This window comes from Paenibacillus sp. FSL H7-0714 (genome assembly GCF_038003765.1).
Classification (GTDB): Bacteria; Bacillota; Bacilli; order Paenibacillales; family Paenibacillaceae; genus Paenibacillus_AQ.
The window spans coordinates 173,015-230,685 of sequence record NZ_JBBOPT010000001.1 but is presented as its reverse complement, the minus strand read 5'-3'; the positions used below and the strand labels follow the sequence as shown (position 1 = coordinate 230,685).

The following is a 57,671-nucleotide window of genomic DNA, read 5'->3' as shown; positions in this document are numbered from 1 at the left end:
CTCCTGTTGAGGTATGTGGAACCGGTTCCACATTCTTAAAAAAAATATGATTCCTCTTTAAGATGCGACAAGTATATGTGATTTTATGATTGTCCAAATCTAGGTAACCGGTTACATATATCATATGAAATCGCATTCATTCTGTCAAAGGTAAAAATTATCATAAAAAGTAAAAGACACCCTAAGATGTCTTTTACTTCACTACACCCGTTACACCATGTTTTTATTTCAGTGGCTTCCACACCCAGTTCTCTATTTCTGGTAAATCATTTCCCTCTTCACGAATGTATTGATGATGTTTCTTAAGGATCGCATCCATTTCATCCAAGATGGTCTTATGTTCATCCGCATCAGGCAAGCTGAGAATAGTCTCCTTCGTCAGGTCAAAGCGATCCATCTGATTCAATACACGCATATCGAATGGAGTTGTAATGTCCCCATTCTCACGGTATCCATGTACATGCAGGTTATGGTTATGACGCTCAAAGAAAAAGTCTCTAATCAGACCTTCATAACCGTGGAAAGCGAAGATAACAGGTTTGTCTTTTGTAAAAAACTGATCAAACTCTTCGTCAGATAAGCCACGAGGATCCTGTTTTCGACTTCTTAGTTTTAATAAGTCCACCACGTTGATATATCGAATCTTAAGTTCAGGCAGTTTCTCATGCAGTATGGAGATTGCTGCCAAGCTTTCAATTGTTGGTTCTGTACCTGCAGAAGCAATGACAACATCCGGCTCTCCACCTTGATCGGTGCTTGCCCAATCAATAATCTTCAGGCCTTTTCCAACCAATTCTTGTGCTTCGTCAGCACTAAACCACTGTAGTCGCGGTTGTTTGGACGTAACGATTAGGTTTATTTTTTGACGGTCGTTTAAGACAGTATCAAAGACAGCCAGCAAGGAGTTCGCATCCGCAGGTAAATACTCACGGATAAATTCAGACTTCTTGTCAGCTAAGTGACCTAATATCCCTGGATCTTGGTGAGTGTAACCATTGTGGTCTTGTTGGAATACGGTTGAAGTTGCCACCACATTTAAGGATGGGATATCTGCACGCCAGCTTTGATCCTTTGCCTTACGCAGCCATTTGAAATGTTGAGTAATCATAGAATCGACTACACGCAAGAAAGCTTCATAACTTGCAAAGAAACCATGACGGCCAGTCAACACATACCCTTCAAGAAAACCCTCTGCCTGATGCTCGGACAATTGAGAATCGATAACACGTCCATAAGATGAGAGAAATTCATCATTTGGTTCCTTAATTTGATCCAACCATTGCCGTTTGGTTACTTCAAAGATAGGTCCCAGACGATTAGACATCGTTTCATCCGGTCCGAAAATTCTGAAATTGCGATTTCCTTCGTTAAGAGAAATAACTTCCTTCAGGTATTTACCCAGAACGGACATATCTTGTGCAATAACTTGACCTGGTACGGAATTGTCAAGCGTAAAGTTGCGGTAATCTGGCAAATGCAGGTCTTTAATCAGGTTGCCGGCGTTAGTTACAGGATTCATAGCCATACGGCTGTCTCCTGAAGGCAGGATCTCGGCAATTTCAGCTTTCAAACGGCCATTGTCGTCGAATAACTCTTCCGGTCTATAGCTGTTCAGCCACTCCAGCAACGCTGGCGCGTATTTCATATTTTTTTGGTCAACCGGAATTGGCACCTGATGGGCACGGAACGAATTTTTAATGGGCACACCTTCCCATTGCTCTGGACCTGTCCAACCCTTAGGAGAGCGGAAGACCAGCATTGGCCAGACCGGACGAGTAAGATCATTGTTCTCACGCGCATTTTTTTGAATCTCTTCAATTCTTTCGACGATAGTATCGAGCACCTTGGCCATTTCTGGATGCATTAGATCAGGATCTTCACCTTCAATAAAGAATGGTTGCCACCCCATACCTTTAAAGTAGGCGGTAATTTCTTCTTTCGATTGACGAGATAAGATCGTTGGGTTACTGATTTTGAATCCATTCAAGTGCAAGATCGGCAGGACCGCACCATCGGTAACTGGGTTGATGAATCTGTTGGAGAACCATGAAGTAGCTAGTGGTCCAGTTTCAGCCTCGCCATCGCCAATCACAACAGCCGATATCAAATCGGGATTATCCAGTATGGCACCGACACCATGAGAAAGAGAATAACCTAATTCACCGCCCTCATGAATAGAGCCAGGTGTTTCAGGAGCGGCATGTGAAGCAATCCCACCTGGGAATGAGAATTGTTTGAACAATTTCTTCATACCTGTGATATCTTGCGTAATTTCAGGATAAATTTCCGTGTAACTACCATCCAGATAGGAATTTGAAACCATAACCTGACCACCGTGACCAGGACCTTCAATATAGAACATGTTCAAATCATATTTAGTAATTACACGATTCAAATGGGCATAAATAAAGTTTTGGCCAGGAATAGTGCCCCAGTGTCCGATGGGCTTAATCTTTAAATCTGCACCCTTCATTGGCTCCTTTAACAACGGGTTATCTTTTAAATACAGTTGACCTACGGAAACATAGTTCGTAGCACGCCAATAGGCATTGAGTTTTTCTAAATAAACTTTTGATGAGTAATCACATTCCATGGATAATACCATTTTTCCACTCCCAAAATTTTATTTTTTTGCTTTTACTTTGCCGTATTTTAAATATCATAAAAAATATAGAGACACTTTTTTCGATAAGGTTATGCTTGATCGCTTAACTCTATTTTGTACAAAACAAAAAAAATAAGACCGAGAAAAATTCCCCAGTCTTACTCTTAGTCACCGATATCTATAATGGAATTAGGGCATAATTTCAACCGGATAAATCGGATTCTAGAAATCTGTTCGTTATTTTCGACGGCGAATGTTCATGCGATTATACATCACTAAACCGGCGATGACCATCCCCAGCGTACCTATACTACTCGCTACTTCAGTCTGCATACCAAACAAAATACATACGTTAGTCACCAGGCTTCTCGTAAGCAACGCGACAATAATTAGCATGATCGGACGCCAAAAGTTATATCTTCTCATTTCAGTAACACTCCTAACCCATTTTTCTTAAGCGCTTAACCTAATTTGTCTATATGTATTATAGCATAAGTAAGTAACCGCATACATTTTACGTAATCCTAACAATTATGATCTAATCAGGGCATAATTCAGCCCCCACCCTCCTTCTTCGTTCGACTTTAGGTATAGACTTATCATTTTTTACGGATTATAATAACAAAAGAACACCAAAAGACGAACATTAAGGCGGAAATCATGACTGAATATATGCAAATATTCCTAGGCACTTCATTTTCAAGCAATTCACCAAAGGAAATTCAAATTTTAAAAGACCATCTCTACTGCATTAATACAGATGGAATGATAGAAAAGATCGTTTCACCAGAAGAACCCGACTATCAAACTTTACTAGCTACTTATCAAGGCCAAGACAACTTCCATCGATTAGCTGAAGGTCAGTATTTTTTGCCTGGCTTTATCGACTTGCATGTTCACGCCCCGCAGTGGGCTCAATCTGGAACTGCATTAGATATTCCACTCTATGATTGGTTAAATACGTACACCTTCCCACTGGAGTCTAAGTTTTCGGACCTGAATTTTGCTAAAAAGGTCTACTCTGATGTGGTTGATACTTTACTTGCGAACGGAACTACTACAGCCCTTTATTTTGCAACGGTGCATAAAGAAGCCAGTTTACTATTAGCCCAAATATGTGCGGATAAAGGGCAACGCGGACTCGTTGGAAAAGTGGTAATGGACGACCCTCAAGGAAATCCAGAATACTATCGCGACACTGACACCGACACCGCACTTAAAGATACAGAAGAATTTATACTAGCGGTAAAAGAACTAGCCAAATCTACTAAGCAAGGCGTTTATCCAGTAGTGACACCTAGGTTCATTCCTAGCTGTACAAATGAGGCTTTGCAAGGTTTAGGAGACTTAGCCGCCAAATATGATACTCATATTCAATCGCACTGTAGTGAAAGTGATTGGGCACATGGTTATGTACAAGAACGATTCCAGAAGAACGATGCTTTTGCCTTGCATGATTTCGGTCTGCTCCGTGATAAATCTGTAATGGCGCATTGTAATTTTTTAGAAGAAGACGATGTAGAGTTATTTGCAGAGACAGGAACGGCTATTGCGCATTGTCCGATATCAAACGCTTATTTTGCCAATAGTGTCATCCCTATCGCTCATTTCCACTCCAAAGGTGTAGAGATTGGTTTAGGGTCTGATATTTCTGGAGGTTTTTCACCTAGTCTCTTCGATAACATAAGACAAGCTGTAATGTCTTCAAGAATGCTAGAGGATGGCGTTAATCCTTCCCTTCCTGCACAAGAGCGTGGATTATTAGGATCACGGATTAAGATTGATGAAGCTTTCTATCTTGCTACTGCTGGCGGTGGTAAAAGTTTAAGCTTACCTATCGGTCGGATACTAGAAGGCTATACATGGGATGTTCAAATTATTGATACGAAATTACCATCGGCTAGATTGCCTATTTTTGATGGGAATGAAGATTTAGAGGACGTGTTTCAAAAGATGATGTATTTAGCTCGACCTGAGAATATCCGTGAAGTCTGGGTACAGGGTGAAAAGGTTCATTCACGTTAAGGATCGATAAAACTAGAAAATATAAGGTGGGCATCTGAGTGGAAACACAAGCAAACGTACAAGATCAAGCGCCATTGAAGTCACAACTATTAACCGTTCTACCTGATGAAAAAGTTTCCTTCGGTAAATCCATCATCCTAGGCTTTCAACATGTATTGGCAATGGACGTTTATGTAGTTCCTTTCCTGATTGCAATGTTAATCGGCTTACAACCGAATCAGTCAAGCGCGTTGATTCAATCTACCTTTATTGCTGCTGGACTTGCAACGATTGTGCAGACTTATTTCTGTATGAAGCTTCCTATCGCGCAAGGTCCATCTTATGTTCCGCTTGGTGCGATCGTCAGTATTTATGCCGCTAGTGGCGGCGGGGAGCTGGGTTGGAGTTCCGTATTAGGTGCCAGCTTAATCGGTGCGGTTCTAGTTATTATTTTGGGCTATGTCGGGATCTTTAATAAAATCGTTAAGAACTTTATCCCACCCATTGTAGGTGGTACGATCATATTCATAGTTGGTCTTTCTTTATTACCTGTTGCTATAAGAGACAATATCTATGGAGCTTCAGGCGCTTCAATCAATCAGAACGTTTTGTTAGCCCTTATTTCAGCAGGTACACTCCTTTTATTCGTGATTCTCGGTTCTATGTTCCGTAATAAAGGATCGATCTTCCGAATTATTTCCGTCATGATGGCGTTAGTAGTTGGATGTATCTCTGCTAACATGATGGGTGTGTTAGATTTCTCAGCGATTAGCAAAGCGAACTGGTTTAGCATGCCTCGTATCGCTTTTGTAGATTTCGGATTCTCGTTCAACTTTTCGGCTATTATCACCATGGTTATTATTTATCTCGTACTGCTAGCTGAAACAACAGGTACCTGGTTTGCTGTCAGCAACGTAATCAATAAACCTTTAACAGACGAACATATTAATAAAGGGGTTATCGGTGAGGGGATTGGCTGTCTTATTGCTTCTGCACTCGGTTCAACACCTGTAACAGGCTATTCTACCAATGCGGGCATTATCTCCATCACAGGTGTTGCCTCCCGCCGGGTTTTCCTCGCAGTAGGAGGATGGTTTGTCCTCTTCGGTTGTTCTGGTAAATTAGCTGCTCTGATCTCTTCCATTCCATCCGCTGTAATCGGCGGCGTCTTCGCTATCGTCTGCGGGATCATTGCAATTAATGGTGTACAGGTGATGAAGAACGTAACGATTGGCGAGAAAGAAATGTATATTATCGCAATACCGATGATTATCACGTTAGCTTTGGTACTCATTCCTGGCGACTACTTGCATTCCTTACCTTCATTCGTGCAATATTTATTGGGCTCACCTATCCTAGCGGCTTCATTGGCAGCGATCTTATTGAATAAACTACTGCCAAGTGGAAAATAGAACGTAAAATGCTAGATCTTAAAACGGGCATCAAATGATGTCCGTTTTTTACTTATTTCCTCAGCTTATTGGGTAATGGAATATGCCTAATTGACTCAATGGGATGATACAGTAACATCCATGGACCTGAAAAACGCATAACCCCTTTTATTCTTTGACGATACTCCGGTTTATAACAATGAATAGGGCATTTAGCACAAGCCGTTTTCACTTCCCCGAACTTACAATAAGCTAACCTCTTCAGAGCATAATCGTTTAGATCCTGACATTCGTTGCAAAGCCCCTTATGGTGATGTTTTTTCTTACAATATATACGAATCATTTTCGTGACAATATCTTGTTCTTTTTGAATTTTAGGACCTCCATTTAACTTTCGGTTCACCTTTATTGTCATTTATGAGCCCCCTTGTAACTTGTACAATAAGATCTCATCTAATTATAGAGGAAAAGCAGTCCTTCTTTTTTTACATTTCTAAGGATTTTTATCATACTACACACCCGAGGCGTTATTTCGTTATACTCATAATTATTTTAGAAAGGCTGTAACGTTTATAGCTTTTTACGGATATATAAAGTGAGGAGGTGAACGGATGCAGGACAACGAGGAATTATACAGGGAATATTCAACCCAAGTATATAAATTCGTATTTAGTTTTTGTCATAATCACTTACTGGCAGAAGAAATCACCCAAGAAACCTTTTATAGAGCTATAAAGTCCATACACAAATACGATGGAACCTGCAAAGTATATGTATGGCTTTGTCAGATTGCTAAGCATGTGTGGTATCAGGAACTGGACAAGCAGAACAAAAGGAAGACTTGTGAATTAGAAGACCTTCCTTTTTCTAACACAAATTCAACAGAAACTGAATTCATTTTAGCTCAAGACAAAATGGAGTTATTTAAACAGCTTCATTTACTTGATCCAAATACCAAGGAAGTATTGTATCTGCGTTTGACCGGAGAGTTCAGCTTTCGGGAAATTGGCGAAATTCTCGGAAGGGATGAAACCTGGGCAAGAGTTACCTTTTACCGTGGAAAACAAAAATTAATGAAAGGAAGATCTTCATGAAATGCGAGATCATTCAGGATTTATTGCCCTCCTATATCGAAAAGCTAACCTCGTTACATAGCAACGAAGAGATTGAAAAACATCTGCAAACCTGCGAAAGCTGCCTTCAGTCATATAACGAAATGACTGCAACAGCAAATCTAAACGTGCCTATTGTTGATAAAGAAGAGGTTAACAAACTTAATTATTTTAAAAAGGTGAAATCAAAAAACATAAAGGTAATCGTCCTTTCCATCTTATCGGTAATCATACTGGCTGCAGCTCTTATTGGACTTTTTGTGATTGGCTTCCCTGTGTCCTCAAAAGATGTGACCATCGATTATCAGAAGACAAAGACTCATTTGGAGGTTCATCTGACTTTGGAAAACGGCAAGGACTTGGTGTTCTCAGGAAAAACCAAATTTATCCGCGATGAAAATAATAATGTGATCGGTTCCGAAACTAGGTATACCCCTAGAGGCTTGATTCACAATCCCTTTGATGATGTAGGAAAAAAAGTTATGTTGGGGACGGAGATTCAAACCGATCTGGATTTTCCAAACAAATTTATCCTTGAATTCAAAGATAAAACTATGACGTTCATTAATGGCGTTTTGGTGGAGTAGACATTGCCGTTAAAATGAAAAAAGACACCTTTTAAGGTGTCTTTACTGATACTCCATGTGGAACTTAGTATCTGTTCATACCTCTATGATGAGCGAAGAACTTGTCTTCTCATCCACATCGTTGCAACCCACTTTTCGCCTTTGATCACTGGCGTACCTGCATGCAAGGTGGACTCGTTTAATTCATGATTATCGTAAAAATATTCGAAGTAGACCGCCATACCTTTGTTAGGACTCACTGTTAAATTAAGCATAGGGAAAGCTGTTTCTCCACCTTCCTCCACATCATTCAAATACATCACGAGCGTACTAATTCGATTATTGCTACTTGCTCGACTCGTTTGAGTGAAGAAATCATGATGGGGTAAATACTCTTGGCCAGGGATATACAGCAGAACTTGCAAGCCATCACCATGCTCGATAGGAATATTCATAATTTGAGAGAATCGTTTCTCGATTCTTGTAACCGTCTCATTCTCCTCACAGAACACACCACTGCTCGTTCTAATCGGATTGACCGCATGGTCTTCACCAATTCTTGAACGTTGCAATCGTTGCCTAGAATATTCAATTAACTCATTACACTCCTCATCGCTAAGCACATTTCCTAACAAGACAACCAGCGGTTCCTCATACTTGGCAAGAATTCGAATCTCTCGATCCTCTGTCTTAATCGTATTTCCAGCATGATCAAATATCGTCCGTTCTTTGTCTGTCGCATTCCCTGTCGTATTCCCTATCATCCTTATGCAGCTCCCAAGTTATAACATCCATCGCAAAAAACATACCATAAAATGGTTTTATTTGCTTGATTAACTTCAGAACATCTAAAGACTCAGAAAATCAGCCTATTGTACGCTTATATAAATCTACAGACAAATCAAATCCCTTTCGATACACAAAAAAACCTTCAACCACATGGCTTGCGGTTGAAGGTTTTCGCTGTCGCTAGCTTAGTTTAGCTGCTTCGAGGAAGCGCTGTAGAATCACGGTCATTTCGGCACGTGTAATGACGTTGTCCGGGGTAAGCTGACCTTGATTGCCTTTAATGATTCCGTATTTAATGTTAAGCGCAGCAGCTGCTCTTGCGGACAAGTTAAGCAAGTGGTGATCTTTGAATGCGCTAAGCTGTTGGGTGGCTTCACGATCGGTAATCGTTGTTTCTAAACCGGCAAGCTTCATGGCTTTCGCCAGCAGCACCATCGCTTCTTCCCGACTTAGCTTCTCGTTGGGAATGTACTGACTGCTATTACTTGTCGTTACTAACCCATAGCCCTCCGCAATGGAGACCGTTTCATAATACCACTGACCACTTTTAATATCAGAAAAGCTTGCAGACTGATCGAATTCATGCAATCCGAGAGCCCGAACCAGCATCGCCGTGAACTCTGCTCGGGTAATTTGCTTGTTCGGCTGGAAGCTCGATTCGGAGATGCCTTGGACAATCAGCTTCGACGCCGCTTGCTCGATCTCTTTCTTCGCCCAATGCTTCTGAATATCGGCAAAGGTTTTAGAATTCTCTATTACGGCATAGGCGCTATTCGTCAGGCTGTAAATAACGGCAAATGTCTTGCCGTTCTCCTTCACTATTCGGGTTGGCACCGGCACAATGTTTCCGTCCTTCGTAATCGTAATGCCCGTCATGATTCTACTGTAGGGATCTGCCGAATTTGGGATAGTGATCGTCCGCTCGACATAGCTGAGAAACTTGTTGAGTTCAATCGTGGTACCACCATGCTTTGCCGATATGTTGAAATTGATCACCGGCGACAAGAGTCGGGCTTCCCCTAACTTATTGGAAACCTGCTCGATATCATTATCTGGCGCATTATTAATCTCGACTTGAATCTCCATGTTGCGCAGCGCATCTTCCGATCCGAAGCTCTTCGCGACGAGGCTCCAATCAATCTGATTAGCGGCTAGGAGATAGGAAGCAAGCTCCGTTTGAATTTGAATATCCGCGTTTCGGTCATTTAGTGTTTTGATAATTTGACTGTTTAAGAGTAGAAGAACACGATCCGAATCATTGTGAACCGGTATGAAAATGAATGGTTTATTGGATAAGGAATCAAGGTAACGCGATAATTTTGCTTCGTCGAAGGTTACCGTTGTCACTTTCTTTCCGTTAATAACGGCAGTTGTTACTTTTCCTAAATCCTTGTGCTTCACACCATTGATTTCAATCTCCAGCTCTGAACCTGAACTTAAGCTTGAAACTAAACTTGAAACTGAATCCGAACCGGATTGAGCGGTCGGGACATTCAGCGTAAACGTAACACTCGTCTGATTGCCTGCTGCATCGGTGACGACGAGCGTATAGTTGGCGGAAGAAGTAATTGTCGCTCCATTTGTGAACGGCTGGCCGTTTATAGTAGCCGTACCCTCATTGAATCCAATCGTTAACGGACTCGTATAGTTGCTTATTCCTGCAGTTAGGCCGGTTATCTTCGGGTTTGTTTTATCAATCGTGAAGGATACGGTAGTAATGTTGCCCGCCGCATCCGTGACGACGAGCGTATAGTCGCCTTCGTCTCTGACTTCAGATCCGCTTACAAATAAATCTCCGTTTAAGGTTGCAGTACCCATGTTAAAGGTGATCGTTCTGTCGGTATTATAGCTCGCTCCGTAAACAACACCGATTACGGATGGGCCAGTTTTATTCATCGTAAAGTTGACTGTCGTAACGTTGCCTGCCGCATCCGTCACAATGAGCTTATAGCTGCCTTCTCCGGAAACAGTCGCGCCGCTCGTAAACGAGTCTCCATTCATGGTCGCTGTGCCTTCGTTAAACGCGATCATTCTATCCACATTGTAGCTTTCTCCTTCAGCAACGCCGGTAACCGTTGGGGCAGTTTTATCGATAGTAAAGTTAACCGTCGTAACGTTGCCCGCCGCATTCGTGACGACGAGCGTATAGTCACCTTCTGCGGAAACGGTCGCGCCGCTCACGAATGGATCACCGTTCATACTCGCTGTACCTTCGTTAAATGCAGCTGATTGGTTCGTATTATAGCTAGATCCTTCAGTCACACCACTAACCGCAGGAGCAGTTTTGTCGATGGTGAATTGAATGGTTGTAACATTGCCCGTCCCGTCCGTTACGATAAGCGTGTAGTCGCCTTCGTCTCTGACTTCAGATCCGCTTACAAATGAATCTCCGTTTAAGGTTGCAGTACCCATGTTAAAGGTGATCGTTCTATCCACATTGTAACTCTCTCCGTCAGCAACGCCGGTAACCGTTGGGTTGGTTTTATCGATAGTAAAGTTAACCGTCGTAATGTTGCCTGCCGCATCCGTTACAATGAGCTTATAACTGCCTTCTGTGGAAACCGTCGCGCCGCTCGTGAATGGATGGCCATTCATAGTCGCTGTGCCTTCGTTAAATGTGATCGTTCTGTCCACATTGTAACTCTCTCCGTCAGCAGCGCCGGTAACCGTTGGGATGGTTTTATCGATAGTAAAGTTAACCGTCGTAATGTTGCCTGCCGCATTGCTGACGACGAGCGTATAGTCACCTTCTGCGGAAACGGTCGCGCCGCTCGTGAATGGGCTTCCGTTCAATGTAGCTGTGCCTTCATTAAAAGTGACCGTTCTGTCCACATTGTAGCTCGTCCCGTCAGCAACACCGGTAACCGTTGGGGCAGTTTTGTTGATGCTAAAGTTGACTGTCGTAACGTTGCCTGCCGCATCCGTCACAATGAGCTTATAACTGCCTTCTGCAGAAACCGTCGCGCCGCTCGTGAATGGGCTTCCGTTCAATGTAGCTGTGCCTTCATTAAAAGTGACCGTTCTGTCCACATTGTAACTCTCTCCGTCAGTAGCGCCGGTAACCTTTGGGATGGTTTTATCGATAGTAAAGTTAACCGTCGTAATGTTGCCTGCCGCATTGCTGACGACGAGCGTATAGTCGCCTTCTGCGGAAACGGTCGCGCCACTCGTGAATTGGTGGCCATTCATAGTCGCTGTGCCTTCGTTAAACGTGATCGTTCTGTCCACATTGTAGCTCGTCCCGTCAGCAACACCGGTAACCGTTGGGGCGGTTTTGTTGATGCTAAAGTTGACTGTCGTAACGTTGCCTGCCGTATCCGTCACAATGAGCTTATAACTGCCTTCTGCGGAAACCGTCGCGCCGCTCGTGAATGAACTTCCGTTCAATGTAGCTGCGCCTTCATTAAAAGTGACCGTCATATCTGCTTTATAAATTCCATTATTAATAATGCCATACACGGTAGGCGCGGTTTTGTCGATCTGAAATTCTATTGTCGTTGAGTTGCCAGCAGCATCCACCGCGATGAACGTATATGTTCCTTCCACACTCACGACGGTTCCGCTGGTGAATGGACTGCCGTTCAACATTGCGTAGCCTTCATTAAAGGAAATCGTCCGATTTGAATTATAAAGCCCGTTATTCGTGATGCCGCTCACTACGGGTTTAACGGTATCAAGCGTAATCGTATCACTTAAAGTTATGATATCTTTACCGTCTGTTATTTGATAATAAACGGTTTGGATTCCTTCTGCATTAAACAACGTCCAATTTTTGCTCGACAAAACGTCTTCCCATTTGCTCCATGTTAGCTGATCGTTCGAAAACCTCACTTGCAACACATCTTCAACATCTGGATCGGAAGCCGTTAAATTCAGCTTCACGCTGCTCGAATTCGTGTACAGTGCGCCGTTGTTAATCGCTATCGATCCAGTTGGAGGATCGCTTTGCGCATAGGTGACGATGAGTTTAGGATGATAGGCTGCGGTGAGATACTCTTTTGAGCTGACGAATGCGCGTGCGTTCGTTAAACTTTCATTGCCTTGGAGGATGAATGTAGCCTGCCGATCAACCGCACTCGTGATTTCGGCCACAATAGGCGTAACATCAAAGGTTACGAATCCGTCATTGGGTATCTGGTTATTGGATTTCCGAGTATAGTTAATCGAGGATTTTTGGGGAAAGACGGCTCTGTCCGTATTATCCATATCGTTATTGTCCGAACCGTACGCGTCTAAATAAAAATTGGCAAGATCGCTTCCTTCTTTGAAGTTCACATAAAGCTGAAGCTCATATTTGATCGGCCTACCCGGATGCGGGAGGTTAGAATCCAGATTGAAGCGTAAGGCTCCTCGGGCCGTATAAGCCCCTCCTTCAATACCTTTGCCAATATATATCCTGCCTTGCATGTCATTATTAAACACTCCAAAATCGCTGTCCCATAACAAATCACTTTCTGCCGATAACGATTGGGTCGTTATCGGCTGATCCGCCGCCAAAACCGGACCCGCCGCCGGTGCCAGCAATCCGACGAATAAAACGGCGATAATAAAAAAGATTGGTTTTCTTCCTTTCAACATGGTCTTCCCCCTTTGTAATGGACAAAAAATCTGAAGTTTTCGTTAGCTTCAGGTCGAGAAACGTAAAGGCCCCGTATTTCGTTATTATCGATACGGATATTCTGCGTCAACGTAGATAATGAAGTACATTGGAAAATAAAGTTACATATTATTGTGGGGTTGGCTACCTCCGGCTACCTGAAGCACCGCTAGATTCACTTGTAAGTTTCCTGCAGATCAGGGTCATGCCACCTTCAGTGACTATCTCCAATCTATATAATAAATCTTTTAAAATGTGATAAGTAGTGACGTCAGTCATCAAATTGTCATATGACATTTTTACATTTTATGGTGTAATAATCCATAACCTCATTCAGTTGTGGATCTATATGGTGGAGGTGAGCCGCAGCGATCCCCTGTCCGAAAATAACACATATCTGTATCCCCTTTATACCTGAACACTAATAAAAAAAGCCCCAAACATATTGTTTGGGGCTTCGAGCTCTATATTAGAGTTTTACGACATTCTCAGCTTGTGCTCCGCGATTGCCTTGTACGATATTCCACCGGGTTTAATATCGCACTTTTCCTTTGATACGTAGATAGCATAACTCCTGCTAGAATGAACAAAGACCCTAATATTTCTACACCTGTGATCGGTTTATGCAGTAATATCAACCCCATGATCATAGCTACAAAAGGCTCTAAATTAGATAATACAGACGCTTTTGAAGCATCAACATGGCGAATATTGTTATTCCAAACCAGTGTAGCTACACCATGTACAACAACAGCTGTTCCGATCAGAAGAGCCCAATCCGTAATATTCGAGCTCATTCGTAAAGGTGTATCTAGCGAGAAGGCAAACGGGACCGATACAATAAAGCCCACCAGATTCGAATATAAAGTAATCGTGAGTGGATCTATTCTTTGTGAGAGTACCCTAGTCATAATAATCATAATGGCGAAGGTTATCATCGTTACAACAATCCACAGTAGTCCTTTATCAAAATGCAAAGAGGATGATCCCCCTTTTACAACGACAAAATAAATACCAATGATCGCTAGAATAGACCCCATCAACATACGGATCGTTAATCTTTCCTTTAAAAAAATTGCCGCTAATAAACCCGTTAAAATAGGAGTCATAGCTAAAATGATTGCAGATGTTGTTGGATCAGCTGTTTGCAGCCCTTTAAAAAAGGACCATTGATTAATAAACACACCAATAACACCTAGCGATAAAATTAGGAATACATCCCATTTACTCACCAGCTTAAAATTCTTTTTGTAAGCCGTTATTCCTACTAGACATAACACTATAAATAAAAGTCTCAGTGAAGTTAATAGACCGGGGGAGAAGTCCTCAACTAAGATCTTTCCAAACACAAAATTACTGCCCCATACGACTACACAAAAAGTGAGCCAACCATAAGCTTTTAACATTTAAATCACCTTTCAATAATACCGACTCCACAATTTTCCCATTACAGCCTTACGCCAAAAAAATAGACCCCACCCATCGTAAGATACGGGGTCTATTGTACTGTTGGTTATAAGCATCGGTTCTTCTTTGTATCTATTATAACCTCCATGGGTTTTTCATGCGCTTAATTTATAGAGGAAAAAATATCCACAATGCGTTGAATGTAACATATTAAGCCTCCACTTTTTTCTTATTCTTCATGGACCCGGGAGCACCCGTGCCAAACTGATAACGGTAAAGTACAACTACAGCAATAATCACTAGGGACATGACGAGAAAAATATTACTGTACACATGGGCAGTTGCATTAGCATTCAAAGGATTGAACTGCACAGCGGCAGTACCCTTGTCGAGCATTTTACCGACCACACTCATGGCCATCGCGCCAGAGATAAAATTGATCATGGAGAGTAATCCCATACCCACTCCTGTTTCCTCTTTTGGCAGCGATCGCGAAATCGTATTGGACATCGAGATTTGCATGAAAGTCTGGCCCACGTTCCCTAATATTAAAATAATGGCAATGAAATATGCCGATAATCCAATAAAAGTAGAGAGTAGGGAGAAAGCAAGAAATAACAATACCGAAGCGACGAACACAAGCACGAAATTACCACGATCATCAGCCAACCTGCCTCCCTTGCGTCCCATGATAGCCGAAGCAATAGCAGCTGGTACTAACACGAAACCAATGGTCGAAGGGGACAAACCATTCACTGTCGCTAGAAATTGTGGTGTCATGAATGTCATGCTAAAGCTCATAGCTGTCGTCGTAAAAGCAAGCAACAACCCAATCGAATAGGTTTTGTTACGGAACAAAACGGGTTTAATAAAGGGTTCCTCAGCTTTCCGAATCCGAATGATAAATAAGGCTAGCAAGACAAGGCCCCCGAGGAACAACCACAGTTGCATCTGTGTGATGGCAAGCAAGAAGATTGCGACTGCTGCAGCTAGTAACCCGCCACCAAGGACATCAATACTTCCTGCCTTCCCTCTCGCATTATCTAAATACTTTCGGAAGAAAGGAAGCGTCAGTAGCGGAAGCAAGGAAAGGACAAACATGAGTCTCCAGCTCCCAAAGCTGGTGATGAGGCCTGCAGCGACCGGCCCCAAAGCATTACCAAGCGCTAACCCAACCGCAGAAGTTCCAAGCGCTCTCCCCCTCTTCTCGGGAGCAAAATAACGGATTGGAATGATCATTGCTGTTGCAGGAAGGACGGAAGCACCGGCAGCTTGAATTACACGGCCCAGAATAATAATCCAAAACTCACTAGCAAGCAGACCTATTAATGAACCGAGAGCGAATATAAGCAGTCCATACGTTAACAGATCCTTCAACCGATATTTATCCGCCAATTTCCCCATGACGATGGAACCTACCGCGTAAACCACCATATAACTGGTCATAATCCAACTAACCTGCGAAGGAACGAGATTAAACTCTTTGCCGATCTCAGGAAGAGCTACATTGAACATCGTACCGTTCATAACCGAGAATATTAGGGTAACTACAAGTATTTTCAGCAGCTTATCTGCATTTTGTGATGATGTATCCGCCATAATCTAAACCTCTTTTCTGATTAAATTCATAATGAACTATAAGTAAAAAGATAAATAATGAGTATCCTCAGTATTATATATTACTGAGGATACTCATTATTTTCTCACCTGTCAAGTTATATCCTTTACATGGAACTATAGCTGGATACGCCTTATAAGAGTATAATATAAAGAGTGTACTCATTAAGAGTGCACACATATTCACCGTTGCCATGAAATTGTGAATGAAAAATTGACAATAAAGTCAAGGAGGCACTACATCCATGAACACAGATCATCCCAAGGCGATAGACGTCATTCACATATTAATGAGATCAACCAACTACATTAAAACAGAATTTCAATCCCAGTTATTAGCGCTTAATACGCCTTATCATCTCTCCGGTCCCAGGTTACGCCTGCTTTCAGTCGTTGCTGAAACAGGCAATATCCGTATGAATGAGTTAGCTGTTAAGTTAGGGATCAAAGCACGCACCGTTACCGATTTTGTTGATGCACTCGAGCAGGATAAGCTCCTCGTTCGAATTCCTGACCCAACCGACCGACGAGCTACACTGATCCAGCTTACGGAGCTTGCACAATCCACGATTGAGGAAGTTCTTACTTTCCAGGATACAGTCGCTGACAACATGCTGGAGAATCTTTCAATGGAGCAAAGAAAGCAATTCTATGACCTTCTATTGCAACTAACCAAAAACAAAGCAATCTCCGATTTATGTGAAGAAGCTAAGTGAGTCGCAGCCATATCGAGGACAGGAACTCACGGCACCCAGCTCACCTCCCCCGGAACTCATCCCTCAGCAATCTGCGGTTTCACCCTTGGCTGTCGATCCGGGAGCAATTGCTGGTTGTTTGTTTCGGAATACGTACGTTTAGCTCGTGAATAGAAATCAATTCTGGTTTTTCCCGGTTTTCGTAGGACGCACCTCGGTTGCGGGGTTTCAGTGGAACGGAAGATTTTGGGTCTACACTGGAATCCTTCACATGCTTCTAAATAAACACGTAAAAAACTCCGTTCTGCTAGGAACGGAGCTTTTGGATCTACGTCAGAGTTAATTATCATTTAACCCTTAATGCTTGGCCACAGCGTGCACAGTAGCGGGTACCCTGAGGAGACAATGACCCGCAGCCTTCACAGTAAAGCTCCTGCGTCATAGGCTTCACTTGATCGTCATGCCTTATCGCCTCATGCGTGGTTGGATTCAACATATTCAATGCATGGAACTCCTCTTTTCTTCCCCTACGAATAAGTGAAAATAATAAATAGATTCCTATAAACCCGACTACAGCCATAGCTCCCGCCTTCATCAGACCCGATTCAAAGTGATAATTCCATAGTGCATGCATCACGACTGCTGCCAAAAACATCTCCATTGCACGTAGCCCTCTCGTCCACGGCTTACCGTCCCCCAAATTCGAGTGCTTATGCATGCTGTTTGCATACCAGATACCCACAGTTGCAATCGCAGTCCATGTTCCATGACCGAATGGCGATAATAATGCTCTCATCCATAGGACTGCGAGCATCCCAAGTGAAGAGGCTTCGTCTATATGCACCCATCCATAAATAATACTTTCCACTGCAGCAAATCCCATTCCTGCTGCGGCACCAAACACCACTGCATCCATCAGAAAATGGATTTTTCGCGTTCGAACGAGCATCACACAGACTAATAATTTTGCAGTTTCTTCTATTAGAGCTACAGACAAAGGTACGTAAAACCGCGAAAAGTCAAAGGAACTTGCTTTTGCTTCAAAAAGCCAAATCCGCTCTAAATACCAAGCCAGAGGGATAGCAACAATTGCGGTAGACACAAAAACTAAACCAAGCCTCCTCTGACGAAAGCCTATTAACTGCTGATTTCTCACAAAAGCTACGAATGCTAGAGGACCCACCACACCTCCAACAATTAAGGCGGCAATCTTCCACCATTGGCTATGAAGGAACAGTGCCAAGAAGGATAAGACAAGGAATCCACCGACCAGCCATAGCAACTGGTTAATCCAATTGTCTTTGGCTTTAGGTAGCGATTCATTATCCTCGATAATAGATTCCTCGCCGAAAGCAATTGTAACTCTCTCCATCAGATGGGGGGTTCGCATATTTAGAAACTCAATGAGTTGTTGACGAACCGGAGCGTAATAATCGAGTATAGTTAAGAATTCTAACTTGCCCATGATTAGCAATTCACTATCTTCTATCGCGATCAACGTGTGTGAGGAAGCCGTGTCTGTTAGTAACTCTGTCTCTCCATAAAAATCCCCTTCACGAAGAACAGTCTTGCGCCGCTTTTGACCGTGAAGTTCGATACTCCCGCTACTAATCATGAGAAATTGATCCATTACCGCACCTTCTACGATAATCTCTTCGCCCTTCGTTACTTTCTTGATCATTGTAATCTCTGCAAGACCCCGAAGTTCAGCATCAGGGATGACCGACCAAATTGTCGCTTTGCGAAGCATACTATGGATCATTCGGATCCGTGTATTCACAAGTACACTCTCATAAAATAGCGGACTCAGCTTCGCCAAATATTCGAACGAGGAACGGTCTAGACGCAAAGCTTGTACTGGCCCGATTGCCGTAACACTAGCTGATCTTTGTACGTTCCGAATAAGACCGATCTCTCCTACTAACTCTCCCGGTCCAAGTTCAGCTAAGAGCAGCGCCTTTCCAACTAAGTTCACCGAGGTGACTTGCACTTTCCCTTGCCATATAATGAAACAGTCCTTAGAGGTGGACTCTTCCATAAGAAGTCGTTGTCCATCCTCTAAAGACATAAGTTTTATAGCGTTAATTACATTTCGTAGCTCATCATCAGGAATACCTCGTAATAACGGATGATCACGTAGAAAATCGACTGCAGCACTTGGTATCATAGGTTTAACTCATCACCGCATATTTCCAATAACACTACTTCTGGAATCTTGCATTTTTTTAATAAAATTTGTCATTGTATCAAAAGCTTCGTTACGTTTATTCGTTAGACTTTGCAGGCGCAGCATATCCATTTGCTGACTATTACTTGCACTATCAATCTGTGATTTGATTTGTCCCAACAGATTCTCAAGTTGCCCTTTTGTTTGCGGTATAGCCATACTCATAGCAGTAAACATGGCCCCCTTGTCATCTGCCAGCTTTACAGCAGCGTTGGCCTCGGCACCTGAAGGAAGCTTCGCTAGCTCTTCATTGATCACTCCTAGCAATTGATTCAGTTTTGAGATTGTTTCATTCTTGGCTTGTACGGATGCGATTTGATCTTTCAACTGATCCTCTAACATACTTGCACGACTCGACTGTACAGCCATCATTGCTGCTTCAAGATCCATGCCCTGAATGTTAACCTGTGTCATACCACTCATATCAACGCTACCTACCGAATTTTGCGTGGCATTTCCATTCAGTGCATCCTTAACAGAGTTATACACCGAATTGTTATACAACAAAGCCCCTCCTACAATGATCCCCAGTACAAAAGTACCTGACATAGATAAAACTAATTTTTTCACGCTCATTTCATTTCCTCTTTTCATTTATGGATGATCATTGCGTCATTGCGATTAACAAATCCAAATATGCGCTTTCTTTGTTAATATTGTTATATCATTTTGGGTGATTAATGGTCTGTAACCCCAATTACAATTTCCAAATAGTCGGACTCAAATTACATCAAGTATATTTCTAAGTCTATCTATGTTGCACACGAGTATTTTCCTCTGATCAATACGTATTAACTGCTCATCCTGTAATCCAAGCAATGATTTTGTCACGGTCTCACGCGCCGTTCCTGTCATATCCGCCAGGTGTTGATGCGTCAGCTTCAAATCGATTAGAACACCCTCATCAGAGGGCACTCCATGCTGTTCTGTTAGACGCAACAACACGCGAGCAATGCGCGTACGCACGTCAATAACGGTCAAGTCTGTTATTAATTTATTGGCATCACGTAGACGATCTAACGCTGTTTCCAAAATGCCGATTAGTATTTCCGGATTACTTTTTAATAAGGGTATGAAATCGCGTTTTTTCAGAATACATAAGGTGGATTTCTCAATGGTTCTTGCAGACGCAGAACGTGCTCTTTCATTTTGCAATAAAGCCATCTCTCCAAAGAAATCACCTTCTCTAAAAATAGAAAGGATTACATCCCTAGAGTGGTTATCTTGATAGATTTGAACAACTCCAGATATAACCAGATAGAGTTCCTCTCCCTCTTCACCTTCAAAAAAGATGGACTCTCCCTTTATATAAGTACGCTCGCTACATAACTTGGCAATTTCAGCTAAATATTCATCATCGAGATGTTCGAAGAACGGGAAATCTCGTAACAGTTGTGGATTCATCTTTAAGAGCAGCCTCCAGTGTATCAATTTATAATTTCTATTAGGCTTCAACTCTAGCAAAAGTTTAGATCTTTAGGACCATTCTTTATTGTAATACTTTTAAATTAAGATAAATAGTGACTGTAGTCATCAAATTATCATGTGACATTTTTACATTTTCTGGAGATTTAAATAAAAAAGAATCAAACGCATGGATCATCGAAAGGATGCTCATGGCTTGATTCTTATTTTCTACTTAAAAGCTCTTCGTAAGGCCTCAATTCTTCTTGTTACACTCTCCTGCACAATTTCACTTTTTTCCGCTATATCATACCCATGAATGGTCCCCTTGGTATAATACACTTCAACCTCAATCCAGGTTCAATTATCGTTAGCTCGACTGTTCCGTCTTTATAGCCTGCAATAACTTGTTTCGTTACATTCACACCTTCAGGTGAGTTGAATTTATTCACACTTCTCGCAATGAGTTTATTCAAAATTGGTAATAACAAAGGATTTAATGGGAGTGTCGTCTTCGCGTAGGGTTCAAAGTCGCTATGGATATTATATTTATCCATTGGATTCCTCCTCTAATAAGTTATTTACTTAAGTACATATTAGCAAATCGTACTAAACTGTCTAGCAATCGTAAGATCAGCGTTAGCGCATCCGACCACGGCTGCGTCGGCATGATTCAAGTAATAAGATCACAAGAAAAGCGACCCTTAAAGGGTCGCTTTTCTAATGCTCCTTTTGAAGCTGAGGCACGTCGAACCGCTGCTTGAAAAGTTTACGAAGCACGGTTTAGAAAAAAACTATCTATTCCAACTTCATATAATACAGATTCGCCGTACTATCCTTCGTAATGGTATGTGCGCCCGCCGTAAGGGAGACAGTGGCAATGCCATTCGTTATAGGATAATTTGTTCCATCCACTTTTATTTTGGTTCCTTCTGTATTGAACACTAGGGTTAGGGTTGAAGCTTTAGCAGCTGTGAACTGAATACTGGTTGCACTCTCGATTTTTAGACATTGGGTTAGGGTTAAACCCTGATATGTCACATTTCCCTTACTTGTTGAGAGATTTCCTTGGATATTGAAGAAGCTGCTCGTTGTTCCATCAGTGGTAAAGTTATGAATGGTTGCTCCCGCTGTCGGCACTGGCGTTGCCGTCGGTGTCGGTGTAGGTACAGGTGTTGCTGTTGCTGTTGCTGTTGCTGTTGGAGTCGGTGTCGGACTTGTTGGGTTTGAATTGCCCCCTACAGAGACAAGCCCCGTTGTGTAGCTTCTGATTGCAGACATCAGTGCAGTATTCAGCGCATACGATGCGTCATCCACGGAATCATTAAATGCCCATGTGAAGTCTCCGCCATTCAGACGTCCGGCTTTTGCCGTAACAACCTGTTCCACATTGCTTACGTTGTCAATATTCGATACGTTCACTCCAGTTTGGACGCTCGTGTCGAAGTTATTATAAGCTGTTCCGCCTTTTAATGCTTTGTATGAGCTTGGGACGGTTTCATTTCTCGACGAGACTAAATAGGCATCAAATGAGGTTGCATTTGCCGGAGCTGTCCCTGTATTAGAGTTAGCGTAAATAAGACTTGAAGCATCAACAACTAGATTGTTATAAGCTTTAATCACCCCTCCATTTTCACCCGAGAACGTACCCTCACCTAAAGCATCTGTACCCTGTAAAGAACTAAGCATTGGGTCTTTAGTATTTCTAAAAACATTGGATTCCACAAAAGCCGAAGCTCCGGTTGTAACGCCGACACCATATTTCGAGACTCCATCATAGAAGTTATTATAGACGTGGACAGAGGCCACTCTGATCCGCGGATGACGGGAGTCCGAATGATCGAACCAGTTATGGTGGAAGGTAACAAAGAATTCTGCAGACTCACTAAGTCCGACTAGAGCAGCTTTTCCGGAATCAAAGTAATGGTTGTACGAGATGGTAATGTACGTTGATCCTTTTTTGAGGTCCGTAGATCCGTCGCCTTTGGCTTGGTCCGCATCGCTCCCTGCAGATCCATAGAAAATATCATTATTATGCACCCATACATTCGCATTGCCTGTATCCATTGAAATACCATCGTCAGGAAATAACATTACACCCAGATTTCTTACTTCCAAATTACCAACATATCTAAGCAGTAATCCCCAGCCGTATGCATAAGCATCTTTTCCGATACCTTCGATTGTAATATTCATTTCCGAATAATTGTTTTTACCTTTGACTTCAAGATATCCACTGCTGTTAAGCTGTCCACTCAGGTCAGCGGCTGTAACTTTACCGATAATTCGGATGGCAAGTGGGGTTGTATCATAACCTTTTTGTCTCAGAGCCAAGATGCTACCAAGACCAACGCCTGTTTGTACAGCGCCCGAGCTGTTGATTTTCACATCAAGTGTTACGGTATTCGCATTCTGAGACGTTATATACAGCACTTGAGCACCATTCTTGAGAGTTCCATTCTCATTATAAGCGCCAGAACCCGTACCAAATGGCGAGCTTGCCGAAAAAGCAAACCCTGATCGATCATATGACGTTACGGATAACGTATTTGATACCGCACTTGCCGTTCCTCCCCCTGACAGGGTAGCTTCAACCTTCATTACATAACTTCCAGCTGCAAGCCCTACAGCATCCGCTCTCCAATAGGAAGAATATTTGCGGATCAATTCATTATCAATCTGTTGGTACCCCGAATCTGATGCGCTTGCCTGTTTAACATATACGTTATATCCTGACGCATTACTTACAGGTGACCATTCCACATATGCCGCTTCATTCCAGCCTCCACTGCCTGTCATCGAAAGACCAGCAGCATGCACTACTGTATTTGTCCATCCACCTGCTATCAAAGAAAGTGCAAGAGAAAACAACACACCAATACTGATTACCTTGGCAATACTTTTTTTCATTTTATTCCCTCCTGATTCTAATTTGTTGCAGATAGAATTGTAACCGCTTGCAAGAAGATATAAAGCTTCCTTTTCACCTCCTGACAATATTACATTTTATGGGACTAAAACATCCTCAACATATCAGAACAGAAATCAGTTCCGATACAATCATTTCCTCATATTTTTCACATCTAACAGTATTCTGAGTTAATGATTATAGGACAGAGCATTGATTCACCCGTACTTTCAGCAATGTATCCTGGGCTCTTGTGAAAATACAACATGAATAGCCACACAGTAGCCAGCACATAATAAAATTTGCAACCATTAGATAATCAAGGGAGGAGCTTTCAATTGAGTGCAAATCAACCAGATAAGAATCTAATCAACACAGTAAAAGAACTGGAAGCCACGCCCGTAAACAGCCTGGAAGCCCAACAGCAGCAGCAAGCCCGTAATGATCGTCGCAAACAAGCTCTGCATGACAGCGACGGCAAGTTCTCAGAAAATGAATCTGGGAACTTCCATTAGAGTCTTCAGCTATGTCCGAACCCCAATAAATCGCACGTTTTATGATCCTTTCCAAAATGAAAAAAACGTAAAAAAGCGACCACGATGGTCGCTTTTTTACTGATATTAAGAAATGCCTTCTCCTGCAAATCATTCTTATCTTCAGTATCCTGATGAATACTCTTTGCTTTCTTTTAAGCGAGCGATATCATGGCCCGTCGGGTTTTGGAAGACACGAAGCCCAAATATCGGTACAACTGCAAAAATGTGATCAAAGATATCAGCTTGAACCGATTCATACACCACCCAGTTAGTATCATTGCTAAACGCGTAGATTTCTAAGGGCAGTCCATTATCCTCTGGCGCTAGCTGTCTGACGATCAGCGTCATATCCTTATGAATTTTAGGATGATTCCTCAGATATTCATGGATATATTCTCTGAATACACCAACATTCGTGAGATGTCTTCCATTTACCTTACTCTCCGTATTGATTTGATGTTCGATATTATAAATGCTAATTTCATTTAATCTTGCCCTTATAAAATCGGACAGGTAGTGAATCTTCTGGAATTCCTCCATCATTTCTTTTGTACAAAAACATATGCTGCTTGTATCGATATGAACGCTTCGTTTAATCCTTCTGCCTCCAGAAACTTGCATGCCCCTCCAGTTTTTGAACGAATCTGAAATAAGGGCGTAGCTAGGAATCATGGTGATTGTTTTATCGAAATTCATAACCTTTACCGTATTCAATGTAATGTCAATTACATCACCATCCGCATTATATTTAGGCATTTCGATCCAGTCACCTACACGAACCATATCATTAGATGATAATTGAACACCTGCCACCAAACCCAATATAGAATCTTTGAAAATCAGCATAAAAACAGCTGATAATGCACCTAACCCACTAAGTATAATCAGTGGATTCTGACCAATGAGGTTAGAGATCACCACAATAACACCAATGATAAATAGAATAATCTTTGCAACCTGAATGTACCCCTTGATCGGCCTAATCTTGGAGACCTCGAATGAGCGATAAATAGCATCAATGGCATTAAGTAGTGCATTAAACACCGTGATAGTTACGATAATCATATAAGTTAAGGCGGATTTTTCAATAAAGGCCTGATATAGCGGAAAGATAGACGCAGAATAATAGATGATGAAGGCTGGCGCGAGATGCGACAGCTTGTGAAACACTTTTTTCTCCAAAACGATATTATCCCATGCATACCGATCCTTACTAATGAAATGAATAATTATCTTCAGCACGATTTTTTTGGCTATTAAATTGGCCAGTACAGAGAGTAGTGCTATAAATAAGACCATGATTATATTCGAAAGATAACCTGTCATTTGTTCGTTTACACCGTATCCTGCTAGTTGATCTTTTATAAAATTCATCATTTCCTCCTGCTGCGTGTTACTTAAATTGTTTGATGAAATGGTCTAGCACTAACATTCGACGTATCGATCGTTGCGGGTGAACTATTATTGCCTAGTTTCAACTAATTGTATTAACCTGGTTAACGCGCTTGAGTAAATTGTGTCATGTCTATGCACAAACCATACCTGCAAATCTCGATACTCTTCAGGCAAACGGTGGGAAGTGATTATGCCCTGTTCTTCCGCCTTGGCAATCGGTGACTGTGGCAGCATAGACACACCAAGTCCAGAGGAAACGCCATCTAGAATAACTGCTAATGTGCCAAATTCCATAATCTGATAAGTGGTCAGGCCAGTGCCTCTCAGAAAACTCTCTGCTTTTGCCCGATGCGTACATCCAACGTCAAAGAACAACATCGGTTTCATAAGTAGCTCATACATTCCGTTTTGTCCCGGCTCAGAGATCAACACCAACTCCTCTTCAAAGGCCGCGATATGTTCTATATCTGGATCATCAACAGGACCATAGACGAACGCTCCATCAAGCTCGTAATCCAACACCTTTTGTAAGAGCGCATGTGTCACACCCGTAGTGAGCGATAAATTAACATCCGGATATCGTGATTGATACTCGGCCAATAAAGGAGTCAGATGAATGACTGCTGTCGCTTCAATGGACCCTATCCGAAGAGGCCCTGCAGGATGGTCCGAATATTGTGTAGTTTTCACAGCCTCGTCCATCAGAGTCAGTATTTTATCCGCATATCCCAGTAAATTCTCGCCAGCCAAAGTTAGCGTCATTCCTCGATTGGATCTCCGAAAAAGGGGTGTTTTCAACTGAGCCTCAAGATACTGAATTCGAGTCGTCACATTAGACTGTACATAGTTCAACATTTGCGCAGCCTTGGTTATGCTCCCCTCTCGAGCCACAGCCTGAAATATTCTTAAATCTCCGCTTTCCATTTCTATGTCACCTGCTTGGTATGATCATTTATGATACTCACAATCGGTTTTGTTCATTTTACTGTATGATTCCCACTCTGTACAATTCAATATAGATTCATTGAAATACGAATTACTGGAGGATTAGGATGAAAGCAATCGTACATGCTGGGATGAACGGCTTGAAGAGCCTGACATATGAAGACGTTGTTGATAAACAGCCAGGCTTCGGTGAAGTAAAAGTAAGGCTGAAAACCGCAGGGTTAAATCATCGAGACTTATTTCTCATAGCGGATCGAAAAAATGAGGATGCTCCCCTGATTATGGGCTCTGATGGGGCGGGTATAATTGAAGCGGTAGGTGAAGGCATAACATCACTTACAGTAGGTACCGATGTAATCATTAATCCGTGTATCGGATGGGAAATCACCCACGATGTCCCGAACGTTCCGGCCATAGTGGGCGGCCCTTCAGATGGTACATTTGCCGAGTCTATCGTCATCCCTGCGCAAAATGCCATCAGCAAGCCAGCTTATTTGTCTTGGGAAGAAGCGGGCGTGTTGCCCTTATCTGCCTTGACAGCCTATCGGGCTTTGTTTACGAGAGGCCGCTTACAGCAAGGTGAACATATCCTTATTCCGGGTATTGGTGGCGGTGTGGCTACTTATGCCATGCTTATGGCTTCAGCAGCGGGTGCAAGAGTCAGTGTCACATCACGAAGTGAAACAAAAAGGCAAGTTGCTCTTGCACATGGGGCAGATCATGCCTTTGACAGTCATAGTGATTGGAAGGAAAGTATGAAAGGAGAAACAGTGGATCTCATCCTGGATAGTATCGGGCCAGCGACGTTCCAACAGTACTTTGATATCATTAAGCCAAATGGCCGGATCGTTACGTTTGGAGCAAGCTCAGGAGATCGAATGGAAATAGCAGCACGATCCATATTTTACCCCCAAATCAGTATCATCGGCACCTCAATGGGAAGCAGTGAGGAGTTTGTTGCGATGCTTCAATTTATGGAACTCCACTCGATACGCCCTATCATTGATAGTGTGTATCCTTTACAAGACACCCTTCAAGCCTTTCAGCGAATGCAACAGGGGGAGCAGTCTGGGAATATTGGAATAAGAATTGATTGAAAAAAGACACCTCACAAGGTGTCTTTTATTTACTCTATATGGAACCGAGGTGTGGCACGGTAAATCCATTAGCCGCCCTGTGTTCATTGCATGCAAGTATTCCACCGCAACGTACCAAGAGTTAGCAACTATCTATCCTTTTACGTGGCGCTAACACGTCGTTTAGCAAGTGCCATCGCTGCGGCATAGCCGGAGCTCCAGGCCCATTGCAGGTTATAGCCGCCGCAATCTCCATCGACATCCATCACTTCACCTGCCAAATACAGCCCAGGGACTAACTTAGATTCTAACGTTCCTTCGATTAGCTCCGTCGTATCGATGCCACCGGCTGTTGTTTGTGCATTCGTGAAGCTATTGGTATCCGTCACTTTAAATTCCCAACGTTTCAAGATTCGATAAAATATTTTCTTGGTTTTCCATGATAGATCCATACAAAGCAAGTGCGGCTGTTGATCAATTCCAGCCTCCTTCAGCAGAACTGGAATCAGTTTCTTGCTGACGATGCCCACAAAAGAATCGGCAACCGTCCGGTGTCCGAAGATCCCCCAGTGGATCTCCAGAAAATCAATTAACTCTTCCTCCGTGCGCTCCGGCATTAAATCAACCGACAATGTCACCGATTCTCCTATTCCGAGATTATACGCAGCCTTTCTGCTGAGCTGAAGTATGGGCGGGCCCGAGATACCATAGTCCGTAAAAAGAATCTCACCAGACTCAGTGCGGATGACTTCATTGTTTACGATAACATGGGCCTCTCCCTCAAATTTGATGCCCGATAGTTCCTTCAAATACGGATAATCCAGCTTCAATTGTACAATGCCTGGCACCGGGTTGATCAGGGTGTGCCCCAGACGTTGGACAAGCGTATAACCGGAGCCGTCCGTTCCCGTTTTGGGAGCGGTAAGGCCGCCTGCACATAGAAAAAGATAGTCGCTAGTATACACAACCTGTTCCTCTGTCTCCGTCTGGCAGGTTATCGCGAACCGCGGATGTCCCGCCGAAACGGTAACATCCAACACTTTATGTTTATAATATACGGGAACATTCCGATCCTCCAGCGCCAGCTTAAATACACCCGGCACCGAAGCCGCCTGCAGCGACATCGGATACATCCGGCCATTCTCCAAGCTTACAAAAGGAAGCCCGAGCGAGGAGAAAAATTCGATCGTTTGGCGGACACCGAATTGCCGCAATACATGTATTGGGAATCCTTCCTGATTACTGTGATACTTGCGTGATAAAGCGGCTGCTTCATCCGTACCGGTGGCGGTGGATTGGTTCGTAATGTTGCAACGCCCGTTACCCGTCGTTATTATTTTCTTCCCAAGCCGGTCATTGCTTTCAATAATTGCTGTATCAATACCTTGATCCCTCGCTGTAACTGCAGCCATTAGACCTGCAGCACCCCCACCGATAATGAACAGCTCGTGGTGCTTAGAAGTCTGATCCTTATACATGTTAATTGATGCATCCCTTTTCCTAATAAATTTATTGAATTGACTTAGCTAGCGCCATCGCGGCCACATATCCGGAACTCCAGGCCCATTGCAGGTTATAGCCGCCGAAATCTCCGTCGACATCCATCACTTCGCCAGCCAAATACAGCCCAGGCACCAGCTTGGATTCCAGCGTTCCTTCGATGAGTTCCGACGTATCAATGCCGCCGGCTGTCACTTGCGCATTCGTAAAGCCATTGGTATCCGTCACTTTAAATTCCCAACGCTTCAAGATTCGATAAAATTTCCCCTTGGTTTTCATCGATAGATCCTGGCAAAGCAGCTCTGGCTGTTGATCTAAGCCAGTCTCTTTTAGTAGGACAGAAACAAGCTTCTTATTGAAGATGCCAACAAGGCAATCCGCCACAGTCCGGTGTCCAAAGGTCTCCCAGAGCCTTTCTAAAAACTCAACTAACTCTTCCTCCGTGCGGCCCGGCATCAGATCAACCGACAATGTTACCTGTTCTCCTCTTGCAAGATGATACGCAGCCTTCCTGCTTAGCTGAAGAATTGGCGGGCCGGTAATACCATAATCCGTGAAGGCAATTTCACCCTGTTCACTGCAGATGACTTTACCGTTCACAATGATATGGGCTTGTCCCTGAGATTTGATAGTGGACAGTGCCCTCATATTCGAATATTGCAGCTTCAATTGCACAATGGCCGGCAAAGGCTCAATCAGGGTGTGCCCCAGACGTTCGGCAAGTGTATACCCAGGAGGTTCTTTTCCCGCATTTGGACCGGCAAGGCCACCCGCAGATAGAAGTAGATAGTCGCTAGTATAAACAACCTCCTCCTCTGTCTCCGTTTGGCATTTTATCTTGAAGCGCGGATGATTCTTCGAAACAGTAACATCCAACACTTTGTTATTGAGGTATACCGGAACATTCCGATCCTCCAGCGCAAGCTGGAAAATATCCAGCACCGCTGCTGCCTGCAGCGACATTGGATACATCAAGCCCTCCTTCAATCTTGTAAGTGGAAGCCCGAGAAAGGAGAAAAAATCTATAGTCTGACGGATGCCAAATTGCTGCAATACCGCAAGTGGAAATCCGGCCTGATTACTGTGATACTTGTGCGATAAAGCAATTGCTTCATCCGTACCCGTTGCAGTGGATTCATTCGTAATGTTACAGCGGCCATCACCTGTCATTAATATCTTCTTTCCAATCCGGTCGTTACCCTCCAGAATGGCAGTATCGATACCCATATCACGCGCAGTAACGGCGGCCATTAGTCCGGCAGCACCTGCGCCGATAATAAACAGCTTGTGGTGCATAGAAGTCTGATTCTCATACATGGTTGGTCAATGCATCCTTTATCCAATTTTTCTAAAAGCACAGAGTCACTTTATTAAATTATAGCATAAGTATACTGGTTTTCATTTATATCTCCCTATTAACTCTTCCTATCCTATGTTTGCCTTTTTTATCCCTATATAGAACCTTAAATTTTTCTTCACGCCTTCTTCACTGCAATCTTTCATTCCACATACGAAAGATACTGGATCTAGCAAGATACTCATTTTTTTGAACCGTCACGCATAGTCCAGATCATACTCTGAAAACATGAAAAAGACACCCTTCATGGTGTCTTCAATAATACTCCATATGGAGCCGAGGGGAGTCGAACCCCTGTCCGAAGATAACGGCACATAAGCTTTCAAATTATAGAATCGTATAAAAATTACTTATCTATGGTTAAAAAAGGAGACTGATCTTAGGAATAACTCCTTAGTATAGTGATGCAATTATATAAGTTAATACGCAAAAGTACCTTTGCCGCTACAGATGATGGCTGGATCCTTTTAATTTTTAGAAGTTGCTAATTCCCTGCAGAATCAAGATACGTTTCAGCTTCTTCTATCGATTCGTACAAGTTTGCAATATCTTTAAACATACGATGCATTTGCGTTTTGTAGAAAGAGGTAGGCGCAACATACACCCATTTGTGTTTTGTAGAGATTCCAGCTTTCACAGCATCTTCACTAGTTGGAGCAAGAATTGCCAACACTTCTTGCTTAAATACCAGGCCACCAGTAATTACAGTCATACCTGTAAACCCTCGCTTAGTTTTCTTCAGTACTTTCGGAAATTGTTCCGCGTACGCAAGGGCATCCTCAACATCCATACCGTCCGATGTTACAATAATTCTGTTTTTGTTTTTAACATAATCAATAGTAAAACTCATGATAGTAATTCCTCCGAATGTTTTTGTTTTTGGATGCTTAATACTATAATTTTATATCAGTTCGGGCTCTTATAGATATTAATAACTTCAAAGTGAATGATCTAATTTTAGATGTAGATAACATGTCTACAATAATGAACACATTTAGTTCCCTATAACTCCTTGTCTACATTCGGTCTACAATCCAACCACTAAACAGCAAAAAACCCGCTATTTTAGCGGGTTTTTCTTATGGAGCCGAGGGGAGTCGAACCCCTGTCCGAAGATAACGGCACATAAGCTTCTACGAGTGTAGTCACAGTTTTGATGTCACCCGAGTATCGCCCCGTAACCGGCTATACGTTAGGTCAGCCTGATTATCTTCTTCCGTTGACCCCAGGCGGAGACCAGACGGCGTATCCCACTACTTGTTAGCCCCTATCCCTGTCACATGGGCGATGCAGGGTAGAAGCACGCGCGCAGTTTCTTAGGCTGCGAAAGCGTAGTTGTTTTGTTGTTTGCCGTTTAATAGGCTTTAGCGTTGATGAAGCGGACGCGTCCCCACTACTCGCTACTCATGCTCGAACTACCCCCGTCGAATCCAAGAACGGCCCCTCATTAAAAAGGGCGCTTCGGATCAAGCGGATCTTCCAAGCAAGAGAGATCCTATCCACAGCTTCTTCTTCAAGAAGTCTGTAACGAAGCAATAATCTTACTTACTCAGTATATCACATTTATCAATACTTTAACACGTAGGTTAAAGGAATTGAAGGTGGAAACTGGTACTCATTTGAATCGTACATTCTTCCTAGATTATCTGGCGATCTTTTGCTTCTCACGCAATACACGCTGGATATCACGCTGAGCATCACGCTTAGCAGCAGAGTCACGTTTATCGTACTCTTTCTTACCTTTACCAAGACCAATTAACAGCTTCGCATAGCCATTTCGCACATAAACCTTGAGTGGCACAATCGTAAATCCATCTCGCTTGGACAAGCCCAGCAGTTTATGAATTTGCTCCTTATGCATCAGCAATTTACGAGTACGCGTCGGGTCAGTAGGGTTAGCACGATTACCTTGTTCAAAAGGGCTGATATGCATGTTGTGAATGTGAATCTCACCGTTACGGATCGTAGCAAAAGCATCTCCAATATTAGCGCGGCCATTACGCAGCGACTTGATCTCTGTACCTGTCAGCACCAAGCCAGCTTCATAAGTATCCTCGATAAAATAATCATGGGAAGCTTTTTTGTTCTGGGCAAGTACTTTCCCGTCTGCTTTTTTACCCATGAGAATCACTCCTTGAATCATATTCATAAGTTAAAGTAACCATGTCTCTCTAATCTTAAACGACATAGTCATCGAACGTCTGATCTATATTGTAACAAATGGAATCGATTGTGCGCAAGGAAGGATCAGGTAATCCTTTCCCAGCCATTTTGACAACTAGTTGTCAGTAAGTTTATCCAATAGTTAACTTTAATTACATTTATTTATAAAAAGTTGTTTATGTTTCTATATTCACACATCTCAGTTTAACTCATACCCTTTTCTATTCACTCTCTCCCTCCGACGCTACCCTAAAGCTACATAAATGCACTTTATACATCTATTTAATATATTTAGATGCTCGATGGTTGTTTAGTTGTACTTTCTGCAGTTAAAAACTCGAAATCATGCCGTTTTTAAGATACTGATCACATTTTAATGTACAAAGTGCAATTAACCTCAATCTCTACTGAAACGCCGGAATTTTAACTGCACATTATGCAACTAAAAATAAGCATCGTGATAACACTGGTTACTTTGCTCCAACCCAAGTGTCATAGTTACAAAAAAATGCTGTAACCTAGCTTCTTCTGATTATTACTCAACAAACTTGTGGTAACCAATAGTCTCGGTCATAAATGAGAATTTCACACTTGAGCAGCGAAAAAGAATTAAAAAAGCACCGCCCCCAATTGGTCAAGCCCCCATTTTATAGACACTGAAAAAAGACCCTAGGCAATAAGCTGTTTCCGGTACTCTACCGGAGGCAGCTTATTTAGCTTTCGTTGTGGCCGATGTTGGTTATAAAATCGAATGTAATCTTCAATTTTCCTTTGTGCCTCATCGATATTTCGGATATCATAAGGATAGAGTCCTTCCGTTTTGAGATGCGAGAAGAAGCTCTCCATAGAGGCGTTGTCATAACAATTGCCTCGGCGAGACATGCTGATTCGGGCGCCAACCTTTGGCAGCATGTCGTGGTATGCATGAGACGTGTACTGGAACCCCTGATCGCTGTGAACGATCAGTCCGGTCACGTCTTTTTGTTGACTCCACGCCTGCTGAAAGGTCCGGAGAACCAGTTCATTGTCGTTCCTAGCGCTCATTTGATAAGCAATAATTTCGTTATTGAACAAATCTTTAATAGCTGAAAGATAGAGCCACTTTTCGCCTATGCGATATTGCGTAATGTCTGTCACCCATTTTTGGTTGGGAGCATCCGCTTTGAAATCCCGTTTCAATATATTTTTCGCCACACGATCTCCTTCGGAAGTAGCATAATTAAAACGATGTTTTCGGCGGATCCTCGAACGAATGCCTAAATCCTGCATAATTCTGAGTACCTTCTTATGATTCATCCAAACCCCATGGTCTTGTAGCAAGAATAATTGAATTTGGCGATAACCGTAGACTCCGTTATACCGTTCATATACCTTTTGAATGAGCGCCTTTGCTTCCTGATCCCGATCTGTTCCTTTGCGCTTCAAGAAAGCGTAGTATCCACTTCTGGAGACCCTAAAGAGTTTACACAGGTCGCTAACGGCATACTCTTTTGCAGCGCTCTCAATGGCTCTATATTTGTGCGTTTCACCTCCTGCATCCAGATTTCCAAACACTTTTTTAGCATTTCATTTTCCCGTCTGAGCTTTTGAACATACCTATCTTGATCGATATATTCTTTACGACGCCCCCGTTGATCTAGTAACCCAAATTCCCCTAGCTCTCGGTATTTCTTCATCCATTTCTTTACCCGCCCTTGGTCTTGAATCTCAAAATGCTCCGTAATTTTCCGGTAAGTCCATCTTTCCTCCACATGTAAACGAATGGCCTCTTTTTTAATCTCATCCGAGTAAGTTTTGAACTTCTGTCCTTTAATCGCCATAAAAATACACCCCCTAGAATTTCATCGGACAAACCAGGGGTTTTATCCAATGTCTATTCTAAGGGGTGCACTTCAAATCAAAGGGGGCAGTGCTTAATTTTGCGTCATAGAGCTACGTAATGTAGCCCAATAACGTTATTTATTTCTTCTTTCTCTTACGAGGAGCTCCGTCTGGAGCGCTGCCTGTAGTGTCACTACGTTTAGAAGCGGCTTGTTCCGACGTCTGAACGTTGCCCGGTGTCACGGATTGACCGATGAACACACCGCCTTTGTTCTTCTTTTTCCGGCGACCTTTACCTGTTGGAGCGCCGCTACGGCCTTCTCCACCGCCAAAGTTACCGCCGCGGTCCTCACGGCTACGGAACTTCGTGCTGCCGTCCAGGCCGCGAACTTCGCCACCGGAAGAGTCAGACGCAGGAGCGCCGTATCCGCCTTTGCCGGAGCCAAAGCCGAAGCTGATGCCGCGTCCACCACCGGCACCGCCGTTGTCACCGCCGCGGCCTCGCCCGCCGCTGCGCTCACGTGGCGCGCCTGCGTTGCCGGCTTCGCCCCCGCGCTCTGCGCCGGTGCTTCCGCCCGGCGCCGCAACTACCCGGCTCGCATCCTCGCCGGAATCACGCCCGCGCTTCCGCTTTCCGCGTCCGCCCGGTGCTCCAACACCGGCCGCTTCGCCGGCGCGCACACCAGCGCCCGGCTTGCCCTTGCCCGCACCTACAGCAGCGCCGGGCTTGCCTTTACCGCCGCGGCCCTTACTGCCCGCGCCGCCTTTACCCCCGGCTGGCGTCTTGAAGCCGCCGCTACCTGGACGGCCGCCTTTGCCACCGCGGCTGCCTCCAAAACCACCGCCGCGATGCTCACCTGGCGCGCGTGGTTTCATGTCGACCAACTCGAAATCGATCGTGTGGTCATCCATGTTTACCTTGGCGACTCGAATTTTCACCTCGTCGCCAATACGGAACACCCGTGATGTGCGCTCGCCGATGAGCGCCATATGGGCCTCGTCAAAGTGATAATAATCGTCGCTCATAGCGCTGAGACGAATAAGGCCTTCGACGGTATTGTCCAGCTCGATGAACATTCCGAAGCTGGTCACACTGCTGACCATTGCCTCGAATTCCTCGCCTACTTTATCCTGCATGTATTCAGCTTTCTTCAGCTGCTCTGTATCGCGTTCTGCTTCTACCGCTACACGCTCACGCTCCGAGGACTGCTGAGCAATGTCAGGCATCCTGCCGGCCAAATAATCATGTCGTTTCTGGCTCAGCGCCCCTCCATTCTCAATCACTTCACGCATTACGCGGTGAATGACCAGATCGGGGTAACGGCGAATCGGCGAAGTGAAGTGGGAATAGTATTCCGCAGCCAGTCCGAAATGGCCTGTGCTCTCCGCATCATATTTTGCCTGCTTCATGGAACGCAACATCATTGTGCTAATAACGGTCTGTTCTTTAGTCCCTTGGATTTGCTCCAACAGATCCTGCAAAGCACGTGGATGAACTGAATTGCCACGTCCCTTCACGTGATATCCGAAATTAGCCGCAAAAGCCATAAAATTCTGCAGCTTCTCTGGATCTGGATCTTCGTGAATCCGGTAAAGGAACGGAACCTTCAACCAGTGAAAATGCTCCGCGACTGTTTCATTCGCCGCGAGCATAAATTCCTCGATAATCTGCTCAGCTACAGAACGCTCACGCTTCACAATATCTACAGCCTTGCCGTTCTCATCTACGATGATTTTGCTCTCTTCAAAGTCAAAATCAACCGCGCCCCGCCGCATCCGTGCATCACGCAGCTTCATCGCCAATTCTTTCATAAGACGGAAATCATCAATTAATGGACTATAGCGCTCCAGCAATTCTGGATCTTCATCCTCCAAAATTTTGCGAACATTGGAATAAGTCATTCTTTCCTTGGTACGAATCACACTTGTAAAGACATCGTGCTTCACGACCTTCATGTGTTCGTTAAATTCCATCTCGCAGGACATCGTTAAGCGGTCTACCTGTGGATTCAAACTACAAATCCCGTTAGACAAACGATGAGGCAGCATCGGAATCACCCGATCCACCAAGTACACACTACAGCCCCGATCATAGGCTTCTTTATCGAGCTCAGAGCTCTCGCGTACGTAATAACCTACATCCGCAATATGCACGCCTAGCTTGTAATGTCCGTTCTCCAGTCGCTGAACATTAACCGCATCATCCAGGTCCTTAGCATCCTCACCATCAATCGTGACAATGTTTAGTCCGCGCAAGTCGCGACGTCCCTGCTCAGCAATTTCCTCTTCTGTGATTGAATCCGGAGCGTTGTCCGCTTCGTTCATTACTTCAGCGGGAAAAGCCTCTGGCAGCTGATGCTTACGGATGATAGATAGAATATCAACTCCTGGATCGTCCTTATGTCCGAGGATCTCAATAATTTCACCCTCTGCCGCTGATCGGCCTTCTGGATAATTCACGATACGTACAACGACTTTTTGACCGTCTACCGCCCCCATGAAGGATTGCTTCGGAATAAAAATATCGCGGTTAATCCGTTTATCATCAGGCAGCACAAAGCCATAGGTCTCCAGATTTTGAAATACGCCAACCGTCTGCAGTACTCCCCGTTTTACAATGCGCTCAACTTCGCCTTCCATACGTCCGCCGGACGGACTTTTAGAGGTAATACGGATAAGGACAATATCACCATTCATAGCTCCCTTAAGATCATTCGCATGGATATATACGTCAGGATGATCACGATCATCCGGGATAAGAAAAGCGAAGCCTTTCGCATGAGCCTGTAACCGGCCTCGCAGTAAATCCATCCGTTCCGGAACGCCATAACGTGCATTACGAGTTAATACAATTCTTCCGTCCTGCTCTAATTCAATTAGTAGTTCCTCGAACTTTTTAAACCCTGTGCTATCTTCTAGAGCAAAATGGCTCACCAGCTCTTCATAAGTCATTGGTTTATATGCAGTTTCCCGCATGAAATCGAGTAATATTTCTTGTGTTATCATGTTCGTCACCCCAGCCCTCCGCGGCTCCAAGCCGCTGGCAAATATGTATGTCTTGTCCTGCTCTGTAGTAATGCCAAGTAAAATTTACCTTTACCTACTTCATACCCTAGTATACACGAAATCAATCCTGCGCATCCCTGTTACTGTCATCCAAAGGTAAACGCAGTACAAAATTTCATTCACACCGAAGGAAAAAGTTTGTTTATTAAGGCTTTACCGTATCGAATCTTATTCTTTCTGCTATGCAAAGAAAAGCACCTGCAGGTGCTTTATCCCCTTTTTATTATAACAAAAAAGCCTTCGCTCCATTCCATTCAGAACAGAGCGAGGGCTTACTGTAGGTACTTTAGTCAATGAAAACAGCAGCTAGAATCGCCATAATGAAGAATCCTGCAGCAAGTCCAACTGTTACACGTTGTAGTACGAGTTCCATACCACGAGCTTTTGTTTTACCAAAGAGATGCTCAGCACCACCGGAGATGGCACCGGAAAGACCCGCGCTTTTCCCCTTTTGCAGAAGAACGACCGCAATAAGACCGACGGAAAAAATCAGGAGCACAACTTTCAAAAAGATATCCATTCACTTCCACCTCCTACGCCTAAGCATCACTATCTATGGTAATTGAGGTTATCACGATACATAAACAGTATTCTTATTTTATCATAGCAGTGCCGGTAATACAACCGCCTAGACTGTTAAGTCGTAGCTTTTCTTGAAAGATTAGGATAAACACATATTAAAAAAAGACCCGCCATAATGGCGGGTCTTCGTACTCTGCTATAAAAGCAGATTATCTTTTAAGGTTGTAGAAAGATTTCAGGCCGTTGTATTGAGCCAATTCACCCAACTCGTCTTCGATGCGAAGCAATTGGTTGTATTTAGCAACACGGTCTGTACGGGAAGGAGCACCTGTTTTGATTTGACCAGCGTTAGTCGCAACAGCGATGTCAGCGATTGTGCTATCTTCGGATTCACCGGAACGGTGAGAGATAACTGCTGTGTAACCAGCACGTTTAGCCATTTCGATAGCATCGAAAGTTTCAGTCAATGTACCAATTTGGTTAACTTTAACCAAGATGGAGTTACCGATACCTTTTTCGATACCTGTTGCAAGACGCTCAGTGTTTGTAACGAACAAGTCGTCACCAACCAATTGAACTTTATCTCCCAATTTTTCAGTAAGCAATTTCCAACCATCCCAGTCGTCTTCGGACATACCGTCTTCGATTGTGATGATAGGATATTTCTCAACCCATGAAGCAAGAAGGTCAACATACTCAGCGGAAGTGTAAGATTTACCTTCGCCAGCAAGGGTGTATTTACCGTCTTTGTAGAACTCAGTGGAAGCAACGTCCATACCCAAGAATACGTCAACACCTGGTTTGTAACCAGCTTTTTCAATAGCTTCGATGATTGTAGTGATTGCTTCTTCATTCGAACCAAGGTTCGGTGCGAAACCACCTTCGTCACCAACAGCTGTGTTCAGGCCTTTGGATTGAAGTACGGATTTCAAGTTGTGGAAGATTTCAGCACCTGTACGAAGAGCTTCTTTGAAGCTTGGAGCTCCTACAGGAAGAACCATGAACTCTTGAACGTCGATGTTGTTGTCCGCATGCTCACCACCATTGATGATGTTCATCATTGGTACTGGAAGAGTTTTAGCGTTGAATCCGCCTAGGTATACGTACAAAGGAATATCCAATGCTGCTGCAGCTGCGCGAGCTACGGCCATCGATACAGCTAGGATTGCGTTAGCGCCCAATTTACCTTTGTTATGAGTTCCGTCCAAAGTGATCATCAATTTGTCGATGCCCACTTGGTCAAGAGCGTCCATACCAATAACTTCTGGAGCGATGATTTCATTTACGTTCTCAACAGCTTTCAGAACGCCTTTACCCATGTAACGGGATTTGTCGCCATCACGAAGCTCTACAGCTTCATGAGCGCCAGTGGAAGCGCCGGAAGGAACGATAGCGCGACCTTTAGCACCGGATTCAAGATAAACGTCAACCTCAACAGTAGGGTTACCACGGGAGTCAAGGACTTCGCGAGCATAAACATCAGAAATAATAGTCATTTTAGTTAATCTCCTTTAAACAATGTTTTGGTTTTGATTGTTGAAGCTTAATCTTAGGTATTGTTTCCTTATTTGCGACTAGCGATCATGGATTGACCAGTCATTTCCGCAGGTTGCGGAATTCCCATCAGATCCAGAATGGTTGGTGCTACATCAGCAAGGATACCGCGATCGCGCAATACAACATTTTCATCCGTAAGGATGAACGGAACCGGGTTAGTGGTATGAGCTGTGAACGGACGACCGTTCTCATCAAATACCATGTCTGCATTACCGTGATCGGCGATAATGATCGCAACGCCACCCTTGGCAACTACTGCGTCCACTACTTTACCTACACACTCATCAGTTACCTCTACAGCCTTGATTGTTGGCTCCAACATACCGGAGTGTCCAACCATATCAGGGTTTGCAAAGTTAAGGATAATAGCATCCTGTCTTTCCGCTTCGATTTCTGCTACGCAGGCTGCAGCCACTTCGTAAGCACTCATCTCAGGTTGAAGATCATAGGTTGCCACTTTAGGAGAGTTGATCAAGATACGAGTTTCTCCTGGAAGTTCCTCATCACGTCCACCACTGAAGAAGAACGTTACGTGCGGATACTTCTCAGTTTCCGCGATGCGCAGTTGCTTCTTGTTGTGTTGCACAAGTACTTCACCCAATGTGTTATCCAGGTTCTTCGGTGAATAGGCTACATAACCTTGTACCGTTTCACTGAAAGTAGTCAGGCATACGAAGTGCAAGTCTTGCGGGAACAAAGGACCCCGGTCGAAACCGCGGAAATCTTGATTCGTGAACACTTGTGACAACTGAATAGCACGGTCAGGGCGGAAGTTGAGGAACACGACAGAATCGCCGCTCTCTACTGCCGTTACCGGCTTGCCTTCACTGTCTACAATCACGCTAGGTTCAACGAATTCGTCGAACACGGAATTTGAATAAGATGCAGTGATAGCTTGCAGAGCATCTGTGTATTTCGGTCCTTCGCCATAAACCATAGCACGATAGGCTTTTTCTACACGATCCCAACGTTTGTCACGGTCCATTGCGTAATAACGCCCGGATACCGTTGCAATTGTACCTACTCCAACTTCTTCAATCTTAGCAACCAGATCTTGAACAAACTTCTTACCACTATCTGGAGGTACGTCCCGGCCATCCATGAAAGCATGGATATACACTTCGTGCATATCTTCTTTCTTAGCCAGGTCAAGCATAGCAAACAGGTGATTAATATGGCTATGTACCCCTCCGTCGGATACAAGCGCGTAAAGATGAAGCTTTTTACCTGTGTTCTTAGCATTTCTAACTGCGGCTACCAGTGTTTCATTATCGAAGAATTCGCCCTCACGGATCGATTTATCGATACGAGTCAAATCCTGGTATACAATCCGTCCTGCACCAATATTTAAGTGCCCTACTTCAGAGTTGCCCATTTGGCCTTCTGGAAGACCAACAGCTTCACCACAAGCAGTAAGGGTAGTATTAGGATATTGTTTCAAGTAACGGTCATAGTTAGGTTTGTTAGCTTGAGCAACGGCGTTACCTTCAGATGTTCCACGCAAACCGAAACCATCCATGATGATCAAAGCTACAGGTCTTGGAGCTGACATCTTACTTCGCCCCCTCAACCAATTGAACGAAGGAAGCAGGCTGCAAGCTGGCACCGCCAACAAGCGCACCATCGATGTCGCTTTGGCCCATGTACTCAGTTACATTCTCAGGCTTCACGCTGCCGCCGTATTGAATACGAACAGCTTCAGCTGTTGCAACATCATACAAATCTTTTACAAGACTGCGAATGTAAGCAATAACTTCGTTAGCATCTTGGGAAGTGGAAGATTTACCTGTGCCAATAGCCCAGATAGGTTCGTATGCAATGACAACTTTTGCTGCTTGCTCGGCACTAAGTCCTTGGAATGCAGCTTCAGTTTGTACTTTACATACTGCTTTAGTTTGATCAGCTTCACGCTCTTCGAGCTTTTCGCCAACACATACGATTGGAGTGATACCGTGACGGAATGCAGCATGCATTTTCTTATTCACGATTTCATCTGTTTCGCCAAAATAAGCACGACGCTCTGAGTGACCAATGATTACATAGTCTACGCCAAGATCGCTAAGCATTACACCACTGATTTCTCCTGTGTAAGCACCGTTATCTTCAAAGTGCAGGTTCTGTGCGCCAATCTTGATGTCTGTACCTTTTGCAGCTGCTACAAGTGCAGGCAGGTTAGTAAATGGGGCGCAGATTACAGTCTCAACGCCTTCTACTTCTGCTTTGCCTTTGATGTCAGCAATAAAGCTTTCTGCTTCAGGAACTGTTTTGAACATCTTCCAGTTCCCCGCAATAATTGGTGTTCTCATGAATTTAATTGCCTCCTTCTATACGTCTTACTTGTCGTTCAGTGCTTCTACGCCAGGAAGCGCCTTGCCTTCCATGAACTCAAGGGATGCACCGCCACCAGTGGAGATGTGATCCATTTGATCAGCCAGGTGGAATTTTTCTGCTGCTGCTGCGGAATCTCCGCCGCCAATAACAGTGTAACCTTCAGTTGTTGCACAAGCTTTTGCTACTGCAAGTGTACCTTCAGCGAATTTATCGATTTCGAATACGCCCATAGGTCCATTCCAGACAACCAGCTTGGAGTTCTTGATAATATCGGCATAAAGTTCACGAGTCTTAGGTCCGATATCAAGTCCTTCCCAACCTTCTGGGATTTCATTGTAATTAACGATCTTAGTGTTAGCATCAGCACCGAATTTATCAGCAACAACAACATCAACAGGAAGCATGAAGTTTTTGCCAAGTGCTTTAGCTTTTTCGATGAATCCAAGAGCAACGTCAAGTTTGTCGTTGTCTACAAGTGACTTACCGATTTCAAAGCCTTGTGCTTTAGTGAATGTATAAGACAATCCACCGCCGATCAGGACGTTATCAGCCAAAGACAACAAGTTATCAATAACATCAATCTTGTCTTTAACTTTCGAACCACCGATGATCGCAGTGAAAGGACGTTCTGGGTTAGTAAGAGCTTTACCAAGAACGGTCAATTCTTTCTCCATCAAAAGACCGGATACAGCTGGTAGGAAATGAGCGATACCTTCTGTCGATGCATGTGCACGGTGAGCCGCACCAAACGCATCATTGACGAACAAATCAGCCAGTTCAGCGAATTGTTTAGCCAATTCAGGATCGTTCTTTTCTTCGCCTGGGTAGAAACGAACATTCTCAAGTACAAGTACGTCGCCTTCGCCTAGCTCAGCAATTTTTGCTTTGACAGCTTCGCCAACAGCTTCGTCAGCTTTAGCTACTGGTTTGCCGAGAAGCTCGGACAGACGTTCAGCAGCAGTAGTCAAACGCATGGAATCTACGAATTGACCTTTAGGACGACCCATGTGACTCGCAAGAATGATCTTTGCACCGTTCTCAATCAAATGTTTAATGGTTGGAAGGGTTTCGCGAATACGAGTATCATCAGTAATCTTACCGTCTTCTACAGGTACGTTGAAATCCACGCGTACAAATACGCGTTTACCCTTTACTTCTACATCACGGACGCTCTTTTTGTTCATGATTAATTCCTCCACACCCAAAGTTGTTTCTAGCAGGAAACAAGAAATACATTTAGAAAGAGCGGAAACAAGGAACTTCTGTTTCCGCTCTATAGATGTTACTTATATCAAGTCAATTACTTAGCGATTTTAGCGAATTTCTCCAAAGTACGAACCAATTGTGCAGTGTAGGACATTTCATTGTCATACCAAGCAACAGTCTTAACGAGTTGTTTGTCGCCAACAGTCAATACTTTAGTTTGTGTAGCATCGAACAGGGATCCGAAAGTCATACCTTTGATATCGGAAGATACGATTTCATCTTCAGTGTAACCATAAGTGTCTGGATCGGAAGCTGCTTTCATTGCTGCGTTGATTTCTTCAACAGTAACGCTCTTATCAAGAACAGTTACAAGCTCAGTCAGGGAACCAGTTGCAACTGGAACACGTTGAGCCGCACCATCCAATTTACCTTTAAGTTCTGGAATAACAAGACCGATTGCTTTAGCAGCACCAGTAGTGTTAGGAATGATGTTTTCAGCTGCTGCACGTGCGCGTCTGAAGTCACCTTTAGCGTGTGGAGCATCCAAAGTGTTTTGGTCACCAGTGTAAGCGTGAATTGTAGTCATCAAGCCTTCAACGATACCGAACTTGTCGTTCAATACTTTTGCCATTGGAGCTAGGCAGTTCGTTGTGCAAGATGCGCCGGAAATAACAGTCTCAGTACCATCAAGAATGTCATCGTTAACGTTGTAAACGACAGTTTTCATGTCGCCAGTAGCTGGAGCGGAGATAACTACTTTCTTAGCTCCACCTTTCAAGTGTTTTTCAGCTGCTTCTTTAGTTGTGAAGAAACCTGTGCACTCAAGTACGATATCAACGCCTAGGTCGCCCCATGGCAATTCTTCAGGGTTGCGGTTAGCAAGAACCTTAACTTCTTTGCCATTGACTTTGAAGAAGCCATCATGCACTTCAACATCACCTTGGAATTTACCTTGAGTTGTATCATATTTAAGCAAATGAGCAAGCATCTTAGCGTCAGTCAAGTCGTTGATTGCTACCACTTCGATACCTTCTACATTTTGAATACGGCGGAAAGCAAGGCGTCCAATACGTCCAAATCCGTTAATTCCAACTTTTACACTCATTGAATAGTTCCTCCTAGAATTCGTTTTATTTATTCAAAACAGACCGTGAAGCCTGTCATGACAACAATGTTAAGTATGATGCAAGATATATGTTCTAGTGAGTTACGAGGATATCTGTAACTGATTATCAATTTCCTTGCCGATTTCCACAGCAGCAGCCTCGTCGGTGACGAGTATATTCTCCTGCCCGAAACGCAGCATGGCATGAATGGCTTTGGCCTTTGGTTTGCCTCCAGCAATACCGATGACTGTCTCCGTCCGAACAATATCTTCTAGACGTAGTCCCATCGTAAGCATCGTATGGACAACCTGACCATCTTCGTTAAAGTAATACCCAAAGGATTCAGCCACGGCTCCCTCACCCTGGATTTCTGAGACAGTTGCCTCATCCAGCTTGCGGCGGCGAGTCATTTCAATGGCATCCCCAATCCCATGTACAATAATACGCGAACTGCGGATGATTTGTACAATCTCTCCAATATTAGAGTCAAGTGCTAGTGACTGGTAGGCATCCCCACTAAGTAAATCAGGTACATGCAGCAACCGGTAATTCGCTCCTACCCGTTTTGCCATTGTTGAGGCAATCGTATTGGCTTGAATCTCCATACTCTCTCCTAATCCACCACGCGCCGGAACAAACCAAGCGTTCTTATAGGAAAGGGATAACGGCGGTGTCAGTTGATCAGCCATATCGGCAAGCGTTGATCCACCTGTGACAGCAACTATATCATCTGTACGAAGTACACTGAGCAGCGCTTTTGCACCCGCTCGGCCAAGCTCACGTTTAGTGAATGGCGATGACTCACAATCACCCGGCACCACAATAACTTTATCCAGACCGTACGTTGCCCGAATTTTCTCTTCCAGCTCATCCAGACCAAACAGGCTCTTAACGACCGGCTCTAGCAAATCAAGCAGTCTACGCCCAGCAGCGCTAATGCGCATGCCAACACTCTCGATCTCAATGAGCCCTTGCGATTTCAGAAGATCCGTCTCGGCACGCAGTACCCGCTCAGTCATATCAAGCGAAGCGGCAAGCGTTCTGCGCCCAATTATATCGGACAGCATGATCTGATGAAGAATCGTGTACCGTCTCTTAAGGGTTTCCATGAGATCAGGCAGAAGCTGCTTTTGGATATCTAATAAATTACGCATACTTTCACTCCTGCAACTTCGTCTTCCTCTATTCCCTTGTTCATGGTCTCAAAATGTCCCGGGTAAACTTTTTAAGTCCCACTCATATTCTAACCAAATATTGCTCGAAGTGCAAGTCTTCCGAGAGTAGAATTCTCAAGCGCTTGTCTTCTTATACATTTATAAGATTGGGAAAGAGGTTCAGCTCCAAAAAACCTGTCATTAACAATCCAGATTCTTTAGCTGAGTGAAATACAATGTACGCTTGTCCACCTTGAAGACAAGGGATAGAGCCTGAGTACAGTATTATTAAAAATATAAGAAATTACAGGTTTCACGTTATATATCATCCTTATATTTCTACGAGAAACGGTTGTCGTCAATAAAGGACGACAGCGTCGTTTCTTCCTGTCCATTGCAATTGCACAGAAATTGTATTATAATCATTTTTGTTGCGCCCGTGGTCCAATGGATATGACGTAGGCCTCCGAAGCCTGAGATCCAAGTTCGATTCTTGGCGGGCGCGCCATTAATTTCACTTTTGTACATAATTTAGTAGTGCCTATACTACTACTTAACCAAAGAGCCGCGTGTCGGCTCTTTTTTTTGAATATAAGTTTGACTTTCTTTGACTTTTTGTTTGAATTTGTTTATCATGTGGGTAATACGGCAAGAGTAAAAATGAATACATTTGAAGAACCAATATCAAGGAGGTTTTCCACGTGAGTTATATTCCTATGGTAGTAGAACAGAGCAACCGCGGTGAGCGCGCTTATGACATCTATTCCCGCCTGCTGAAGGACCGCATCATTTTCCTTGGAACGGAGGTTAATGACGTGGTAGCCAATTCTATCATCGCACAAATGCTGTTCTTGGCTGCCGAAGATCCGGAGAAGGACATTCACCTTTATGTGAATAGCCCAGGCGGTTCCATTACTGCAGGTATGGCTATTTTTGATACAATGCAGTACATTAAACCGGACGTTTCCACCATCTGTGTGGGTATGGCAGCTTCTATGGGAGCTTTCCTACTTAACGCTGGCGCTAAAGGCAAACGCTTCGCACTGCCTAACAGTGAGATCATGATTCACCAACCTCTGGGTGGTGCTCAAGGTCAAGCAACGGATATCGAAATCCGTGCCCGCCGTATCCTCAAATTGCGTGATAAGTTGAATCGTATTCTTGCAGAACGTACGGGTCAACCGCTAGAACGTATTGAGAAGGATACAGATCGTGATTACTTCATGACTGCTGCAGATGCGGCAACTTACGGTATCGTTGATAAAGTCATCGAGAAAACACTGCCTAGCGGTGTGTAAGCTATAAAACAACACAAAGAGGCTGTGCCCTATCCACTTGATGGTTAGCGCACAGCCTCTTTACTTTTCAGACCATCACTTCATACGAATCTCAATTAAATCAAACCGCCATATCCAAGCGCATCGAGTTTCTCAGCAATCACACGGTAGCCTCGGCCATTCGGATGTAAGTGGTCAATCGATAATAGCCCTCTCTCATTTCCTGCAAACTCACTATAGATAGAAGCAAACCCACATACTCGGCTACTGTACTGTGAGGCATAGCGGTTAAACTGCCGCACCCACTCTGTAGCACCCACTACCTGAGGATAAGGATTATACAGTCCCACAATCCGAATGATAAAAGGTCTACGCGTTCCCGTCTTCAATTGGAAGAGGATACTCATAATTGCAGCAAAATTTTGTTTGCATTCTTGCAATGATCTTCGCAGCTCTTTAGATAAATTTTCAGGTTGTCTAGCTGCAGCCTTCGCAGCATGGATTAAATCGTTGCCACCGATGGATAGAGTGATGATGTCGGCTGCTCGAATGGCTTCGCGAGTCATCGCACTCCCCCGTAGCCGCTGTTCCAGTTCAGAAGTAGTCAATCCATTCACGCCCAAATTCGTAGAGGCTACATTAGAACGCAGTCTCCCTTCCGCCATTCTACGGTACACCGGTACAAAACCGTTACCTGGCAGAGCGCCAAATCCAGTCGTCAAGGAATCGCCAATTGCAGTGTATTGATAGCTCATAGCTCTCCCCCGTTCATAAACTAGTTACTCCATTTAGCATATGAATTCGAGGTCATTTTGGTAAGGGGGAGATGTCCAGTGGTGACACTAGCGGTTACGACTTCTCTATTTATTTTACAGCAGTAAATGGGCTACCGCCTTCCGGCAACAGTTCTTTGAAAGTAAAGGGATATTCCGGGAACCCCGCAGCATAAGCTGTGTATTCATACAATTGGAAGAACAGAACGACCTGATCATCCTTCAGATAAAAATACTTTTCCGTATTCAATCCGTTGAATCCTCCCAAATAACTTTCCTCCGCTTTTACTAGCTTGTTCAACTTAGCATTCAACTCTTTTTTGTAGTTTGGGTTAGCTCCGAACAGGTCGCCCAACAGTAGACGTTTGCCATCCTTGAGCGAAAAGGTAAACGCCTCCCGATTGGTCATACCATGAGCGCCGCCCGTATCGCTATACTGTGACATCACTAAGCTGATCACACCATCCTGATTGTAGGTCACCATATATTCTATATCATAGGTATACTTAGGCTCTGACCCGGATCGATTCGAGATATCCTTCTCTGCGTTTGCAGCAAATTTCATGGCACTTTCTTTCAAAATATCATTCATGGCCTGCTGTGCATTGGAATTGCTTAATCCACTAAACTTCGGATAATCAAGCTGGATCAAAGCCTCTTTTCGATCCTTAGCATAGGTCTCTGTGGTTACTATCAACGCATTCTGTGATCTATTCACCACATTCAACCTACTAGAGCCCCGACTCCAATCCACTTTATAGCCTAAATAATCATTTAACAGACCTGATGGAACATAGAGCCGATTGTTTATTAGCTTTCCTTCATACTCTCGAATGTAATAATTGTTCACCCAAATTGAAGTACCATAGCTAGATAACAGCAACTTGGCCTTAGTCGTTCCCTTTCCGATCGTGTATGCATTTTCTTTTTTATCATAAGTTAGAGGTAATTGCAGCACATCACGCATAAAGGTAATCGGAATCCAGACCTTCCCTTCCTGCAGAATACCTGTCTGCTGTGAAATCACCCCGTTCGCCTTTAAAACTATACTTGTAGCAATAGCCTTGCTCTTCGTCTGATCAGAAGCTGCATGACCCGTATCACTGGGCAGCAATCCTCCACCAAGCAATAATCCAGCCGACATCAAACCTATGCCCCATTTGCGTACTGTTTCTTTTGAAATATTCACCATCTAATTTTCCCACTCCTTTCCAGTTTATTAAACCTAATCTTGGAGAATTTACACAAAAAAAAAGAGGCGCCCCCCACTATTACTAGTGGAAGATCACCTCTCCTCTCTGCAATCATCTTGTTCTGCTACTATTTCAATTCATACATTACGCTCAGCTGTGTTGTAACTTTAACTACTCCCGGTTGAACGGATGTGCTTGCACCAGCATCTGCTGCAGCCATTTCCATTTTTAGATTCTGTTCAAAATAAACCGGAGTGACATTGCCATCATTTTGGCTGACCGTGATTACTTGACCCAGGCTACGTTTAGCCGCCTTAGCAATAGCTCCTGCTTTAACATCTGCGTTCGCCATCGCCTTTTCAATCACCTGAGCTTCAAAGGCAGAAGTATCTTCCACGGAAAAACGTGCATTTCCGATATTATTTGCCCCCGCCGCAGATGCAGCGTCTAGCAATTCACCAACCTTGGTCAGATCTCTATAGGACACTAACAGTGTATGATTCGCGTTGTATCCTTTCACTTGCTGTCCTTCTTTTTCGCTATAACTGTAGTTGGGTTGCACATAGAATTGGGTACTTTGAATATCCTTATCTGCGATTTTCCAAGTCCCCTTCAGTAGTGTAGTGATCTTTTGGATTTTAGCAGCATTTGTTTTTTGCGCTTCTTGCGCAGTTGTAGCCGTAGTATCCACACCGATGGACAAGTATACAATATCCGGCTTGATGGACAATTCACCTTTACCTACTACACTAACGACATTTTTCTGCACTTCATCTGCGTAAGCCTTTGCGGGACCTTGGAAGACTCCACTCATGCTAATCCCTCCAATCAACAAACTTCCTACGATCAACACTGAACCAATCTTTTTTACCAAACCTTTCATATTTGCCAGCCCCTTTCATCCTTTGTGATTTGTTATTATCCTCTAGACGAGTCTTTTTGGTAAATGTTGCACAGTTAAAATCTATTTTTTGGTATAAAAAAAAGCCCCTGGGGGCTTTTTAGTCATTCGATAAAAAGTCACTTCAAAAGATTATTGGTTCTCAAGCTCTTCTTTGCTGACGAGACTCGTCAAAGCGTTTACAGCTTGATCCGCGTCTGCACCATCCGCGCTGATATAGATCTCCGTGCCGGAACTGATCGCTAGGCTCATAATACCCATAATACTTTTGGCGTTTACTTTTTTATCGTCTTTTTCCACGAAAATCTCCGACGAAAACTTGTTAGCTTCTTGCACAAACAATGCTGCCGGTCGAGCGTGTAGCCCTGTCTTCAACCGAACAACTACCGGGTGCTTTGTCATGAAACGCTTACCCCCTAATTGAGTTCTCCCCAAAAATTTCACATTAATTTTATATTATTATATCATTATAACGTAAACCACACTAGAAAAAAAGTGACTAGCCGCCTCGAACCTTGTCCGCCAGTTCATCAATCTTACGAAGTCGATGATTTACTCCGGACTTACTAACCGTACCTTTCAGCATTTCACCAACCTCTTTAAGGTTGATATCCGGATGTGCCATTCGAATTTCTGCAACTTCCCGCAGTTTATCCGGTAAGCTCTCCAGACCTACTTCTCGCTGCAGCAGTTTGATATTCTCAATCTGCCGCACCGCGGCACTTATCGTTTTATTGAGATTCGCGGTCTCGCAGTTCACGATCCGATTCACGGAATTACGCATATCGCGCATAATTCTTACATCCTCAAATTTGAACAACGCTTGATGCGCCCCGATCAGACTTAAGAATTCGATAATCTTCTCGCCTTCTTTAATGTATAGAATGAACCCTTTTTTACGTTCAATGCAGCGTGCGTTTAGGTGAAATTCACCAGCCAGATCGACCAGCGCCTTACAATGCTCCTCATACATCGAGGAAATCTCCAAATGGTAAGAGGAACCCTCCGGATTATTAACGGATCCGCCCGCCAAAAAGGCACCCCGCAAATAAGCACGCTTACAGCAGTTATTCCCAACAATCTCTTTATCAATACCGTCGGTAAAAATAAATCCTTCGGACACAATTCTGAGATCATTTAAGATTTCCTGTACGCGACTAGGGATTCTAACGATATAAACGTTATTTTTCTTCAAACGCATTTTTTTACGCACGAGTAGCTCAATATGGACCTGGTAATATTTCTTAAGCAAAGAATATACCCGCCTTGCAATCGCGGCGTTCTCCGTCGAAATGTCGAGAATCACCTTTTTGCTTGAAAGCTGCACAGATCCATTCATACGGATAAGCGCTGACATTTCCGCCTTCTCACAACAGGGCTCACTCTCCACCATCGTCAGCTCTTTTTTTGTAAGGGCCGCAAAAGACAAGGGTCTCACCTCTTTCTGAAAATAAGTACGTCATTCATATATACAAGCATAAACGCCTTCGGCGTCCTTTTGAGGACGGTAAGCGTTTAAGCGAGAAATATAAGAAAGTATAGGTGTAAAACTTATATTTTCTTATATTTTAAGTTATACCCTAGGGTTTCTGTTTATCCAATCTTGCACAAGCTGATAGATATGATGACTAAGCTTATCGGTATCATGCCTTAAATAAGTTCGGAATAACACTAGCTTATCCGCTATAACTTTATATGCACTGCCTTCTAGTACATCCTTGTCGAGCTGTACCGGACGTGCACCCTTCTCAGCGTATTTCGACTGCACCTGCTCTGGAATTTCACCGTCATTCACAATAATATAATCAAATAAATGAATCCCAATATGATCATAAACGGCTTGTAGATGGTCATTTACAGTATAATTATCCGTTTCACCAGGCTGAGTCATTACATTGCAGACAAAAATTTTGATTGCATCAGAAGATACAACTGCTTCTGCTAGCTTCGGAACAAGTAGGTTCGGAAGAATGCTCGTATATAGACTACCTGGCCCCAAAAGAATTGCATCAGCATTTCGAATCGCTTCAAGTGCTTCAGGCAACGGCTCCACATCAGCAGGCTCCAAAGAAACCCGTTTAATGATTCCGCCTGCTTCCGGTATCTTAGATTCACCCGTGATAATCGTGCCGTCCGACATTTCTGCACGCAATACTACGGCATCCCCCGCAGCGGGTAATACCCGTCCACGAACAGCAAATAATCGGCTAAGCTCACGAACAGCTGTGACAAAATCGCCAGATATATCTGTAAGCGCGGCAAGAATTAAATTGCCAAGACTATGACCCGCCAAGCCTTCGCCCGTGTTGAAACGATATCTCATAATATCCGCCATGAGCGGCTCTACATCAGCCATAGCTGTTAATACGTTACGGATGTCCCCAGGAGGCGGCATTTGCAGTTCACTGCGCAAAATGCCCGAGCTTCCTCCATCATCTGCTACGGTAACTATAGCTGTAATATCTAGCGGCTTTTCTTTTAAGCCGCGAAGCATGACAGATAGCCCCGTGCCACCGCCCATAACGACGATACGTGGACGCTGTCTTTGTTCTTCAGCCACTATGGACCCCTTCTCTCATTAGTGCCGATCACGCTCGGAATCCCGATGACTAACGGCTACGGATTCCGTTTCGCTGACGCCCAGCATTTTGCCCAAATATTCAGAAATGGCTACTGAACGGTGTTTCCCGCCTGTACAGCCAATGCCGATAATAATCTGGGATTTACCTTCCCTACGATATTGCGGAATTAAGAAATGAAGCATATCGAGCAGTTTGGTCAGGAACACCTGTGTTTCAGGCCACTTCATTACATAGTCATAGACATCGCTGTCCTGACCTGTTTTTGGCCGCAGGTGATCCACATAATGTGGGTTAGGCAAAAAGCGAACATCGAAGACGAGGTCTGCATCAATAGGAATACCATACTTAAATCCGAACGATGTAATGTTGACGGAGAGTGTACTTTTTCCTAAATGCGAGAACCGAGAAACGATCTTCTCCTTGAGCTGCACTGGTTTCATACTGCTAGTATCCAGACATAATGTAGCTGAATTCTTTAATTCCTCAAGCATTTTACGTTCCAGCTTGATACCATCAAGCGGAAGTCCCTTAGGCGCTAGAGGATGATGACGCCGGCTTTCCTTGTAACGCTGCACAAGCACCGAATCCGTAGCATCCAAGAACAAGATTTCACAGCCAATGGTTGACTCATCTTTAATATAGGCTAGAGACTCGGACAAAGCAGTGAAGAATTCCCTACCGCGCAGGTCAATCACAAGCGCTACCTTGGCGATCTTACCCTTCGACTGCTCAATCAGTTCTGCAAACTTAGGGATCAGCACCGGCGGCAAATTATCGACACAGAAGAACCCTAGGTCTTCCAGACTCTGCACAGCAATTGTCTTACCCGCACCTGACATTCCGGTAATAATGATCAGGGTGGCTCCAGCCGTTGGAGTATTGTCCAATTCGGTCATTAAAGCGTCCCCTCCCTAAATTAGTATATGAATACTCCCTATCTTTTAAGAACGAAGCAGAAGACCTGCTGCACCCACAATACCTGCATCATTACCAAGCTCTGCAGGAATAATCGAAACACCAGTCTGAAGCGGAGCCGGTGCGAGCTTAGCAAACACACGACGAACTTCATCAAATAGAATATCTCCAGCCTTAGACACACCACCACCAATGATGAAGACCTCAGGGTTAAGCACGGCTGCAACAGAAGCCATAGATTTACCCAGGTAGTATGCTGCACGGTTTACTATGCGAATCGCTACTTCATCGCCAGCCTTAGCCGCATCAAAGACTTCCTTCGCAGCAATCTTCTCTACCATTGAGAGGGAAGTACGATCACCACGAGCTACTGCATCGTTAGCCATACGAATAATTCCTGTAGCGGAGGAAACGGTTTCCAGACATCCCATATTACCGCAACCACATTGAATGGCTTCCAAATCCGGCACTACAGTGATATGGCCAAGCTCACCTGCTAGACCTGCAAAACCTTGATAAATCTTTCCGTTAATAATGATTCCGCCACCAACACCTGTTCCTAGCGTATAGCAGACACAATTTTCAATCCCGCGTCCTGCACCACTCCAGGCTTCACCCAGTGCAGCCACGTTCGCATCATTGTCTATTTTGACAGGCTTGTTCCAGCGATCTTCCAAAATGGAGCGAATCGGCACATCTTTAAATCCTATGTTGGGCGCAAGGATAATGATTCCTTCACGAATATTTGTGAACCCTGCTACGCCCGCGCCTACACCTGCAAGCTGATCCCAAGAGTACGGGGAATCCTCCACAATTTGGCGTACATACTTCTCGATATTATCGATAACAGTATCGACACCTTCTGCAGTTCCTGTGGGTCCCTCATAAGTATGCAGTAGCGTTCCCTCAGCATTGCAGATTCCAACCTTAATTGCAGTTCCACCCAAATCCACGCCAACGTAGATATTCTCAGACATGTAACAAGCCACCTTTTTTTATACTAAAATAGTTAATCCTAAGTACCAACTATAATAGAAGCCCCCTCTGTGGTCAAGGAAAGACAACACACCCGGGAATTCCTTATTTTAATACTATACTCTATTATATTCTAAAAAGACCCCCTTACGACTATGTAAGAGAGTCTTCTGACTATATTATTATCTGGAAAATAACCTAAAACACCCATTTATTCTGACAAAATACGCTTTTGCCCCTCCAGTGCACGGATAGGTGCGATATTCTGTGTAAACTCCAGCGTACCCATATACCGACCAGTCTCGTCTCGGACGGCGAAATAACGGATATAGATAAATTTATCCTTGATGTTGATCCAGAAGTCCTCAGCATCCTTACGACCTGCCTTAAAATCTTCCAGAAGCTTCTCCACCACATGAACACTTTGAGGCGGATGACAGTTCTGTACCGTGCGGCCGATAACTGCCTTAGTTCGGGCAAAGATACGTTCCTTCCCGTGTGAAAAATATCGAACGACATCATTCTCATCAATGAATGTCAGATCTACTGGCAGGTGATTGAGTACTGTTTCGAGCTGATGCAATGACAACAGCCCTGTCTCAAAACGGATGAACCCTTCTTGCGGAGCGGCTCCCACTGCTTCACCCTGCAATGCTGCACCTTCCGGCTCTGCGGCACGTTCGGGTATCCACTCCTGCTCCGGCGCCGTTAGGCAGAATCCGATCTCATCGCTCTCCCGAGCGATTTTGACCCATTCGTCTTCCGTCAATTTATCCAGCGACATAGGCAATAAAATATTTTCTTCCTTAAAAATCATTTCATTAACTTCCTTGATGATCTCCGTAAGTTGAACACCAATATCTGCTGCATTTCCGCTGTAGCCGCTGAGCGCTGCTTTTGCATCTTTAATCATACGACGGATATGATCATCCACGCCCCACATTACCTTGGTTGGTCCATAAATGCCGTATTTTTCAAGGTAAGGGAACAACAGATTTTCTTTTCGACTATAGTGTTTATCTAGATCCAGCAGTAAGCTAAGATCCTCCAGCAGCTTAAAGATCAGCTCCTCGCTGTCATTCTTCTGGAATTTGGTAGCATGCAAATCTAAACGGAAGTTCACAAGTCTTTCAATCTCACGGTTTTCTAGCTTGAAGGTGTGGACTGGGTGGCCGGGTTGTTCTTCAGGCTTTGAGGAACGGTGAATTTGCTCAATAGAGCCTTTGAATATTGCTGTATGCACCGAACAAAGCCGCTGTACCTCGGATACTGGAATTCCCTCTTCAGTCATTAACGAATGCTCCATTGCAGAGATTTCCGCAACAGTAACATCACCTACAGCTTCCTCGAAGCGTGCCTTAACCTCTTCAACACTTTTGCCTGCATGCAGTTCTTTAATAATCTCCTTGAGCATGGCTTGGCGACGAGTTAGCTCCGGTACATCAACCTCGCGGTTATTTATCAATTCACTCATTATTGATCTCTCCTTAATGAAAATTTTGATGATAGATTCCTTTATTTCATAATCTCGAAGCCGTGTCGTTCAAATGCTAACTTCACGGTATCGAGATCCATTTTCTTCAGCTTGATTCCTTTGGATAAGGTCATGAAACGGCCAGCGGTCTGCAGCATACCTGGCTTAGCAATGTCCTTAAAGCCCAGCTCTACCATAATCTCAACGACCTCCGGATGCCGGGATACCATCTCGAAGATAGACTCATCCATTCGCAGCATTTTTTCCATTGGACTCTTCTCCTTTATATGAGAACTATTCTCAACAACAGATTAGCATAGGCCGTACAAAGCAATAGTGATTGCAATCACTAAATCAGAAGAAAGCAAGGACCGTTCTTTTAAAGATGGATTATGTAATGTGAAATTAAAAAAACTGCCCCCTACGCTAAATAGCATAAGGGACAGTCTAATTCGTAATAAATTATTTATTATAGCGTTACTCCTGTTTTAAATATGGATATCTCGCGGAAGTTATTCTTCTCGTTATTTACCCATTCCCCACTAGCCACGCTGATAATGTAGTTAATGAAGTCACGCAGAACCTCATCTGGAGAACCATCTTCAACCAACACACCTGCGTTAAAATCGATCCAGTGACGTTTGCCTTCATACAATGGGGTATTGGTAGACACCTTCATTGTTGGCACGAATGTACCAAAAGGCGTCCCCCGTCCGGTCGTAAAGATCACCAATTGGCAGCCAGCAGCAGCCAGAGCCGACGAAGCTACTAGGTCATTGCCCGGCGCGTTAAGAAGATTTAAGCCTTTGTTAGTGATAAGCTCTCCATACTTGAGTACATCCATTACCGTAGAATTACCGGATTTTTGAGTGCAACCCAGCGATTTATCCTCAAGCGTAGTAATTCCTCCGGCTTTATTGCCTGGCGAAGGATTTTCATATACCGGCTGTTTATAGTCCATGAAATACTGCTTAAAGTCATTGATGAGATCAACAATTTTGTGGAAAATAGCTTCGTCTGCAGCACGTTCCATCAGAATCTTTTCGGCGCCAAACATTTCAGGTACTTCAGTGAGTACAGTTGTGCCGCCTTGGGCAGCCATATAGTCAGACAGACGTCCAAGAAGCGGATTCGCTGTAATCCCGGACAGGCCATCCGAGCCTCCACACTTCAGACCAATCTTCAGCTCAGAGAGTGCGACTTCTTCCCGATGATCGCCCTGTACGTTATTGTAGAGTTCCTTCAGCAGCTTTACGCCTTCTTCAATCTCGTTTCCAACCTCTTGGGAGACAAGAAAACGCACTCGATCGTCATCGTAACTACCCAGCATGTCTTTAAAAATATGCAAATTGTTATTCTCACAACCTAGTCCGAGCACAAGAACGGCGCCCGCATTTGGATGCTTAACCGCGTTAGCAAGTATTGTACGGGTATTGTCATGATCATCACCCAGCTGGGAGCAACCATAGTTATGCTTCAGTACGAGCACGTTATCGAACGGCGCAATATCCCCAACCTCTGCCTTAAAAATATTGATGATCTGCTCCGCCACTCCATTCACACAACCAACCGTAGGGACGATCCACAGCTCATTACGAATACCTACAGATCCGTCAAAGCGACGATACCCCTTAAAGGTCAAATTCTCCGTTTTAAAAGGATTGGGGGTCAGCTTCTGCTCAAAAGTATATTCCTCAACCCCTGTTAGGTTTGTCTTCGTATTATGGGTATGCACCCACTGGCCCGGCACGATAGGCGCTTTAGCATGACCGATGGGATAACCATACTTCAATACATTCTCGCCTTCGCTAATGCTGGTTAGTGCAATTTTATGACCTCTAGCAATATCTTCCGTAATTTTAATTTCTTTTGAACCAATCACAATGGTGTCGCCTGCTTGATAGTCTTTAAGTGCAACTGCCACGTTATCAGCCTCGTTGATCTGCAGTACCTCTTTCATAGTCTTAATCATGTCGTTATCCACCTCCTGTGTATTAGTTGTGTGCAGGTCTCTTCACGTACGCTTGCAGCGCTTGCTTCATACCTGTTCTCTCAATCGCAATGAGCCCTTCTGTCACCTTGTCAGTAAGACCAGCCACTTCATTCAGGTCACAGCCCCAGCGATTTGTCGCTGCTAATACCTCGACAGCCAGTGCCCGTAACCCAGTGTCTGTGCCATCCCATCCTCCCCACAAGGAGGCGAACCATCCCAAAATATCCGCATCATCCGCCAGCTGAATCTCTTCTTCCCCTCTACGTCCTTTATAGAAGGCAATTAATGCACTCATTGAGAAAACAAGCTTCTCGGGCAATTGTCCTTTGGACTCTACATATTGCAATAAAGAAGGCAGATCTCTTGTCTTAAATTTCGAGATAGAATTAAGGGAGATGCTCATCAAGTAATGCTGCACATAAGGGTTCAGGAACCTTTCCAATACCGCGTCTGCAAAAGAATTCAATTCCTCTACCGGCAGATCCAGCGTCGGAATGATCTCATCGTAGATTAAGGACTTCACGTACGCCC

The 57,671-nt window shown here is 43.9% G+C and carries 49 protein-coding genes, 1 tRNA gene, 1 other RNA gene and 2 pseudogenes (2 of these 53 running past the window's edge); 11 read left to right on the top strand and 42 right to left on the bottom strand.

The window, feature by feature from the left end; all coding sequences use genetic code 11:
* The 3 genes from NST34_RS01100 to NST34_RS01090 form a co-directional block, all read right to left on the bottom strand.
* Nucleotides 1–31, bottom strand: the beginning of a protein-coding gene (locus NST34_RS01100) for a PfkB family carbohydrate kinase (RefSeq protein ID WP_341126960.1). 221 nt of this gene lie to the left of the window's left edge; the window shows 31 of its 252 coding nt (coding positions 1–31); it begins with the start codon at nt 29–31; its stop codon lies beyond the left edge, outside the window.
* A gap of 192 nt (nt 32–223) precedes the next feature.
* Nucleotides 224–2,605, bottom strand: coding sequence for a phosphoketolase family protein (locus NST34_RS01095; protein ID WP_341126959.1), 2,382 nt, complete (start codon nt 2,603–2,605; stop codon nt 224–226).
* Nucleotides 2,606–2,842: 237 nt separating this feature from the next.
* Nucleotides 2,843–3,031: a hypothetical protein gene (locus NST34_RS01090; protein ID WP_042184077.1), complete on the bottom strand. Its 189-nt coding sequence runs from the start codon at nt 3,029–3,031 to the stop codon at nt 2,843–2,845.
* 234 nt (nt 3,032–3,265) lie between these two features.
* Here NST34_RS01090 and guaD point away from each other — a divergent pair, with 234 nt between their 5' ends.
* Nucleotides 3,266–4,630 carry a guanine deaminase gene (gene guaD, locus NST34_RS01085; protein WP_341059044.1) on the top strand — a complete coding sequence of 455 codons (1,365 nt, stop codon included), beginning with the start codon at nt 3,266–3,268 and terminating at the stop codon, nt 4,628–4,630.
* Between the two features lie 38 nt (nt 4,631–4,668).
* A complete protein-coding gene (locus tag NST34_RS01080) occupies nt 4,669–6,021 on the top strand; it encodes a uracil-xanthine permease family protein (protein WP_076286682.1) in 1,353 nt (450 codons plus the stop codon).
* Between the two features lie 52 nt (nt 6,022–6,073).
* On the opposite strand, the gene NST34_RS01075 is transcribed toward NST34_RS01080, so the two are convergent.
* Nucleotides 6,074–6,415 (bottom strand): nitrous oxide-stimulated promoter family protein, encoded by a 342-nt coding sequence (locus NST34_RS01075; RefSeq protein ID WP_341126958.1) that lies wholly within the window; start codon nt 6,413–6,415, stop codon nt 6,074–6,076.
* A 196-nt stretch (nt 6,416–6,611) separates the two neighbouring features.
* Between NST34_RS01075 and NST34_RS01070 the strand changes: the two genes are divergently transcribed.
* The 3 genes and pseudogenes from NST34_RS01070 to NST34_RS01065 all read left to right on the top strand — a co-directional run bounded on the left by NST34_RS01070 (nt 6,612) and on the right by NST34_RS01065 (nt 7,699).
* Nucleotides 6,612–7,094: an RNA polymerase sigma factor gene (locus NST34_RS01070; protein WP_076286683.1), complete on the top strand. Its 483-nt coding sequence runs from the start codon at nt 6,612–6,614 to the stop codon at nt 7,092–7,094.
* Nucleotides 7,091–7,186, top strand: a pseudogene (locus NST34_RS32060) (zf-HC2 domain-containing protein); the annotation flags it as partial. The gene NST34_RS01070 and the pseudogene NST34_RS32060, both read left to right, overlap by 4 nt.
* Nucleotides 7,187–7,216: 30 nt before the next feature.
* Nucleotides 7,217–7,699 (top strand): hypothetical protein, encoded by a 483-nt coding sequence (locus NST34_RS01065; RefSeq protein WP_339799711.1) that lies wholly within the window; start codon nt 7,217–7,219, stop codon nt 7,697–7,699.
* An 83-nt stretch (nt 7,700–7,782) separates the two neighbouring features.
* On the opposite strand, the gene NST34_RS01060 is transcribed toward NST34_RS01065, so the two are convergent.
* The 4 genes from NST34_RS01060 to NST34_RS01045 all read right to left on the bottom strand — a co-directional run bounded on the left by NST34_RS01060 (nt 7,783) and on the right by NST34_RS01045 (nt 16,070).
* The gene (locus NST34_RS01060) at nt 7,783–8,439 is read right to left on the bottom strand and encodes a 2OG-Fe(II) oxygenase (protein WP_371915751.1); all 657 of its coding nucleotides are present in this window, start codon (nt 8,437–8,439) and stop codon (nt 7,783–7,785) included.
* A 208-nt stretch (nt 8,440–8,647) separates the two neighbouring features.
* Nucleotides 8,648–13,045, bottom strand: coding sequence for an S-layer homology domain-containing protein (locus NST34_RS01055; protein WP_341126957.1), 4,398 nt, complete (start codon nt 13,043–13,045; stop codon nt 8,648–8,650).
* Nucleotides 13,046–13,552: 507 nt separating this feature from the next.
* Nucleotides 13,553–14,470, bottom strand: coding sequence for a DMT family transporter (locus NST34_RS01050; protein WP_076286806.1), 918 nt, complete (start codon nt 14,468–14,470; stop codon nt 13,553–13,555).
* A 211-nt stretch (nt 14,471–14,681) separates the two neighbouring features.
* Complete coding sequence (locus NST34_RS01045) at nt 14,682–16,070, bottom strand: MFS transporter (RefSeq protein ID WP_076286807.1); 1,389 nt, start codon at nt 16,068–16,070, stop codon at nt 14,682–14,684.
* A 263-nt stretch (nt 16,071–16,333) separates the two neighbouring features.
* Here NST34_RS01045 and NST34_RS01040 point away from each other — a divergent pair, with 263 nt between their 5' ends.
* On the top strand, nt 16,334–16,804 hold the full coding sequence (locus NST34_RS01040; RefSeq protein ID WP_076286808.1) for a MarR family winged helix-turn-helix transcriptional regulator: 471 nt from the start codon (nt 16,334–16,336) through the stop codon (nt 16,802–16,804).
* A gap of 19 nt (nt 16,805–16,823) precedes the next feature.
* Nucleotides 16,824–17,126: pseudogene (locus NST34_RS01035) on the top strand (hypothetical protein); the annotation flags it as partial.
* A gap of 3 nt (nt 17,127–17,129) precedes the next feature.
* On the opposite strand, the gene NST34_RS01030 reads toward NST34_RS01035, so the two are convergent.
* From NST34_RS01030 to NST34_RS01010, 5 genes are all read right to left on the bottom strand, one after another.
* Complete coding sequence (locus NST34_RS01030) at nt 17,130–18,950, bottom strand: cyclic nucleotide-binding domain-containing protein (protein ID WP_081393263.1); 1,821 nt, start codon at nt 18,948–18,950, stop codon at nt 17,130–17,132.
* Nucleotides 18,951–18,962: 12 nt separating this feature from the next.
* Nucleotides 18,963–19,586, bottom strand: a complete 624-nt coding sequence (locus NST34_RS01025; protein ID WP_076299962.1) for a hypothetical protein — start codon at nt 19,584–19,586, stop codon at nt 18,963–18,965.
* A gap of 144 nt (nt 19,587–19,730) precedes the next feature.
* Nucleotides 19,731–20,414, bottom strand: coding sequence for a Crp/Fnr family transcriptional regulator (locus NST34_RS01020; protein ID WP_042184055.1), 684 nt, complete (start codon nt 20,412–20,414; stop codon nt 19,731–19,733).
* Nucleotides 20,415–20,716: 302 nt separating this feature from the next.
* Nucleotides 20,717–20,971: a hypothetical protein gene (locus tag NST34_RS01015; protein ID WP_076299963.1), complete on the bottom strand. Its 255-nt coding sequence runs from the start codon at nt 20,969–20,971 to the stop codon at nt 20,717–20,719.
* A 241-nt stretch (nt 20,972–21,212) separates the two neighbouring features.
* Entirely contained in the window at nt 21,213–23,324 is a 2,112-nt protein-coding gene (locus NST34_RS01010; protein ID WP_341126956.1) for a pectate lyase family protein, read from the bottom strand.
* A gap of 336 nt (nt 23,325–23,660) precedes the next feature.
* On the opposite strand from NST34_RS01010, the gene NST34_RS01005 reads away from it, so the two are divergent.
* On the top strand, nt 23,661–23,837 hold the full coding sequence (locus NST34_RS01005; RefSeq protein WP_179085866.1) for a hypothetical protein: 177 nt from the start codon (nt 23,661–23,663) through the stop codon (nt 23,835–23,837).
* Nucleotides 23,838–23,978: 141 nt separating this feature from the next.
* Here the strand turns inward: NST34_RS01005 and NST34_RS01000 are convergent, their stop codons facing one another.
* Both NST34_RS01000 and NST34_RS00995 read right to left on the bottom strand, forming a co-directional pair.
* Complete coding sequence (locus NST34_RS01000) at nt 23,979–25,232, bottom strand: mechanosensitive ion channel family protein (protein WP_076299965.1); 1,254 nt, start codon at nt 25,230–25,232, stop codon at nt 23,979–23,981.
* A gap of 87 nt (nt 25,233–25,319) precedes the next feature.
* Nucleotides 25,320–26,177 carry a LysR family transcriptional regulator gene (locus NST34_RS00995; protein WP_341126955.1) on the bottom strand — a complete coding sequence of 286 codons (858 nt, stop codon included), beginning with the start codon at nt 26,175–26,177 and terminating at the stop codon, nt 25,320–25,322.
* A 128-nt stretch (nt 26,178–26,305) separates the two neighbouring features.
* On the opposite strand from NST34_RS00995, the gene NST34_RS00990 reads away from it, so the two are divergent.
* Nucleotides 26,306–27,295 carry a zinc-binding dehydrogenase gene (locus NST34_RS00990; RefSeq protein WP_341059059.1) on the top strand — a complete coding sequence of 330 codons (990 nt, stop codon included), beginning with the start codon at nt 26,306–26,308 and terminating at the stop codon, nt 27,293–27,295.
* Between the two features lie 140 nt (nt 27,296–27,435).
* On the opposite strand, the gene NST34_RS00985 is transcribed toward NST34_RS00990, so the two are convergent.
* The 15 genes from NST34_RS00985 to NST34_RS00915 all read right to left on the bottom strand — a co-directional run bounded on the left by NST34_RS00985 (nt 27,436) and on the right by NST34_RS00915 (nt 45,057).
* A complete protein-coding gene (locus NST34_RS00985; protein WP_042184042.1) occupies nt 27,436–28,752 on the bottom strand; it encodes a BaiN/RdsA family NAD(P)/FAD-dependent oxidoreductase in 1,317 nt (438 codons plus the stop codon).
* Between the two features lie 31 nt (nt 28,753–28,783).
* Nucleotides 28,784–30,091 (bottom strand): aminoacetone oxidase family FAD-binding enzyme, encoded by a 1,308-nt coding sequence (locus NST34_RS00980; protein ID WP_341126954.1) that lies wholly within the window; start codon nt 30,089–30,091, stop codon nt 28,784–28,786.
* A 524-nt stretch (nt 30,092–30,615) separates the two neighbouring features.
* Complete coding sequence (locus tag NST34_RS00975; protein WP_042184038.1) at nt 30,616–30,981, bottom strand: hypothetical protein; 366 nt, start codon at nt 30,979–30,981, stop codon at nt 30,616–30,618.
* A gap of 229 nt (nt 30,982–31,210) precedes the next feature.
* Nucleotides 31,211–31,575: a transfer-messenger RNA gene (gene ssrA / locus NST34_RS00970) on the bottom strand.
* A 198-nt stretch (nt 31,576–31,773) separates the two neighbouring features.
* Entirely contained in the window at nt 31,774–32,253 is a 480-nt protein-coding gene (gene smpB, locus NST34_RS00965) for an SsrA-binding protein SmpB (protein ID WP_042123338.1), read from the bottom strand.
* 710 nt (nt 32,254–32,963) lie between these two features.
* Nucleotides 32,964–33,764, bottom strand: coding sequence for an IS3 family transposase (locus NST34_RS00960; protein ID WP_256721794.1), 801 nt, complete (start codon nt 33,762–33,764; stop codon nt 32,964–32,966).
* Nucleotides 33,716–34,114 carry a helix-turn-helix domain-containing protein gene (locus tag NST34_RS00955; protein WP_076301175.1) on the bottom strand — a complete coding sequence of 133 codons (399 nt, stop codon included), beginning with the start codon at nt 34,112–34,114 and terminating at the stop codon, nt 33,716–33,718. The genes NST34_RS00960 and NST34_RS00955 overlap by 49 nt, the downstream gene beginning before the upstream one ends.
* A gap of 139 nt (nt 34,115–34,253) precedes the next feature.
* A complete protein-coding gene (gene rnr / locus NST34_RS00950; protein ID WP_341129492.1) occupies nt 34,254–37,121 on the bottom strand; it encodes a ribonuclease R in 2,868 nt (955 codons plus the stop codon).
* 346 nt (nt 37,122–37,467) lie between these two features.
* Complete coding sequence (gene secG, locus NST34_RS00945; protein WP_042123332.1) at nt 37,468–37,701, bottom strand: preprotein translocase subunit SecG; 234 nt, start codon at nt 37,699–37,701, stop codon at nt 37,468–37,470.
* 211 nt (nt 37,702–37,912) lie between these two features.
* Entirely contained in the window at nt 37,913–39,199 is a 1,287-nt protein-coding gene (gene eno, locus NST34_RS00940) for a phosphopyruvate hydratase (RefSeq protein WP_042123330.1), read from the bottom strand.
* 68 nt (nt 39,200–39,267) lie between these two features.
* A complete protein-coding gene (gene gpmI, locus NST34_RS00935) occupies nt 39,268–40,812 on the bottom strand; it encodes a 2,3-bisphosphoglycerate-independent phosphoglycerate mutase (RefSeq protein ID WP_042123328.1) in 1,545 nt (514 codons plus the stop codon).
* A gap of 1 nt (nt 40,813) precedes the next feature.
* The gene (tpiA, locus tag NST34_RS00930) at nt 40,814–41,566 is read right to left on the bottom strand and encodes a triose-phosphate isomerase (RefSeq protein ID WP_042123325.1); all 753 of its coding nucleotides are present in this window, start codon (nt 41,564–41,566) and stop codon (nt 40,814–40,816) included.
* A gap of 27 nt (nt 41,567–41,593) precedes the next feature.
* Nucleotides 41,594–42,775, bottom strand: coding sequence for a phosphoglycerate kinase (locus NST34_RS00925; RefSeq protein WP_341126953.1), 1,182 nt, complete (start codon nt 42,773–42,775; stop codon nt 41,594–41,596).
* 116 nt (nt 42,776–42,891) lie between these two features.
* A complete protein-coding gene (gap, locus tag NST34_RS00920; RefSeq protein ID WP_036687120.1) occupies nt 42,892–43,902 on the bottom strand; it encodes a type I glyceraldehyde-3-phosphate dehydrogenase in 1,011 nt (336 codons plus the stop codon).
* A gap of 102 nt (nt 43,903–44,004) precedes the next feature.
* Nucleotides 44,005–45,057 carry a sugar-binding transcriptional regulator gene (locus tag NST34_RS00915; protein ID WP_042123320.1) on the bottom strand — a complete coding sequence of 351 codons (1,053 nt, stop codon included), beginning with the start codon at nt 45,055–45,057 and terminating at the stop codon, nt 44,005–44,007.
* 433 nt (nt 45,058–45,490) lie between these two features.
* Between NST34_RS00915 and NST34_RS00910 the strand changes: the two genes are divergently transcribed.
* A tRNA-Arg gene (locus NST34_RS00910) sits at nt 45,491–45,565 on the top strand.
* A 193-nt stretch (nt 45,566–45,758) separates the two neighbouring features.
* Nucleotides 45,759–46,355, top strand: coding sequence for an ATP-dependent Clp endopeptidase proteolytic subunit ClpP (gene clpP / locus NST34_RS00905; RefSeq protein WP_060626469.1), 597 nt, complete (start codon nt 45,759–45,761; stop codon nt 46,353–46,355).
* 95 nt (nt 46,356–46,450) lie between these two features.
* Here the strand turns inward: clpP and NST34_RS00900 are convergent, their stop codons facing one another.
* From NST34_RS00900 to NST34_RS00845, 12 genes are all read right to left on the bottom strand, one after another.
* Nucleotides 46,451–47,089: a GDSL-type esterase/lipase family protein gene (locus tag NST34_RS00900; RefSeq protein WP_076299968.1), complete on the bottom strand. Its 639-nt coding sequence runs from the start codon at nt 47,087–47,089 to the stop codon at nt 46,451–46,453.
* Nucleotides 47,090–47,198: 109 nt separating this feature from the next.
* Nucleotides 47,199–48,299 (bottom strand): PdaC/SigV domain-containing protein, encoded by a 1,101-nt coding sequence (locus NST34_RS00895; protein WP_339799691.1) that lies wholly within the window; start codon nt 48,297–48,299, stop codon nt 47,199–47,201.
* 128 nt (nt 48,300–48,427) lie between these two features.
* Complete coding sequence (locus NST34_RS00890; protein WP_042184030.1) at nt 48,428–49,183, bottom strand: SIMPL domain-containing protein; 756 nt, start codon at nt 49,181–49,183, stop codon at nt 48,428–48,430.
* A 150-nt stretch (nt 49,184–49,333) separates the two neighbouring features.
* The gene (locus NST34_RS00885; RefSeq protein ID WP_036687106.1) at nt 49,334–49,603 is read right to left on the bottom strand and encodes an HPr family phosphocarrier protein; all 270 of its coding nucleotides are present in this window, start codon (nt 49,601–49,603) and stop codon (nt 49,334–49,336) included.
* 97 nt (nt 49,604–49,700) lie between these two features.
* Nucleotides 49,701–50,630 carry a DNA-binding protein WhiA gene (gene whiA / locus NST34_RS00880; RefSeq protein ID WP_042123310.1) on the bottom strand — a complete coding sequence of 310 codons (930 nt, stop codon included), beginning with the start codon at nt 50,628–50,630 and terminating at the stop codon, nt 49,701–49,703.
* A 144-nt stretch (nt 50,631–50,774) separates the two neighbouring features.
* The gene (locus NST34_RS00875) at nt 50,775–51,722 is read right to left on the bottom strand and encodes a gluconeogenesis factor YvcK family protein (protein WP_179085868.1); all 948 of its coding nucleotides are present in this window, start codon (nt 51,720–51,722) and stop codon (nt 50,775–50,777) included.
* 57 nt (nt 51,723–51,779) lie between these two features.
* Entirely contained in the window at nt 51,780–52,679 is a 900-nt protein-coding gene (rapZ, locus tag NST34_RS00870) for an RNase adapter RapZ (protein ID WP_042123306.1), read from the bottom strand.
* Nucleotides 52,680–52,724: 45 nt separating this feature from the next.
* Nucleotides 52,725–53,675: an ROK family glucokinase gene (locus tag NST34_RS00865; RefSeq protein ID WP_042184026.1), complete on the bottom strand. Its 951-nt coding sequence runs from the start codon at nt 53,673–53,675 to the stop codon at nt 52,725–52,727.
* Between the two features lie 209 nt (nt 53,676–53,884).
* A complete protein-coding gene (locus NST34_RS00860) occupies nt 53,885–55,147 on the bottom strand; it encodes a DUF438 domain-containing protein (RefSeq protein WP_341126952.1) in 1,263 nt (420 codons plus the stop codon).
* Nucleotides 55,148–55,188: 41 nt separating this feature from the next.
* Nucleotides 55,189–55,416 (bottom strand): DUF1858 domain-containing protein, encoded by a 228-nt coding sequence (locus NST34_RS00855; protein ID WP_076299971.1) that lies wholly within the window; start codon nt 55,414–55,416, stop codon nt 55,189–55,191.
* A 200-nt stretch (nt 55,417–55,616) separates the two neighbouring features.
* A complete protein-coding gene (locus NST34_RS00850) occupies nt 55,617–57,107 on the bottom strand; it encodes a UxaA family hydrolase (RefSeq protein WP_076299995.1) in 1,491 nt (496 codons plus the stop codon).
* 34 nt (nt 57,108–57,141) lie between these two features.
* A protein-coding gene (locus NST34_RS00845; RefSeq protein WP_341126951.1) for a tagaturonate reductase crosses the window boundary here: on the bottom strand, nt 57,142–57,671 show its 3' end. Its footprint extends 940 nt past the window's final position; only the last 530 of its 1,470 coding nucleotides appear in the window; its start codon lies beyond the right edge, outside the window — the gene reads right to left on this strand; it ends in the stop codon at nt 57,142–57,144.

Bases quoted from the DNA above. Each gene is read 5' to 3' on its own strand.
- NST34_RS01095 (WP_341126959.1), bottom strand. From the start codon at position 2,605: ATGGTATTATCCATGGAATGTGATTACTCATCAAAAGTTTATTTAGAA.
- NST34_RS01090 (WP_042184077.1), bottom strand. From the start codon at position 3,031: ATGAGAAGATATAACTTTTGGCGTCCGATCATGCTAATTATTGTCGCG.
- guaD (WP_341059044.1), top strand. From the start codon at position 3,266: ATGACTGAATATATGCAAATATTCCTAGGCACTTCATTTTCAAGCAAT.
- NST34_RS01075 (WP_341126958.1), bottom strand. From the start codon at position 6,415: ATGACAATAAAGGTGAACCGAAAGTTAAATGGAGGTCCTAAAATTCAA.
- NST34_RS01070 (WP_076286683.1), top strand. From the start codon at position 6,612: ATGCAGGACAACGAGGAATTATACAGGGAATATTCAACCCAAGTATAT.
- NST34_RS01065 (WP_339799711.1), top strand. From the start codon at position 7,217: ATGACTGCAACAGCAAATCTAAACGTGCCTATTGTTGATAAAGAAGAG.
- NST34_RS01055 (WP_341126957.1), bottom strand. From the start codon at position 13,045: ATGTTGAAAGGAAGAAAACCAATCTTTTTTATTATCGCCGTTTTATTC.
- NST34_RS01050 (WP_076286806.1), bottom strand. From the start codon at position 14,470: ATGTTAAAAGCTTATGGTTGGCTCACTTTTTGTGTAGTCGTATGGGGC.
- NST34_RS01045 (WP_076286807.1), bottom strand. From the start codon at position 16,070: ATGGCGGATACATCATCACAAAATGCAGATAAGCTGCTGAAAATACTT.
- NST34_RS01040 (WP_076286808.1), top strand. From the start codon at position 16,334: ATGAACACAGATCATCCCAAGGCGATAGACGTCATTCACATATTAATG.
- NST34_RS01030 (WP_081393263.1), bottom strand. From the start codon at position 18,950: ATGATACCAAGTGCTGCAGTCGATTTTCTACGTGATCATCCGTTATTA.
- NST34_RS01025 (WP_076299962.1), bottom strand. From the start codon at position 19,586: ATGAGCGTGAAAAAATTAGTTTTATCTATGTCAGGTACTTTTGTACTG.
- NST34_RS01020 (WP_042184055.1), bottom strand. From the start codon at position 20,414: ATGAATCCACAACTGTTACGAGATTTCCCGTTCTTCGAACATCTCGAT.
- NST34_RS01015 (WP_076299963.1), bottom strand. From the start codon at position 20,971: ATGGATAAATATAATATCCATAGCGACTTTGAACCCTACGCGAAGACG.
- NST34_RS01010 (WP_341126956.1), bottom strand. From the start codon at position 23,324: ATGAAAAAAAGTATTGCCAAGGTAATCAGTATTGGTGTGTTGTTTTCT.
- NST34_RS01000 (WP_076299965.1), bottom strand. From the start codon at position 25,232: ATGAATTTTATAAAAGATCAACTAGCAGGATACGGTGTAAACGAACAA.
- NST34_RS00995 (WP_341126955.1), bottom strand. From the start codon at position 26,177: ATGGAAAGCGGAGATTTAAGAATATTTCAGGCTGTGGCTCGAGAGGGG.
- NST34_RS00990 (WP_341059059.1), top strand. From the start codon at position 26,306: ATGAAAGCAATCGTACATGCTGGGATGAACGGCTTGAAGAGCCTGACA.
- NST34_RS00985 (WP_042184042.1), bottom strand. From the start codon at position 28,752: ATGTATAAGGATCAGACTTCTAAGCACCACGAGCTGTTCATTATCGGT.
- NST34_RS00980 (WP_341126954.1), bottom strand. From the start codon at position 30,091: ATGTATGAGAATCAGACTTCTATGCACCACAAGCTGTTTATTATCGGC.
- NST34_RS00975 (WP_042184038.1), bottom strand. From the start codon at position 30,981: ATGAGTTTTACTATTGATTATGTTAAAAACAAAAACAGAATTATTGTA.
- smpB (WP_042123338.1), bottom strand. From the start codon at position 32,253: ATGGGTAAAAAAGCAGACGGGAAAGTACTTGCCCAGAACAAAAAAGCT.
- NST34_RS00955 (WP_076301175.1), bottom strand. From the start codon at position 34,114: ATGGCGATTAAAGGACAGAAGTTCAAAACTTACTCGGATGAGATTAAA.
- rnr (WP_341129492.1), bottom strand. From the start codon at position 37,121: ATGATAACACAAGAAATATTACTCGATTTCATGCGGGAAACTGCATAT.
- secG (WP_042123332.1), bottom strand. From the start codon at position 37,701: ATGGATATCTTTTTGAAAGTTGTGCTCCTGATTTTTTCCGTCGGTCTT.
- eno (WP_042123330.1), bottom strand. From the start codon at position 39,199: ATGACTATTATTTCTGATGTTTATGCTCGCGAAGTCCTTGACTCCCGT.
- gpmI (WP_042123328.1), bottom strand. From the start codon at position 40,812: ATGTCAGCTCCAAGACCTGTAGCTTTGATCATCATGGATGGTTTCGGT.
- tpiA (WP_042123325.1), bottom strand. From the start codon at position 41,566: ATGAGAACACCAATTATTGCGGGGAACTGGAAGATGTTCAAAACAGTT.
- NST34_RS00925 (WP_341126953.1), bottom strand. From the start codon at position 42,775: ATGAACAAAAAGAGCGTCCGTGATGTAGAAGTAAAGGGTAAACGCGTA.
- gap (WP_036687120.1), bottom strand. From the start codon at position 43,902: ATGAGTGTAAAAGTTGGAATTAACGGATTTGGACGTATTGGACGCCTT.
- NST34_RS00915 (WP_042123320.1), bottom strand. From the start codon at position 45,057: ATGCGTAATTTATTAGATATCCAAAAGCAGCTTCTGCCTGATCTCATG.
- NST34_RS00900 (WP_076299968.1), bottom strand. From the start codon at position 47,089: ATGAGCTATCAATACACTGCAATTGGCGATTCCTTGACGACTGGATTT.
- NST34_RS00895 (WP_339799691.1), bottom strand. From the start codon at position 48,299: ATGGTGAATATTTCAAAAGAAACAGTACGCAAATGGGGCATAGGTTTG.
- NST34_RS00890 (WP_042184030.1), bottom strand. From the start codon at position 49,183: ATGAAAGGTTTGGTAAAAAAGATTGGTTCAGTGTTGATCGTAGGAAGT.
- NST34_RS00885 (WP_036687106.1), bottom strand. From the start codon at position 49,603: ATGACAAAGCACCCGGTAGTTGTTCGGTTGAAGACAGGGCTACACGCT.
- NST34_RS00875 (WP_179085868.1), bottom strand. From the start codon at position 51,722: ATGGGCGGTGGCACGGGGCTATCTGTCATGCTTCGCGGCTTAAAAGAA.
- rapZ (WP_042123306.1), bottom strand. From the start codon at position 52,679: ATGACCGAATTGGACAATACTCCAACGGCTGGAGCCACCCTGATCATT.
- NST34_RS00865 (WP_042184026.1), bottom strand. From the start codon at position 53,675: ATGTCTGAGAATATCTACGTTGGCGTGGATTTGGGTGGAACTGCAATT.
- NST34_RS00860 (WP_341126952.1), bottom strand. From the start codon at position 55,147: ATGAGTGAATTGATAAATAACCGCGAGGTTGATGTACCGGAGCTAACT.
- NST34_RS00855 (WP_076299971.1), bottom strand. From the start codon at position 55,416: ATGGAAAAAATGCTGCGAATGGATGAGTCTATCTTCGAGATGGTATCC.
- NST34_RS00850 (WP_076299995.1), bottom strand. From the start codon at position 57,107: ATGAAAGAGGTACTGCAGATCAACGAGGCTGATAACGTGGCAGTTGCA.